General features: G+C 44.1%; 60 protein-coding genes (2 of these 60 running past the window's edge). 30 read left to right on the plus strand and 30 right to left on the minus strand.

Annotation, left to right across the window (positions count from 1 at the left end; translation table 11 throughout):
- From aspS to ACMXYT_RS09735, 3 genes are all read right to left on the minus strand, one after another.
- Positions 1-568 carry the beginning of an aspartate--tRNA ligase gene (aspS, locus tag ACMXYT_RS09725; RefSeq protein WP_415898507.1) on the minus strand. The gene continues 1193 nt to the left of window position 1, outside the view, so 568 of the gene's 1761 nt are visible here — the first part of the coding sequence; its start codon is at positions 566-568; its stop codon lies beyond the left edge, outside the window.
- Between the two features lie 77 nt (positions 569-645).
- A complete protein-coding gene (locus ACMXYT_RS09730; protein WP_415891008.1) occupies positions 646-882 on the minus strand; it encodes an FmdB family zinc ribbon protein in 237 nt (78 codons plus the stop codon).
- A 158-nt stretch (positions 883-1040) separates the two neighbouring features.
- Complete coding sequence (locus ACMXYT_RS09735; RefSeq protein WP_415891723.1) at positions 1041-1487, minus strand: HIT domain-containing protein; 447 nt, start codon at positions 1485-1487, stop codon at positions 1041-1043.
- A gap of 135 nt (positions 1488-1622) precedes the next feature.
- On the opposite strand from ACMXYT_RS09735, the gene ACMXYT_RS09740 reads away from it, so the two are divergent.
- From ACMXYT_RS09740 to ACMXYT_RS09755, 4 genes are all read left to right on the plus strand, one after another.
- Positions 1623-2753, plus strand: coding sequence for a GNAT family N-acetyltransferase (locus tag ACMXYT_RS09740; protein ID WP_415911372.1), 1131 nt, complete (start codon positions 1623-1625; stop codon positions 2751-2753).
- 39 nt (positions 2754-2792) lie between these two features.
- Positions 2793-3281 (plus strand): DUF1353 domain-containing protein, encoded by a 489-nt coding sequence (locus ACMXYT_RS09745; protein WP_415911373.1) that lies wholly within the window; start codon positions 2793-2795, stop codon positions 3279-3281.
- Positions 3282-3357: 76 nt separating this feature from the next.
- Positions 3358-3777, plus strand: a complete 420-nt coding sequence (locus tag ACMXYT_RS09750) for a hypothetical protein (RefSeq protein ID WP_415911374.1) — start codon at positions 3358-3360, stop codon at positions 3775-3777.
- A 109-nt stretch (positions 3778-3886) separates the two neighbouring features.
- Entirely contained in the window at positions 3887-4858 is a 972-nt protein-coding gene (locus tag ACMXYT_RS09755; RefSeq protein WP_415911375.1) for a GGDEF domain-containing protein, read from the plus strand.
- Between the two features lie 59 nt (positions 4859-4917).
- On the opposite strand, the gene ACMXYT_RS09760 is transcribed toward ACMXYT_RS09755, so the two are convergent.
- The 5 genes from ACMXYT_RS09760 to ACMXYT_RS09780 form a co-directional block, all read right to left on the minus strand.
- A complete protein-coding gene (locus ACMXYT_RS09760) occupies positions 4918-5529 on the minus strand; it encodes a Yip1 family protein (protein ID WP_415884250.1) in 612 nt (203 codons plus the stop codon).
- 494 nt (positions 5530-6023) lie between these two features.
- Positions 6024-8921, minus strand: coding sequence for an aminomethyl-transferring glycine dehydrogenase (gene gcvP, locus ACMXYT_RS09765; protein WP_415911376.1), 2898 nt, complete (start codon positions 8919-8921; stop codon positions 6024-6026).
- Between the two features lie 181 nt (positions 8922-9102).
- Positions 9103-9492, minus strand: coding sequence for a glycine cleavage system protein GcvH (gene gcvH / locus ACMXYT_RS09770; RefSeq protein WP_415891729.1), 390 nt, complete (start codon positions 9490-9492; stop codon positions 9103-9105).
- A 36-nt stretch (positions 9493-9528) separates the two neighbouring features.
- The gene (locus ACMXYT_RS09775; protein ID WP_415884248.1) at positions 9529-10833 is read right to left on the minus strand and encodes a serine hydroxymethyltransferase; all 1305 of its coding nucleotides are present in this window, start codon (positions 10831-10833) and stop codon (positions 9529-9531) included.
- Between the two features lie 35 nt (positions 10834-10868).
- A complete protein-coding gene (locus ACMXYT_RS09780; RefSeq protein ID WP_415901113.1) occupies positions 10869-12179 on the minus strand; it encodes an L-serine ammonia-lyase in 1311 nt (436 codons plus the stop codon).
- Between the two features lie 823 nt (positions 12180-13002).
- Between ACMXYT_RS09780 and ACMXYT_RS09785 the strand changes: the two genes are divergently transcribed.
- From ACMXYT_RS09785 to ACMXYT_RS09850, 14 genes are all read left to right on the plus strand, one after another.
- Positions 13003-14388 (plus strand): alanine/glycine:cation symporter family protein, encoded by a 1386-nt coding sequence (locus tag ACMXYT_RS09785; protein WP_415891731.1) that lies wholly within the window; start codon positions 13003-13005, stop codon positions 14386-14388.
- 204 nt (positions 14389-14592) lie between these two features.
- On the plus strand, positions 14593-15708 hold the full coding sequence (gene gcvT, locus ACMXYT_RS09790; RefSeq protein ID WP_415898515.1) for a glycine cleavage system aminomethyltransferase GcvT: 1116 nt from the start codon (positions 14593-14595) through the stop codon (positions 15706-15708).
- An 89-nt stretch (positions 15709-15797) separates the two neighbouring features.
- Complete coding sequence (gene lipA, locus ACMXYT_RS09795; protein ID WP_415898516.1) at positions 15798-16733, plus strand: lipoyl synthase; 936 nt, start codon at positions 15798-15800, stop codon at positions 16731-16733.
- Between the two features lie 15 nt (positions 16734-16748).
- Entirely contained in the window at positions 16749-17330 is a 582-nt protein-coding gene (locus tag ACMXYT_RS09800) for a sarcosine oxidase subunit gamma family protein (protein ID WP_415898517.1), read from the plus strand.
- A 29-nt stretch (positions 17331-17359) separates the two neighbouring features.
- Positions 17360-18298 carry a homoserine kinase gene (locus ACMXYT_RS09805; RefSeq protein WP_415898518.1) on the plus strand — a complete coding sequence of 313 codons (939 nt, stop codon included), beginning with the start codon at positions 17360-17362 and terminating at the stop codon, positions 18296-18298.
- A 308-nt stretch (positions 18299-18606) separates the two neighbouring features.
- Entirely contained in the window at positions 18607-18885 is a 279-nt protein-coding gene (locus ACMXYT_RS09810; RefSeq protein WP_415891735.1) for a hypothetical protein, read from the plus strand.
- A gap of 158 nt (positions 18886-19043) precedes the next feature.
- Positions 19044-19691, plus strand: coding sequence for a TatD family nuclease-associated radical SAM protein (locus ACMXYT_RS09815; protein WP_415898519.1), 648 nt, complete (start codon positions 19044-19046; stop codon positions 19689-19691).
- A gap of 405 nt (positions 19692-20096) precedes the next feature.
- On the plus strand, positions 20097-20492 hold the full coding sequence (locus ACMXYT_RS09820; RefSeq protein WP_415898520.1) for a hypothetical protein: 396 nt from the start codon (positions 20097-20099) through the stop codon (positions 20490-20492).
- 85 nt (positions 20493-20577) lie between these two features.
- Positions 20578-20829 carry a hypothetical protein gene (locus ACMXYT_RS09825; RefSeq protein ID WP_415898521.1) on the plus strand — a complete coding sequence of 84 codons (252 nt, stop codon included), beginning with the start codon at positions 20578-20580 and terminating at the stop codon, positions 20827-20829.
- 436 nt (positions 20830-21265) lie between these two features.
- Positions 21266-21889: a LysE family translocator gene (locus ACMXYT_RS09830; RefSeq protein WP_415911377.1), complete on the plus strand. Its 624-nt coding sequence runs from the start codon at positions 21266-21268 to the stop codon at positions 21887-21889.
- Positions 21890-22083: 194 nt separating this feature from the next.
- On the plus strand, positions 22084-23025 hold the full coding sequence (locus ACMXYT_RS09835; protein ID WP_415911378.1) for a GTP-binding protein: 942 nt from the start codon (positions 22084-22086) through the stop codon (positions 23023-23025).
- 127 nt (positions 23026-23152) lie between these two features.
- Positions 23153-23725, plus strand: a complete 573-nt coding sequence (locus ACMXYT_RS09840; protein WP_415898524.1) for an O-methyltransferase — start codon at positions 23153-23155, stop codon at positions 23723-23725.
- Positions 23726-23759: 34 nt separating this feature from the next.
- Positions 23760-24098 carry a hypothetical protein gene (locus tag ACMXYT_RS09845; RefSeq protein WP_415898525.1) on the plus strand — a complete coding sequence of 113 codons (339 nt, stop codon included), beginning with the start codon at positions 23760-23762 and terminating at the stop codon, positions 24096-24098.
- Positions 24099-24282: 184 nt separating this feature from the next.
- Positions 24283-24819, plus strand: a complete 537-nt coding sequence (locus ACMXYT_RS09850) for a porin family protein (protein WP_415898526.1) — start codon at positions 24283-24285, stop codon at positions 24817-24819.
- 121 nt (positions 24820-24940) lie between these two features.
- Here the strand turns inward: ACMXYT_RS09850 and ACMXYT_RS09855 are convergent, their stop codons facing one another.
- Positions 24941-25360 (minus strand): hypothetical protein, encoded by a 420-nt coding sequence (locus ACMXYT_RS09855; RefSeq protein ID WP_415911379.1) that lies wholly within the window; start codon positions 25358-25360, stop codon positions 24941-24943.
- Positions 25361-25607: 247 nt separating this feature from the next.
- On the opposite strand from ACMXYT_RS09855, the gene ACMXYT_RS09860 reads away from it, so the two are divergent.
- Positions 25608-26510 (plus strand): LysR family transcriptional regulator, encoded by a 903-nt coding sequence (locus tag ACMXYT_RS09860; RefSeq protein WP_415911380.1) that lies wholly within the window; start codon positions 25608-25610, stop codon positions 26508-26510.
- 37 nt (positions 26511-26547) lie between these two features.
- Positions 26548-26994, plus strand: a complete 447-nt coding sequence (locus tag ACMXYT_RS09865; RefSeq protein WP_415911381.1) for a hypothetical protein — start codon at positions 26548-26550, stop codon at positions 26992-26994.
- A gap of 58 nt (positions 26995-27052) precedes the next feature.
- Here ACMXYT_RS09865 and ACMXYT_RS09870 read toward each other — a convergent pair whose 3' ends face one another.
- Both ACMXYT_RS09870 and rapA read right to left on the minus strand, forming a co-directional pair.
- A complete protein-coding gene (locus ACMXYT_RS09870; RefSeq protein WP_415911382.1) occupies positions 27053-28648 on the minus strand; it encodes a methyl-accepting chemotaxis protein in 1596 nt (531 codons plus the stop codon).
- A 247-nt stretch (positions 28649-28895) separates the two neighbouring features.
- Positions 28896-31769 carry an RNA polymerase-associated protein RapA gene (rapA, locus tag ACMXYT_RS09875; protein ID WP_415911383.1) on the minus strand — a complete coding sequence of 958 codons (2874 nt, stop codon included), beginning with the start codon at positions 31767-31769 and terminating at the stop codon, positions 28896-28898.
- A gap of 148 nt (positions 31770-31917) precedes the next feature.
- Between rapA and ACMXYT_RS09880 the strand changes: the two genes are divergently transcribed.
- Complete coding sequence (locus ACMXYT_RS09880) at positions 31918-32409, plus strand: NlpC/P60 family protein (RefSeq protein ID WP_415911384.1); 492 nt, start codon at positions 31918-31920, stop codon at positions 32407-32409.
- Positions 32410-32412: 3 nt separating this feature from the next.
- On the opposite strand, the gene ACMXYT_RS09885 is transcribed toward ACMXYT_RS09880, so the two are convergent.
- Positions 32413-33042 carry a glycine-rich domain-containing protein gene (locus ACMXYT_RS09885; RefSeq protein WP_415911385.1) on the minus strand — a complete coding sequence of 210 codons (630 nt, stop codon included), beginning with the start codon at positions 33040-33042 and terminating at the stop codon, positions 32413-32415.
- Positions 33043-33239: 197 nt separating this feature from the next.
- Between ACMXYT_RS09885 and ACMXYT_RS09890 the strand changes: the two genes are divergently transcribed.
- Positions 33240-33443, plus strand: coding sequence for a hypothetical protein (locus ACMXYT_RS09890; protein WP_415894066.1), 204 nt, complete (start codon positions 33240-33242; stop codon positions 33441-33443).
- Positions 33444-33466: 23 nt separating this feature from the next.
- On the opposite strand, the gene lhgO is transcribed toward ACMXYT_RS09890, so the two are convergent.
- From lhgO to ACMXYT_RS09905, 3 genes are all read right to left on the minus strand, one after another.
- Positions 33467-34663: an L-2-hydroxyglutarate oxidase gene (gene lhgO, locus ACMXYT_RS09895; protein ID WP_415912199.1), complete on the minus strand. Its 1197-nt coding sequence runs from the start codon at positions 34661-34663 to the stop codon at positions 33467-33469.
- A gap of 59 nt (positions 34664-34722) precedes the next feature.
- On the minus strand, positions 34723-36861 hold the full coding sequence (locus tag ACMXYT_RS09900) for a TRAP transporter permease (protein ID WP_415898531.1): 2139 nt from the start codon (positions 36859-36861) through the stop codon (positions 34723-34725).
- A gap of 206 nt (positions 36862-37067) precedes the next feature.
- A complete protein-coding gene (locus tag ACMXYT_RS09905) occupies positions 37068-38096 on the minus strand; it encodes a TAXI family TRAP transporter solute-binding subunit (RefSeq protein WP_415901401.1) in 1029 nt (342 codons plus the stop codon).
- A 509-nt stretch (positions 38097-38605) separates the two neighbouring features.
- On the opposite strand from ACMXYT_RS09905, the gene ACMXYT_RS09910 reads away from it, so the two are divergent.
- On the plus strand, positions 38606-39253 hold the full coding sequence (locus ACMXYT_RS09910; protein WP_415911386.1) for a hypothetical protein: 648 nt from the start codon (positions 38606-38608) through the stop codon (positions 39251-39253).
- A 54-nt stretch (positions 39254-39307) separates the two neighbouring features.
- Here ACMXYT_RS09910 and ACMXYT_RS09915 read toward each other — a convergent pair whose 3' ends face one another.
- The 5 genes from ACMXYT_RS09915 to ACMXYT_RS09935 all read right to left on the minus strand — a co-directional run bounded on the left by ACMXYT_RS09915 (position 39308) and on the right by ACMXYT_RS09935 (position 41840).
- The gene (locus ACMXYT_RS09915) at positions 39308-39703 is read right to left on the minus strand and encodes a hypothetical protein (protein ID WP_415898534.1); all 396 of its coding nucleotides are present in this window, start codon (positions 39701-39703) and stop codon (positions 39308-39310) included.
- Between the two features lie 160 nt (positions 39704-39863).
- Positions 39864-40412, minus strand: coding sequence for a hypothetical protein (locus ACMXYT_RS09920; protein ID WP_415898535.1), 549 nt, complete (start codon positions 40410-40412; stop codon positions 39864-39866).
- Positions 40413-40516: 104 nt separating this feature from the next.
- Entirely contained in the window at positions 40517-40852 is a 336-nt protein-coding gene (locus ACMXYT_RS09925; RefSeq protein ID WP_415898536.1) for a DUF4144 family protein, read from the minus strand.
- A 1-nt stretch (position 40853) separates the two neighbouring features.
- Positions 40854-41369 (minus strand): shikimate kinase, encoded by a 516-nt coding sequence (locus tag ACMXYT_RS09930; protein WP_415898537.1) that lies wholly within the window; start codon positions 41367-41369, stop codon positions 40854-40856.
- 225 nt (positions 41370-41594) lie between these two features.
- The gene (locus ACMXYT_RS09935; RefSeq protein WP_415898538.1) at positions 41595-41840 is read right to left on the minus strand and encodes a DUF6868 family protein; all 246 of its coding nucleotides are present in this window, start codon (positions 41838-41840) and stop codon (positions 41595-41597) included.
- Between the two features lie 155 nt (positions 41841-41995).
- Here ACMXYT_RS09935 and ACMXYT_RS09940 point away from each other — a divergent pair, with 155 nt between their 5' ends.
- Positions 41996-42325, plus strand: coding sequence for a hypothetical protein (locus ACMXYT_RS09940; RefSeq protein ID WP_415898539.1), 330 nt, complete (start codon positions 41996-41998; stop codon positions 42323-42325).
- A 231-nt stretch (positions 42326-42556) separates the two neighbouring features.
- Here the strand turns inward: ACMXYT_RS09940 and ACMXYT_RS09945 are convergent, their stop codons facing one another.
- Genes ACMXYT_RS09945 through trmH form a run of 3 tightly spaced genes read right to left on the minus strand, consistent with a single transcriptional unit; the run spans position 42557 to position 46785 of the window.
- A complete protein-coding gene (locus ACMXYT_RS09945) occupies positions 42557-43945 on the minus strand; it encodes a sigma-54-dependent transcriptional regulator (protein ID WP_415898540.1) in 1389 nt (462 codons plus the stop codon).
- 11 nt (positions 43946-43956) lie between these two features.
- Complete coding sequence (locus tag ACMXYT_RS09950; RefSeq protein ID WP_415898541.1) at positions 43957-46014, minus strand: sensor histidine kinase; 2058 nt, start codon at positions 46012-46014, stop codon at positions 43957-43959.
- Positions 46015-46068: 54 nt separating this feature from the next.
- The gene (gene trmH / locus ACMXYT_RS09955) at positions 46069-46785 is read right to left on the minus strand and encodes a tRNA (guanosine(18)-2'-O)-methyltransferase TrmH (RefSeq protein WP_415898542.1); all 717 of its coding nucleotides are present in this window, start codon (positions 46783-46785) and stop codon (positions 46069-46071) included.
- A gap of 100 nt (positions 46786-46885) precedes the next feature.
- Here trmH and ACMXYT_RS09960 point away from each other — a divergent pair, with 100 nt between their 5' ends.
- From ACMXYT_RS09960 to ACMXYT_RS09985, 6 genes are all read left to right on the plus strand, one after another.
- Positions 46886-47752, plus strand: coding sequence for a prephenate dehydratase (locus tag ACMXYT_RS09960; RefSeq protein ID WP_415898543.1), 867 nt, complete (start codon positions 46886-46888; stop codon positions 47750-47752).
- Positions 47753-48129: 377 nt separating this feature from the next.
- Entirely contained in the window at positions 48130-48456 is a 327-nt protein-coding gene (locus ACMXYT_RS09965) for a metalloregulator ArsR/SmtB family transcription factor (protein ID WP_415898544.1), read from the plus strand.
- A 7-nt stretch (positions 48457-48463) separates the two neighbouring features.
- Positions 48464-49474 carry an ArsJ-associated glyceraldehyde-3-phosphate dehydrogenase gene (locus ACMXYT_RS09970; protein ID WP_415912200.1) on the plus strand — a complete coding sequence of 337 codons (1011 nt, stop codon included), beginning with the start codon at positions 48464-48466 and terminating at the stop codon, positions 49472-49474.
- The gene (arsJ, locus tag ACMXYT_RS09975) at positions 49471-50694 is read left to right on the plus strand and encodes an organoarsenical effux MFS transporter ArsJ (protein ID WP_415898545.1); all 1224 of its coding nucleotides are present in this window, start codon (positions 49471-49473) and stop codon (positions 50692-50694) included. Before ACMXYT_RS09970 ends, arsJ begins: the two co-directional genes overlap by 4 nt.
- Positions 50695-50812: 118 nt before the next feature.
- Positions 50813-51799 carry a GGDEF domain-containing protein gene (locus ACMXYT_RS09980; RefSeq protein WP_415894043.1) on the plus strand — a complete coding sequence of 329 codons (987 nt, stop codon included), beginning with the start codon at positions 50813-50815 and terminating at the stop codon, positions 51797-51799.
- A gap of 175 nt (positions 51800-51974) precedes the next feature.
- Positions 51975-53270 (plus strand): Na+/H+ antiporter NhaC family protein, encoded by a 1296-nt coding sequence (locus ACMXYT_RS09985; RefSeq protein ID WP_415898546.1) that lies wholly within the window; start codon positions 51975-51977, stop codon positions 53268-53270.
- Positions 53271-53344: 74 nt separating this feature from the next.
- Here ACMXYT_RS09985 and tcdA read toward each other — a convergent pair whose 3' ends face one another.
- The 7 genes from tcdA to ACMXYT_RS10020 form a co-directional block, all read right to left on the minus strand.
- Positions 53345-54142, minus strand: a complete 798-nt coding sequence (gene tcdA, locus ACMXYT_RS09990; RefSeq protein ID WP_415894041.1) for a tRNA cyclic N6-threonylcarbamoyladenosine(37) synthase TcdA — start codon at positions 54140-54142, stop codon at positions 53345-53347.
- 31 nt (positions 54143-54173) lie between these two features.
- Positions 54174-54392: a hypothetical protein gene (locus tag ACMXYT_RS09995; RefSeq protein ID WP_415884205.1), complete on the minus strand. Its 219-nt coding sequence runs from the start codon at positions 54390-54392 to the stop codon at positions 54174-54176.
- A 9-nt stretch (positions 54393-54401) separates the two neighbouring features.
- Positions 54402-55088 carry a TIGR01621 family pseudouridine synthase gene (locus ACMXYT_RS10000; RefSeq protein WP_415911387.1) on the minus strand — a complete coding sequence of 229 codons (687 nt, stop codon included), beginning with the start codon at positions 55086-55088 and terminating at the stop codon, positions 54402-54404.
- A gap of 100 nt (positions 55089-55188) precedes the next feature.
- Positions 55189-55554, minus strand: a complete 366-nt coding sequence (locus tag ACMXYT_RS10005; protein ID WP_415911388.1) for a hypothetical protein — start codon at positions 55552-55554, stop codon at positions 55189-55191.
- Positions 55555-55675: 121 nt separating this feature from the next.
- Entirely contained in the window at positions 55676-56380 is a 705-nt protein-coding gene (gene hda, locus ACMXYT_RS10010; RefSeq protein WP_415898549.1) for a DnaA regulatory inactivator Hda, read from the minus strand.
- Entirely contained in the window at positions 56370-57470 is a 1101-nt protein-coding gene (locus tag ACMXYT_RS10015; RefSeq protein ID WP_415884201.1) for an AI-2E family transporter, read from the minus strand. Before ACMXYT_RS10015 ends, hda begins: the two co-directional genes overlap by 11 nt.
- A 12-nt stretch (positions 57471-57482) precedes the next feature.
- Positions 57483-57671, minus strand: the end of a protein-coding gene (locus tag ACMXYT_RS10020; protein ID WP_415911389.1) for a DUF2066 domain-containing protein. Its footprint extends 846 nt past the window's final position; only the last 189 of its 1035 coding nucleotides appear in the window; its start codon lies off the right edge, out of view — the gene reads right to left on this strand; the stop codon is at positions 57483-57485.

Raw genomic sequence — 57671 nt, forward strand, 5'->3', positions numbered from 1 at the left:
AGAACTGACCTTCATGAACACGGCTCGGTACCAAGTAGTCACGCGCACCTTCAGGTGTAGCACGGTTTAGAATCGGCGTTTCGATATCTAGGAAGCCGTTATCATCTAGGTAGTTACGAATCGCATTAGATACTTTTGAACGGAAACGTAGCTTTTCCTGCATCTCTGGACGACGTAGGTCGATGTAACGGTTACGAAGACGAACATCTTCACCAACGTTTTGGTGCTCATCCAACTGGAACGGAGGTGTCTCAGACTTGTTAAGGATAACAAGTTCTTTACCTAGCACTTCGATCTCACCAGTAGGCATTTCAGAGTTGATCGTACCTTCTGGACGACCACGAACAGTACCTTTGATCTCAACTACGAATTCATTACGGCAGCTATCTGCTAGCGCGAAGCTCTCTTCACGATCTGGATCAAATACAACCTGTGCCAGACCTTCACGGTCACGCACGTCTAGGAAGATAACACCACCGTGGTCACGACGACGATGAACCCAACCACAAAGGGTAATGTCTTCGCCGATATGCTCTTTTCTGAGATCGCCGCAATAATGACTGCGCATAATTTACTGTTCCTGTTAACTGTCTCGGTTTGGTTTTCACCAAACGGTCAATGAATTAATACTTTTTCTATCCGGAATTAGCTGTCTGTACCTGACGAAGCACCGGAGCCACCCGCAAGATTTTTCTTCTTGCCGGTTTTAAAATCTGTCTCGTACCAGCCGGAACCCGAAAGACGGAAACCCGGTGCTGATACTTTTTTGGTCACTTCCTCACTTGCGCAGGAAACACATGCAGGCGCAGGCGCATCACTTTTAAGAACAAGTTTTTCAAACTCGTGACCACAGCTGTCACACTGAAAATCAAAGATTGGCATTGGAAATAAACCCGATCGAAACTTCCTAAACGCAGGAAGCGTATTTTAAAAACGGCGGATTATACCTTATTTAAGCAGAGGGAACAGGCCCCAAATAGGATTGAGGCCTTAAAGATTTAAAATAGAGGTGACTAATTTTCAATGAAGCTTATTGAAGCTTATTCTTCCGGTACAAATTCCAGCTCGCCGGACATTAAAGCTTCCAGTTTTCGTCTAATTTCATGGATCTGTTCTGCAGTATATGGCTCCGCTGGCACCTTACCCCAAACAGGCCCTGGCCAAGCCTTATCAGTCTCATAACGGACAATATGATGGAGGTGTAATTGCGGCACCATATTCCCCAACGATGCTACATTCATCTTTCTAGCAGCAAAGCTATCAGCCAAGTTTGATGCTAAAAATGATGACTCTTTGATTAACTCGCACTGTTCATCATCAGAAAGATGATAGATTTCTGTCGCACCTGCACGCCTTGGCACCAAAATAAACCAAGGATAATTAGCATCGTTTAACAGCAAGAGCCGGCTAATCGGAAAATCCCCTAACACTATACAATCAGCAGCTAACTGCGGGTGAAGTTCAAACTCAAGCTCTAATTCATCCATCACAATACTCCTATCATCTTTTTTGGGGCCTTTATACAAAACAATGGCTTTGACACTGACATCCTTCTCAATTCAAATAGGAAACTAGTCGCCCCAACAGTATTTAGCTTAGCAACACAAAACCGAAGCCGCGATATGTTAGAGATAAAAATTTGCCATAAAATCAGTGAAATAGGCCCAGACACATGGAACAACCTCCTCCCGTCTGATTACCCTTTTTGCCGATACGAATTCCTCCACGCACTAGAAGAGTCAGGTAGCGTAAGTGCGAAAACAGGCTGGCAACCACTACACATCCAACTACAAGATAACGGTATAACTATAGCTATACTACCGCTCTATCTTAAGAATCATTCCTACGGCGAATATGTGTTCGATTGGGCCTGGGCCGAAGCATATGAGCGTTATGGCATGGATTATTACCCAAAACTCGTATCATCCATCCCCTTCTCGCCTGTGGGTGGGCCAAGGCTGTTGACGAAACAACCACTAGAACCTTTATTTGAGAACTTAAGCCAAGCCATCCCGCAGCTGTGCCAACATTTCAAAGCGAACTCTTGGCACCTACTCTTTCCATCCAAGATGGAAGCTGATTCACTCGATAATACAAGCTACATGATCCGGAAAGGCTGTCAGTATCAGTGGTTTAATCGAGACTATTCTTCCTACGATGACTTCCTGCAGAATCTAACGTCTCGTAAGCGAAAAAACCTGAAAAAAGAGCGCAAAAAAATCGTTGAGCAAGGCATCACTCATCGCCAGATTCAGGGCAAAGATATAACCGATAACGAAATTGACACCTTTTACGACTTTTACCGTTTGACCTATCTAAAACGCGGGCGAGAAGCCTACCTCAGCAAATCGTTTTTCACCCAACTAAAACAGACAATGCCCGAAAACCTGTTACTCGTTTTGGCTTACAAAGACGAAACACCCGTTGCAGGCGCACTGTCATTACAAGATTCAACCACCTTATACGGACGATACTGGGGTTGTTTTGATGAATACGACAGCCTTCATTTCGAAACCTGCTACTACCAAGGCATTGATTATTGTATTAGTCTGGGATTAAAGCGATTTGATTCTGGCGCTCAGGGGGAGCATAAAATACAGCGAGGATTCACCCCTGTACCGACTTATTCGGCCCACTGGCTTAAGGAGGTTGGGTTCAATCAAGCAGTACAGCAGTTTATTGATGAAGAGACCTCCGCGATTGATCAACAGATCGAGCAGCTGAAAAAGTATTTACCCTACAAAGCGCTATAATGGAGAAAGGATTTAAACAACAAGACAAGGAGTCATGTGATGAATATGCCAACTATTCGTCCCCTACCTATAAAAACCAAAAACGAATCCCTTATTATTCGAATCCTGCGTTGGATATTTGCTGTACGGAAATGGGTGCTTACCGCTGATTGGACCTACACTATGCGCGACGGCACGACCATAGTGATACCCAAAGGCTTCGAATTTGACGGTGCCTCTATCCCCCGTCCTCTTTGGGCCATTCTTTCTCCTACTGGCCTTTTATTCCTACCGGGCTTAATTCATGACTATGCCTACAAATATGACCAACTCATCGGGATAGATGAAAACGGCAAACGCTTTGCCTACAAAGCAGGTGCTGGGAAATCCCATTGGGATCGTGTCTTTCGTGAAACGGGGATCGATATTAATGGCGTTGCGATTATCGATACCCTCGCGTGGTTAGCACTAGCGTTAGGCGGCTGGTACACCTGGAGGCAACACCGTAAAACCAATGCTCAACCCTTAATTGAACAAGCAACAGAATAATCCCTATTGGAAACAATCAAACATTCATAGCGCATATAAGCAGTTGCGCTCTTACTATCTTTTAAGAGCCCAATCTATGAATATCATGGAAGATACTCTCTATAACAAAATTAACACCAAAGCCAACTGGTTTGACAAACATGCTGCTAGGCATAAAAAGATGAACCACACGCTTTGGTTTATCTCCTCATTCACATCGGTCGCGATTGCGATCTGCGCCAATTTCTCTTTCGAAATACTCAACCTTTCTTCAGCCCAGCTCACAGCCCTTTTAGCTATTTGTCTCCCTGTTATTACCGGATACACGCTTTTAAGAGGCCCTGAAAACTTGTGTGTCATGGAAATCGAGATGAGAAACCGTTTATTAGATCTACAAAGCAAAATGGAACTCAAATCAGAAAAGGAAAATACTTTTGATCGCACAGAATTTGAAGAGGAATTTTTTGCAATTTTGAAGGATGCAAACAACAAATGGCAAGAGATAAAACGTAGATAAAACAGACAAGACTAATTTTATGTTAACCGTTTGTTCAGAAATATCGTTTAGACTGCTACAATTTATAGAAACCTAACTCCCACGGGCCTTGTAGCGTTAAGTAGTATCTATGAGCGAACACCACCACATCAAACAAGCGTTTGAATTATCCGCAAAATTTCTTGCGCACAAGTCCTATAATTCTCTGACGCATGCCATCCTTCACTACTTCTGCTCATTAGAAGGTGTAGAAGACGCTGTGTCTTACGAAATTTTCGGGGATTCTAATTCGGACACTGGTCTATCTATACGCCGCTTCCCTCTGACGCTTGATGAATCGTTCATCGATCGACATAACGACCTCATGCTGAAAACACTGCCTAAAAGTAAAGGCGGTGTCGCATGCATGAAGTTCAAAGGTGAAGACTATATCTTCTTGGATATCACCAAGGACGTTATTCCCCGTCGAATCATTTTGATCACGGGCAAAGTATCTGAAGAAGATATGGTTTTAATCGAAGGCGTCTTCAGCATCTATGAGAAACAAGTTGCATTATTAGATGCCAAAGAACGTGACATGCTGACAGGCTTACCAAATCGCCAAACAATGGAACTAAGCCTTAACGATGTCGTAGCATTTCACCGTGGCCATCAGAACAACCATATAAAATCATCTTGGATGGTAGTCCTAGATATAGATCATTTTAAAAATATTAATGATACCTTCGGCCATCTCTATGGTGATGAAGTTCTGCTTCACTTTGCGGAGCTAATGAAAAAAACCTTCCGTTATACCGACTTTTTATTCCGATATGGCGGTGAGGAGTTTGTGGTCATACTGAACAATGCCGATCAGGATCAAGCGTTACAGATACTGGAACGCTTCCACAAAGCGGTTCAAGATTATACCTTCCCATCCGGGAAGCTAACCGTGAGTATCGGCTATACAGAGATAGACCCCGTAACCCCACCGATGCTGCATTTCGAACAAGCTGACCGAGCGCTGTACCACGCGAAAAATAACGGCAGAAACCTTATCGTACACTTCAGCGAAGTTAGCTCTCGAATCGAAGTGCCCGATGATGATGTAGAGCTTTTCTAAATATTCTTTCAAAACAAAAAGAGCAGCCTAAGCTGCTCTTTTTCATTTTAGTAACCTGCTCACCCAGAGATAAATACCGGTGCAAAACCTAGATTCCACACAATCACTGTACCTACACGAGTGATAACCAAATACACAAGCCCTACAGCCAGAATTGCTCCACAGAAGAAGAAAGCCTGGTCTTTATCTATGCCCAACACATGTGGCAAACCGTCGTAGATCAAATAGCCTGTATACGCTGCCGCAGCTAAGTAAACCAACATATTAGCCCATGGAACGGGATACAAAGAGATAAAACCGGCCAAGAAAAGCGGCGTACAAGAATAAGCCGCTAGAGCAATGCCGTTTGCAGCATACTCATCATGACCACTACCGTAAGTTTTTGACATCCAGTCAATCATCCAGCCTAAGCCAAACACACCAACAAGGATTGCTACATAGGTTAATACGTTCAATTGCAATGCACTGATTGCAGTAAGTTTAATCAACTCACCATCACCGACACGCCAACCAAATTGAGTTGTAGAAATGTAAGCACACACAGGACCTATCAGTGCCAATAGACAGGTATAAGCCATATAGATACGACTGGGATTACTGTGTTCTTTTTTGATCAATTCCCACTCTGCATCAGGGTGGGTAAACATTCCGGGTATGTGACTCAGCAGCATAATGATCACCTCTTAGGCTTGTTATTTTGCGAGTTATTAGCTTTGAGTATCCTCTAGCTATTACGTTCCCAATGAAAAACAGATCATTTTTCATACAGTTATTTTAGTTGAGAACACAGCTATTCACCGACGATGCATCTTGAAAATCTCTAAAGATACTTAGTGATCTGATGGATATTTTTAAAGATCAAAAAAAACGGGGCTAAATTAGCCCCGCAAAAAGCTCCAACACAAGGCTGGGAGCACACCAATTTCGAGTAGACGCCAAATCCACTCTAACGACCTATAAAATAGAAAGGTTGCAGTTACCAGATTCCCCCCTGGTAACTGCGGGAGTAACGGGTAATTCTGACGCTTTACCCGTTGTTCAGCTCTAGCCGGCACAGATTGGCTATCGCTGAATTAAACCAAGTGGATCTCCGGTTCACTTGGCTCAAGACCAATGGTTCGACTTTTTAACTTTGCTGCAGGAGCAACCCTGCAGCAAAAGGTAATTACTGGTCTTGATAAGCTTCGATACCTGGACAAGAGCAGATAAAGTTCCGATCACCGTACACGTTGTCGATACGGTTAGCTGTTGGCCAGAACTTGTTCTGACGAGTCGCTTCATTCGGGAATACTGCTTCTTCGCGGCTATATGGACGTTCCCATGCAGCACTCATAATGTCCGATTGCGTATGCGGCGCATTGAATAGCGGGTTGTTATCCGCTGGCCATTCGCCATTTTGCACTTTATTGATCTCTTCACGGATCTGAACCATGGCATCGATAAAGCGATCAATCTCCGCTTTAGATTCCGATTCAGTCGGCTCGATCATTAGAGTACCTGCTACCGGGAAAGACATGGTTGGCGCATGGAAACCGTAGTCCATTAGACGCTTAGCAATATCTTCTTCAGTAACACCGCTTTCCTCTTTGATTGGGCGGATATCAACGATACATTCGTGAGCAACTTTGTTGTTGCGGCCACGGTAAAGTACCGGATAGTGCTCAGCCAATTTCTCAGTCATGTAGTTAGCATTAAGAATCGCCATCTCTGTCGATGCCTTAAGGCCAGACTTACCTAGCATAACGTTGTACATCCACGTGATCGGTAGGATCGAAGCAGAACCGTAAGGCGTCGCCGCAACCGCACCGTTTTCTGGATTTACACCTTCAACTGGGCTTACCTTGTGACTCGCTAGGAACGGTGCCAGGTGGCTCTTAACGCCGATTGGACCCATACCTGGACCACCGCCACCGTGTGGGATAGCAAATGTTTTGTGTAGGTTTAGGTGAGATACATCAGACCCGATTGCACCCGGCTTAGAGATACCTACCTGCGCATTCATGTTCGCGCCATCCATATAAACCTGACCGCCATTTTTGTGGATGATGTCGCAGATCTCTACGATATCTTCCTCATAAACACCGTGTGTAGATGGGTAAGTGATCATCAAGCAAGATAGATCATCTTTATGTAGCTCAGCTTGTGCACGAAGATCAGCAACATCAACGTTACCGTTGTCATCACACTTAGTCACAATGATCTTCATATCCATCATTGCAGCAGAAGCCGGGTTAGTACCGTGCGCAGACGATGGAATCAAGCAAACATTACGATGGCCTTCACCAACAGATTCTTGGTACTTACGAATCGCCAATAGACCTGCGTATTCACCAGATGCACCTGAGTTAGGCTGCAAAGAAACTTTGTCGTAACCGGTAATTTCTACCAGTTGATCTTCCAGCTCATGTAGCATTTGGTGATAGCCCTGCACTTGGTCAGCCGGTGCAAACGGGTGAATGTTTGCAAATTCAGGCCATGTAACTGGGATCATCTCAGCTGTAGCGTTTAGCTTCATGGTGCAAGAACCAAGTGGGATCATGCCATGCGCCAAAGAGTAATCTTTGTTCTCAAGCTTCTTCATGTAGCGAAGCATGTCGGTTTCGCTGTGGTAGCTGTTGAACGTTGGGTGCGTCAGGATTGCACCTTCACGACGCATCTCTGTAGAGATACCCGTCGCTTCACCTGCAACAATTGCTGCATCTAGCGCAGCAACGCTTAGACCGTGATCGTCGCCAAGAATAACGTCTAGCAACTGCGCAACATCTTCAGACGATGTTGTTTCATCCAAGCTGATACCCAACTTATCAGAACCAACCTTGCGGAAGTTACAACCCGCATCGATCGCTCTTTGGTAAACAACCTCTTGAGTCTCAGGCAGAGAAACAGTCAACGTATCGAAGTAAGTATCATTGACCGCAACACCTTTCGCTTTAAGACCATTAGCAAGCACAGCCGTTAAACGATGTACGCGCTCTGCAATTGTCTTAAGACCTTCTGGGCCGTGATAAACAGCATAGAAAGAAGCCATGTTGGCAAGCAAGGCTTGAGCAGTACAGATGTTAGATGTCGCCTTCTCACGACGGATATGCTGCTCACGTGTTTGCATCGCCATACGCAATGCTTGGTTACCGTTTACATCGATAGATACACCGATGATACGACCAGGCACAGAACGTTTAAGCTTTTCAGATGCAGCAAAGAAGGCAGCGTGAGGACCACCAAAGCCCATTGGTACACCAAAGCGCTGAGAGGAACCTAGTACAACATCAGCACCCAGCTCACCTGGTGATTTAAGAAGAACCAAGGCTAGGATATCAGCAGCAACGGAAACCATTGCTTTCTGGCCTTTAGCCGCATCAATAATTGATTTGATATCAGTGATATCGCCGTAAGTACTTGGGTACTGTAGCTGAACACCAAATGGATCTGCCGCTTCAAGATCTGTTAGCGGGTTACCTACTACGATGTCGTAACCAAAGTATTCGGCACGTGTTTTGATAACATCCAGCGTTTGCGGGTGAACATCATCAGCAACAAAATAAGTATTTGTCTTCTTACGGTTGGAGCGTTTGCAAAGCGTCATCGCTTCTGCAGCCGCTGTCGCCTCATCAAGTAGAGAAGCGTTTGCCAATTCCATACCTGTAAGGTCCATCACCATCTGCTGGAAGTTAAGCAGTGCTTCTAGACGGCCTTGGGCAATCTCTGGCTGGTAAGGTGTATAAGCTGTGTACCAACCTGGGTTTTCCATAACGTTACGCAAGATAACGTTTGGAACCAAAGTATTGCTATAGCCCATACCAATATAAGATTTATTAACCTTATTTTTATCAGCTAGTGTTTTGATATACGCAAGCGCATCAGCTTCAGTCTTACTATCCGCCATATCTAACGCATCATCTAAGCGGATGGAATCTGGAACTGTCTGTGTAATCAGTTCATCCATTGAGTTAAGACCCAAAAAGGACAACATCTCCTGAGTCTGCTCACTATCTGGACCAATATGACGACGAGTAAAGTCAGTCGTCTGCTGAAGATCACTCAAAGTACGAGTTTCTACTGCCATAACAATAACCTGTGGTAACAGCTCGATTTAAATGTGTGTAACAGACATTTAAACCAAATAAATTTAAGGGTGCGAAGCAGTCCTGCACTACCACTTCGCCTTGCTAAAGCTAATTGGGGGACAGGGTCACTAGGTACTTAGGCTGATTAGACCTTTACAACATACCTAGCAACTCAACCAATTAAGCTTCTTCTGCAATCGTTGCTTCGTACGCTTCTGCGTTTAGAAGTTTCGCCAATTCAGATGAATCAGAAAGCTTAATTTTTACGATCCAGCCATCTGTGTAAGGCGCTTCGTTTACTGTCTCCGGTGCATCTTCCAAAGCTTCGTTTACTTCAACTACTTCGCCACTTACTGGAGAGTAGATGTCAGACGCTGCTTTTACAGATTCAACTAGAGAAAACTCTTCACCCGCTTCTACTGCGTGGCCGATCTCTGGTAGTTCAACGAAAACCACATCACCTAGAAGTTCCTGAGCGTGATCAGATACGCCTAGAGAGATAGTGCCGTCACCATTATCCAGAACCCACTCATGGCTTGGTGTGAAAAGGTAGTTAGATGGAATGCTCATATTGTTTTCCTATTGCTCATTCGTTACACAGGTTTATTAACGGTAAAGAGGGAACTTCTTGCACAGCTCTTCGACCTGCGCACGCACTTCCGCTTCAACTTTGGAGTTATCTTCTGGGTTAGCCACTAGACCATCCAATACATCGCTAATCAGGTTACCAATCAGCTTAAATTCTTCTGGACCAAAACCACGGCTTGTACCTGCTGGCGTGCCAAGACGAATACCAGAAGTCACCATTGGTTTTTCAGGGTCAAATGGGATGCCATTTTTGTTACAAGTAATGCCGGCACGCTCTAGCGCTTCATCTACGACATTACCTTTAAGACCTTTAGGACGAAGATCGACCAACATCAGGTGCGTATCTGTACCGCCAGTTACGATGTCGCAACCACGTTCAACCATAACGCCCGCAAGTACTTTGGCATTCTCTACAACGCGGTCGATGTAAACTTTAAATTCAGGCTGTAACGCTTCACCGAAAGCAACCGCTTTCGCTGCGATTACGTGCATCAGTGGACCACCCTGAAGACCTGGGAATACCGCAGAGTTGATCTTCTTACCTAAATCCAGATCGTTAGATAGGATCATGCCGCCACGTGGGCCACGTAGAGTTTTGTGCGTTGTTGTCGTTACAACGTGGGCATGAGGAAGTGGTGATGGGTGAGCACCTGTCGCCACTAAACCTGCGATGTGCGCCATATCAACAAACAGGTACGCACCTACTTTGTCAGCGATCTCACGGAAGCGTGCGAAATCGATCTGACGTGGAATCGCAGAACCACCTGCAATAATCATCTTAGGCTGGCATTCAACTGCTAGCTTCTCAATTTCATCGTAGTCAATACGGCTATCTTCACGAGACACACCGTATTGCACAGCATTGAACCATTTACCAGAAAGGGCTGGACGCGCACCGTGAGTCAAGTGACCACCAGCATCCAGAGACATGCCCAATACAGTATCGCCCGGCTGCAATAGTGCCAACATAACCGCGCCGTTTGCTTGCGCACCGGAGTGCGGCTGAACGTTTACGAATTCGCAGTTAAATAGCTCTTTTGCACGCTCGATAGCTAGGCCTTCAGCCTTATCTACGTACTCACAACCACCGTAGTAACGACGGCCTGGATAACCTTCTGCATATTTGTTTGTTAGTACTGTACCCTGCGCCTGCATTACGGCTTTAGATACAATATTTTCAGAGGCTATCAGCTCAATCCCCATCTCCTGACGATCAAACTCTTCATTTACTGCAGACAGCAGATCAGCATCGCGCTCTGCTAGGTCTTGGGTAAAAAATGCTTCGCAAACAGCGTCGTTGCGATACAGATCACTGTGACTCATTATTTTTTATTCTCTTATTTTTTTATTACGAAGAATCAGCAGGCAACCACGTTTACGGCTAGCCCACCTTGAGAGGTTTCTTTATATTTATCCTGCATATCCAGACCTGTTTGACGCATCGTTTCGATAACAGAGTCTAGAGATACATGATGTTCACCATCACCACGAAGCGCTAGGCGTGCAGCATTGATCGCTTTCACAGCCCCCATGGTGTTACGTTCGATACACGGCACTTGCACCAGACCACCAATCGGATCACAGGTCAGGCCTAAGTTATGCTCCATGCCAATTTCCGCAGCGTTCTCGATCTGCTGATTAGTACCGCCCATCACGGCACAAAGCGCGCCGGCAGCCATAGAACAAGCCACGCCGATCTCACCTTGGCAGCCCACTTCGGCAGCCGAGATAGAAGCGTTCTTCTTATAAAGCATGCCGATAGCAGCGGATGTCGCTAAGAAATCGAAAATACCTTGTCGATTTGAACCCGGGACAAAACGGTCGTAGTAAGCTAGAACAGCAGGGATAACACCGGCAGCACCATTTGTTGGCGCCGTTACCACTCGACCGCCCGCTGCGTTCTCTTCGTTAACCGCAATAGCAAATAGATTGACCCAATCCATTACGGTTAGCTGATCTTTCAGAGCTGCTTCTGGGCTAGATTTGAGTTCTTCATAAAGCTCGTTGGCACGGCGTTTAACATGTAGACCACCCGGTAGCTCACCCTCTTCTGTACAGCCACGCTTAATGCAGTTATCCATCACCTGCCAAAGGTTCCACAGGCGCTCTTCTAACACGTCTTGTTCGGCCCAAGTCAGCTCATTGGCTAAAACGATTTCAGCAATGGTTTTGCCTTCACGCTCACAGACGTCTAATAGCTCAACGCCATTATCGAAGTGGAAAGGAAGCTTGAATTCAGGTTCTGCACCTTTCTCTTTACCTGCTTCGACGTCACTTAGTACAAAGCCACCGCCTACGGAGTAAAAGATGTTGTCGTGCAAAATAATGCCGGCTGCATCGTACGCTTTAAAATGCATGCCGTTTGGATGCTTTGGTAAGGACTCACCAAAGTTAAAAGGCAGATCCGTTTCAGGATTGAACGCAATCATGCGTTCGCCTGCCAAATTGATCTGCTTAGTGTTACGAATCTGATCAACGTAAACAGGCACTTTATCTGGATCGACTAGATCTGGCTTCTCACCCATTAGACCGATCATCACCGCAACATCCGTTGCGTGACCTTTACCTGTCATCGCTAAAGAACCGAACAAACCTACATGTACTGAGGCAACTTGATCCAGTTGATCACGCTCACGCAATTCATCTAAGAAACGATTAGCCGCAACCACTGGGCCTACCGTATGAGAACTGGAAGGGCCAATCCCTACTTTATATAGATCAAAAATACTTAATGGCACTGCGACCTCACTACAGCGGTCTTACCGCTCTTTTTATTATTTTATTTATCTACTCTTTAAACCGTCTCTTTGTACGGTTGCGGTGATAGTCCGCTTACTAAAGAGCTATATAACTTCGAACAAATTGATCACTAATTGTTCAAATACCGTCGATTTGATTTCAGACTAGCAGTGAGATTTTCCAAAATCAACAAAAAGTTTCCTATTGGAAACTTTTTTCATTTAAATCCAGTTTTATTGCTCTCAAATTCACCTTAAACGCTACTTGCTTCATTAAAGCCTATTCCTTATTTCATTGACGCAACCAACTCAACAGCGATAGCCCCTATGGATTTAAAGCTGTCAAAATCTAGCTAACGATCCTAGATTCATCATAGTAAACCGCCCTGCTGATAAGCTTTTTAGCCTACTTGTCCAAAATGAAAATTTTTCCTATAACGCCAACCAATTGTTTTTATTAGGCTTTATTCAAAAATTAAGAATTAGATAGATCTAATCAAATCTTTTTCAACATATTTTCGTTGAAATTAATTTTCCCTTACGCTAGCTTTGTTTCGTATTGGAAACTTATTTCACAAATAACCTTTCTTTTTCTTGAGTGGCAGATTCAAGCGAAGTAAGCGAAGCCAAAAGCTTCACCTTTTGTAAGTAAGCATGTTTGGAAATCTAAAAGCTCTGCCCTGGTGCTTTAAGAAGTTTTAAACAATCCAAGTGCGTTCAAATAAAAATAACAATCCGATTGGAGTCTAGGTTCATGGAAACATTAACCTCTATCATCAGCAGCATTAATGGGATCGTGTGGGGTCCTATGATGCTTGTTCTTATTCTTGGCGTTGGTTTATTCCTAATGCTGGGTCTACGTCTTATGCCTCTTCTTAAACTAGGTACGGGTTTCAAACTTCTGTTCGAAGGCCGTAAAACTAAAAAAGGAGAAGAAAAAGAAGGCGAAATCTCCCCCTTCCAAGCACTAATGACTGCGCTATCAGCAACGGTTGGTACTGGTAACATTGCCGGTGTAGCAACGGCTGTATTCCTAGGTGGCCCTGGTGCTCTATTCTGGATGTGGTGTACCGCACTGGTTGGTATGGCAACGAAGTTCTCTGAAGCAGTACTTGCTGTGAAGTACCGTGAAGTAGACGAAGAAGGCCGCCATGTTGGTGGTCCGATGTACTACATCAAAAACGGTCTTGGCGCTAAGTGGGCTTGGCTAGGTACTGCATTTGCAATCTTTGGTGCAGTAGCCGCTTTCGGTATCGGTAACACGGTACAGTCCAACTCTGTTGCAGACGTTCTAGAATCTAACTTTGGCCTAGATGTTTGGGTAACAGGCGTGATCCTAATGGTACTTGTTGGTGCCGTTTTGATTGGTGGTATCAAGCGTATCGGCGCAGTTGCTGGTTCTCTAGTACCTCTAATGGCAATTGCTTACCTAGGTGCTGGCCTTGTAGTACTAGCTATTAATGCTGAAGCAATCCCAGCAGCATTGGATCTAGTATTCACTCACGCATTCTCTCCAGCTGCGGCTGAAGGTGGTTTTGCGGGTGCTGCTGTTTGGGCGGCTATCCGTTTCGGTGTAGCACGTGGTGTCTTCTCGAACGAAGCGGGTCTAGGTTCTGCACCTATTGCCCACGCTGCGTCTCAAACAAAAGATCCTGTTCGCCAAGGTCTAATCGCGATGCTGGGTACGTTTATCGATACCCTAATCATCTGTTCGATTACTGGTCTGGTTATCATTACTTCTGGTGCATGGACATCAGGCGAGTCTGGCGCAGCACTAACGTCTGCAGCGTTCGCTCATGCACTTCCTGGCGTTGGTAACTACCTAGTAGCTATCGCTCTAGCGGTATTCGCTTTCACTACAATCATCGGTTGGTCTTTCTACGGCGAACGCTGTGTTGAGTTCCTATTCGGTGTTAAAGCGATCAAACCATACCGTGTTCTTTGGATTATTGCGGTGCCTGTAGGCGCAATCGTAAGTCTGGATTTCATCTGGCTAGTAGCAGATACGCTAAATGCCATGATGGCTCTGCCTAACTTGATTGCTCTGGCGCTATTGAGCCCGGTTGTCTTCAAACTGACTAAAGAGTACTTCGCGCGTAACGGTGCTCCAGTTGATACAACTGATGGTAAAAACGCTTAATCCTTAGCTTTAAAGCTAAAGATCGGATCACCGACGGTGGTCCGATCCTTTAAAGCCTGAACAATCTGTTGAAAGAGTTTTACCCCAATAGAGCTTTTCCATCAGATTGTACTTAAAGAACTGTAGTCAAAGAACTGCACCTGAAGAACACGAGCAACTTCGTAATTACGAAGGCTGCACAGAACAAGCATTATGGAGAACACAATGTCCGAACTGAGCAAAACACCTCTATATGACCTGCACATTGAGCTAGGTGGAAAAATGGTACCTTTCGCAGGTTTTGAAATGCCGGTTCAATACCCGCTAGGTGTAAAAAAAGAACACGTTCACACCCGTGATCACGCTGGTCTTTTTGATGTATCTCACATGGGTCAGGTTAAGCTAACAGGCGAAAATGCTGCAGCTGAGCTAGAGAAGCTAGTACCTGTAGACATTATCGATCTTCCAGCAGGCAAACAGCGTTATGCCCTTTTCACTAACGATGAAGGCGGCATCATGGACGACCTGATGGTAACTAACTACGGTGATCACCTTTACGTTGTAGTTAACGCTGCATGTAAAGATCAGGACATCGCTCACATGCGCGCAAACCTTGGCGAAGGCGTTGAGCTAGAAGTTCTTGATGACCGCGCACTGGTTGCACTTCAAGGCCCAGAAGCAGCACAAGCACTATCTCGCATCTGCCCAGAAGTTAATGAACTTGTATTCATGGACTCTCGTCACATCGCTATCGATGGCGTTGACTGCTTCGTAAGCCGTTCTGGCTACACAGGTGAAGATGGTTATGAGATCTCTATCCCATCCGCTGAAGCAGAGCGTCTATGCCGTCTATTCCTAGAGCAGCCTGAAGTTGAGTTTATTGGTCTTGGTGCACGTGACTCTCTACGTTTGGAATCTGGTCTTTGCCTATACGGTCACGACCTAGATCCAACAACGACACCAATCGAAGGCAGCCTTATCTGGGCGATCAGCAAGTGCCGTCGTGCAGATGGCGAACGTGCTGGCGGTTTCCCAGGTGCTGACAAGATCCTTGATCAGATCGCTAACAAAAACTACAGCCGTAAGCGTGTTGGCCTTATCGCATCAGGTAAAGCCCCTATTCGTGAAGGCGCTGACCTTGTTAATGCTGACGGTGAAAAAATCGGTACTGTTACTTCTGGCAGCTTCGGCCCGACAGTAGGCAAGCCAGTAGCTATGGGTTATGTAGAAACTGCTTACTCTGCACTTGAAACAGAAGTTTTCGCTCTAGTACGTGGCAAGCAGCTACCAATGGTGGTTTCTAAAGCACCATTTATTGAGCAGCGTTACTACCGCGGTTAATCCGTTTCCATCCCTGTAAGTCTTGGAGGCCGGGCTGCCACCTTATCAGCTTGGCCTCTATTTTTAACTGAACATCGCGAGGTGTCACTATGGAATTGATTCCACTACAAGAGCTGAAAGGCGAATCAAAAATGTCTCGTCTGCGTCATAAGCCAGACCCAGAAAGAGAACGCCTACGTAAACCGGAATGGATTCGTATAGATGCCCGCTCAAATGCCAATGTAAAAAAGGTTAAGAAACAACTTCGCGACCTTAAATTACATACGGTTTGTGAAGAAGCATCCTGCCCTAACTTGGCTGAGTGCTTTAGTCACAAAACAGCAACATTGATGATCATGGGTGCTATTTGCACACGCCGCTGCCCTTTCTGTGATGTAGCGCATGGTCGACCAATGGCGCTTGATCCAGAAGAGCCTAAGAATTGTGCATCTACGATCGAAAAGCTCGGTCTTAAATATGTAGTTATCACCTCGGTAGATCGTGACGATCTAAGAGATGGTGGTGCAGCGCATTTTGCTGAAGTTGTAAAAGAAGCACGTAAAGTCAGTGTAGATCTAAAAGTTGAGATCTTAGTTCCAGATTTTCGTGGCAAAGTTGATCTTGCATTAGAGATCTTATCTCAGCAGGTCCCAGATGTTCTGAATCACAATATGGAAACTGTTCCTAGCTTGTACCCATCGGTACGCCCGGGTGCGGATTACCATAACTCGCTTAATCTGCTTTACCAATTTAAGCGTTTAAATCCAGAAGTCGATACAAAATCTGGATTGATGGTTGGTTTGGGTGAAACCAAAGAGGAGATCATCAAAGTAATGAAAGATCTTCGTGCTAATGATGTCGACATGTTAACCATCGGCCAATACCTACAGCCAAGTAAATATCACCTCGCTGTAGAGCGTTATGTAACACCGGAAGAATTTAAAGAGTACGAAGAGATCGGTTACGAGCTTGGCTTTAAAAATGTTGCCAGTGGCCCGATGGTTCGCTCCTCTTACCACGCTGATTTACAGGCGAAAGCCCTGTAAAGGAGTAAAATGTCTATGCAAAACAATACTAACAAAGCCACCCAAGGCGGCACGCTGGTTCATTTGAACATCCAAGCAGCGATAGACAACGACAGCCGAATTAATAGCATTATTGTGCGGGAGCGCCCTTTTATTGGTGATCTTGCACTGGATACCGAGCCTGACCAAGATCTGCTTATCGCTGTGGGTGAAGTGATGGGTGTTGCTCAACCGCTAACGGTTAATCGCATATCTTGCATGGGCCGTTTAGCGATTCTGTGGATCAACGAGAACCGTTGGTTGGTTCTTCCGCCAACCGGTGCGCATGAATCTGTATTCCAAGCACTGCGCGAAACCTTTGGCGAAGATCTTAAACTAGAAACCTCCGAAGACGGCTCAAAAGCGTATCTAAATAAAGCAGCGATTCATTACCTGCTAAGTAGCTCTAATACCCAGCAGTTTTCATGCTTACCTGTTACTGATGTTGAGCTAGCTGAAGGTATCAACATTATGTCTCTGCACGACACTAAGGATTACGACATCCTAGTGCGTAAGAGCTGTGCAGAAAGCCTATGGCAGTGGCTACAAAAGAACACTGAATCACCAAAAAATCACTAACAGATACACCAGTAGGACAAAGACCGATAATGTCAGTTTACACCGCAGTTAGCTTTTCAGAACTTAAAACTTACCTTCAGAACTACGCTGTTGGTGAGTTACAAAGCTATAAAGGCATTAGCGCAGGCGTTGAGAACAGCAATTTTTTTGTCGATACCGATCAAGGCCGCTTTGTCCTAACACTGGTTGAATCTGTACCTAAAGAGAAACTGCCCTTTATTCTGGGTCTAGTGGATCATCTAGCGATTAACGAGCTTGCCTGCGCTCAGCCTATTCATCTAAATAACGGTGATCTATTTGGTATGCTAAACGGCAAACCCGCCGTATTAATGAACTGTTTAGAAGGCGCTCCGCTAGAACAACCGACGCTTTCACAAGCGAGAACTATTGGCAGCACCCTCGCTCAGTTCCACCAGCTCTCGTCACAATTAGAACTCGATGAGTACAGCCATATTCCGCAGTGGTGCAACGAGCTAGCGTCTCGTGTGTTACCTAAGCTAGATAAAGAGCAGCAAACACTATTACAAAACAGCTTGATGGAAACCGGTGATATCGACTGGACGACATTACCTTCTGGTCCTGTACACGCAGACCTGTTCCCAGACAACGCTATGTTTGATGGCGAGCGTTTATCGGGGCTAATCGATTTCTATCACGCGTGCTCTACACCATATCTATACGATCTAAGCGTTACCCTTAACGCGTGGTGCTTTGACGAAACCAATAATCAGTTTGATATCCAGAAAGCGCAGCAGATGCTGCAGATGTATCAGGAGATCCGCCCTTTAGATCCGATGGAGATCGATCTGTTACCGGCAATGATGAAAACCGCAGCGCTGCGCTTCTGGTTATCCCGCCTTCGCGACATCCATTTCCCTACAGCTGGGGAAGATGTCACACAAAAGAATCCGCAAGGAAAACAGGCGCTTTTAGAACGCCTAAAAAGCGACTTTCCAGTTATTCTTTAATCGTCTAAAAAATTAATTTTTATAGCTCCCTATTCTGGTTCATTCGCACCAAAATAGGGCTGCTGTTCTGCACCACGCCGCTAGCCCTTTAAATACGGCAAATCCTTAGTTGAATCAAACTCATCTTTCGCAGCTGCAACATGAATTTCAATACTTGAATGAATATTCATTGTGAATTTTTATCCTCCTAATGTATTAGAGAAACTTAAATTCCTCTCCTAAACTCTTATTTACCGGTTTGGAGAGAGACCGGTAGAGACTCCGATAGACATAAAAAAATAGCCTGTTAAAGGCAGAGGAAGAGAGAAATGTTGACCTACGAAGAATGCCTGGAACTAAGTGACCTAACTGCAGACGAAGTTGATGCCATTGCAGAACACGAACACATGGACCCAATGATCGCCATGGCTCTCGGTCACTACATGATTACCCATGACGGCGAACAGAAAATTAAACGAATTATTATGGATGACATCGCCAAAGCACAGCGTGATCACAATTATGGTCACGCAGAAATGCTGCAAAAAGTACTCAACCACTTTATAGCGACTCACCCAGAACACGGCGCCCAGCAAGCAGCCGCGTAAAACGCACCAAATTCATAGCGAAACCTTCCCCTTCGATACCGGTTATAGGGTGCATTTGCACCCTAACCGGATCACTTTTGATAAGCATCAACGCCCCTGTTAACTCGCCCTGCTAAAGTAGATTTCTATCTATAAATATCGCTGATAAGCAGTAAGCTATGACACAAAAACGCCCCAACCCTGCAAAACGCTCTACCCCATGCGAACACCAAGACAGCTACGTTTATCAGATCCGCAATAGCCTCTACATCAACTTAACCGACCGTTGCACTCTCGCCTGCCAATTCTGCCCAAAACATAACGGCTCAACCGAAGTCAAAGGTCACGAACTCTATCTAAGCAAACGCCCAGAAGCAGACACAATCATCCCCTTAATCGGAAACCCAACCGATTACGATGAAATCGTATTTTGTGGCTATGGCGAACCCACACTTCGCCTAAAAGCTCTGTTGAAAATCGCTACTTGGGTAAAAGAAAACGGCGGTAAAACCCGTATAAACACCGATGGCCTCGGCAACCTCTTCCATAAACGCGACATAGTGCCCGAATTGGCAGAATGCATAGACGCTCTATCGATCTCGCTGAATGCTCAAAACGAAGAGGTCTACCAACAACATTGCCAACCAGCCCTGCCCGACTCTTACAAAGCAGTAGAAGCCTTTATCAAACGTGCCAGCGAACTGATTGATGATGTACAGGTATCGGCAATTAATGGGTTAGAGGGTGTTGATATTGTTCAGTGCCGGGAGATTGTTGAGGGGTTGGGTGCGGAGTTTAAGCAGAGAGAGTTGGATGTTGTTGGTTAAGAGCAGGACGCAACTTCGTTGCTAGAGGACGGCTGCTCCTAGAGAACGCTACGCTTTTAGGACGCCACTTCGTGGCTAGAGATAAAGATTACAACCAATACTTTCCTGTACTTTTCATATTCCCTTATCTCTGCCAGTATGGGGGCAACTAAGGAAATAGGTTAACCCACCTTAATGGACTATTGAGCATGATTCGTATAAATGGTCATTTTCCAGTTTTGATTTAGAAACACGACACTTTGTCGCTTTTCTACAACTTCTCATTTTCATAAATCCTGATTAATACATTTAATTTCAATGGGTTAAAGACTATTACCAATTTTTAAAAATTTGGGGATATACAACAAAGTGTCACCTTTCCGCAAACCACTTGTCGTATATTTAGCTGTTATGTGAACTAAAGATATGGAAGCACAGATAGCAAAATGGATTTCACACATCGTAGGAGGGTCTTATATCGTGATGGCCCTTGTAGTTTTGGTGTTTATTTCACTACCAGAGATATTGTCAGGTGAGATCCTATCAAATCCGTTTCTCTTGAAAGCAGTAGGAATTGCATTTGTTTACATATTCTCTATCTACTTAGTGGCTACATTACCTAAGAAATCAGTCAAAAGAAGGGCTTGCTCGTGGCTGTTTTCAATATTTTTTCACGGAGCATTGCTGCTTTATCTTGGAGTGTGGGCTACATGGGGAGTGAGCATATTGTTAGCTGGTTTTGCGGAATTGATAATATTGGTGCTTAGCGTAATTGGTTTGTCCATCCTCATACGAAGTAGCTTTAAACATGAAAGCACATAACAAAAACATCAAAAGTTGCCCTTTGGGCTTGGACCACAGCTGCGCTGCGGCCGTTTATGTTGGGCGTTATGAGTCTTGAGAGATTATGAGCGAAGAATCCAAATTACTCGATAGAGTCAGATATGTAATCCTTAAAGCTCCGAATAGGTTTCCATCTGATACTGGTATGACTTTAGAAAAAGCTTTTAATGAAATGGAACTATTTGTTGGTAAACTAAATCTTGGTCCTGAATTTATTGATTCCCTTAATAAAGCTTTATGGTCTTACCAAAATGGAGAACAAAAGTTAGCTATCAGCGCTCTACAAGAAATTGAGGCTAAGCTAGCTAAAAGGTAGAAATGTCAGCATAGGTATGATCTTCATTGGGATTACCAATCTTCCAAAGCTGAAGAGGTCTTAGATGAAAATTATGATTTTCTCAAAGGCTACATTAGCGGTTGCTTTGATGCTTTAGCAGATGGAAAAGCGGAAATTATTTGCTTATCCGCAAATACAGGGACATTTCGCAATCTAAGGTCGGAAAACGCAGAAAAGCTAAAGCAGCTATTAGAGAACGTTTTATATCCTCTAGTTAAGGCGCGGTACAAGAAAATAGTAAGAGATGAAAATTTACCTCATATCACGTATCAGGGTAATTTAATTAAAGGGGGCAGAGCCCTTTATCTCCGACAATTCTAGCTATAGCTTCTAACTGGCATTAACTGTTAAATTGGCAACTAAACTCGCCCTATTCACCAGAACACTCTATACCGTAAGTGAAAGAGGATGCCTTATGGAGCTCAGTACTTGGATTGCATTTATCTCGATAGCATTGGTGGCAACGATCACTCCAGGGCCTGCAATTTTATTAGTGCTGTCCCACTCCCTCCGAGCTGGTTGGAAGTCTTCCCTATATACAATTTTAGGGAATATAACTGGGCTATTTGTGATGTCATCATGTTCTGTTTTAGGCCTAAGCGCATTAGTCCTCAGTTCATCAACAGCGTTTATGATCATCAAATTTCTCGGCGCGATATATCTTGTATACCTCGGTATAAAGATCTGGCTTTCAAATGTATCTTTAAGGACTTCAGACCTTAGTGAGGACTCTAAACACAGCAAGCATAGCTATTTTCTTCAGGGAGTTCTGGTCGCACTAACCAACCCTAAAGCAATCGTATTTACAACGGCGTTGTTCCCCCAATTTATTACGATTGAGGCTGATCTACTCCCGCAGTTTTCATTATTAGTCAGTACATTCTTATGCTGTTCCGCTACTTGCCTTATAAGCTATAGCTACTGGGGGTCAAGGCTTTTAAAGCGTTCTAAATCTCTTTCCGATTCACACTGGATACCACGAACAATTGGTAGTACCTTCGTCGGTGCAGGTATAGCATTAGCAGTATCAAGCCGGTAATAATGACTAAGATCATTTCTGAATAGGACTTCCTTTTCCGAAACAGTATTAATCTTATTTTCAGTTAGCATTGCCAAGAAAAAAACGTCTATGCTTGTTATTATCAATATCATGATTTTCAAACACTAAGACCAAACTCTTTTTCCAAGTTCCTTGATCTTATAAGTACCAGCCTAAGAAGGGGTGTTCCCTATATGAGGGACAAAAAGATTATTTTCTTTGGTGCCGTCGGTGCCGGTAAGACAACAGCAATAAACACCATAAGCGAAGGCAAATGTATTAACACTGAAGCAAATGCTTCTGATAGCACATCAGTACAAAAAAAAACCACTACTGTAGCGATGGACTACGGTTATGTTACCTCATCTACCAATCAACGCATTCATTGTTACGGAACGCCAGGGCAAGAACGCTTCCAATTTATGTGGGAGATAATAACTTCCAACTTGGCATCAGATTATTCAGGCGAAATTTTATTCCTCGATAACAACCGTAAATATCCTCAACACGACCTTCACTTTTACACCAAAAAGTTTCGCCATCTTATAGATGATAAACCTTTGATTATTGCGGTAACTAAGTCTGACATAAAACCAAATCCATCAATCTCTGAATATAGAGGTTGGCTGCATGAGCTTGGTATTCAAGCACCCATTTATTTTATTGATGCCCGAAAAAAAGAAGATATTCTGTTTTTGTTAGAGGAACTACTCCCTGATCAAGCTCAAGCAATGAATGAGATGAATAGCGTTTCTGTAATTGAAGATGAGTTAAACCTAGACGAAGTTATCCAATACTCTGAACATAAAGTTGATTTCTCAGATAAAGTACTGAACAAAATTTCACATCTAGAAGGTGTGGTAGGCATTGCATTGATAACCCTGGAGGGTAAGTTAGGTCATTCAACCCTAGATACGGAATTCCTTATCGAGTTATTAGAATTTTTAACCTCTTCACCACCGATTTTAGAAGATCCAAATAAAAATGAGCATGTAGTAAGCATTGAACTAGCGTCAGAAGAAAATTATCACTTTGTAATCAATTTTTTCGACGATATTGTATTAGCTGCTCTCTGCAAAAAACACCTTACAACTGCAGCTCTAAAACAACAGATAGAAAACATAATACAGTGGTAAAGGCTGATATATTAAGCGTTAAATCACAACATAAAATTTCTATTCGCTTCACTGCAGTTATTTGTATTAATGTTCGTACAAAGTTAAAAAGGGCTTAATGAGACAATAATGACAAGGAATACTAAAGATGGATCTTGAAATACTTTTAAACGACCTTGAACAAATAGGGCTCAAACACGATAAAGTCCAATCAGAGCGGTCTAAAAAGTATCTCAATATCACAAGAGATACGGGTGAATTTCTAGCTGTTTTAATCAAAGCAACTAATGCCAAAACCGTACTTGAGATCGGTACGTCTAATGGCTATTCAACACTTTGGTTAGCCTCTTCCCTTCCAGATGAAGGCCATGTTTTTACTATTGAAAATAACAGCTGCAAGATCGATGAAGCCTCAGAAAACTTCCGTCAGGCTCAGCTAAATTCAAAGATTACCCAACTCGATGGTGACGTTGTAGATCTATTGCCTAAGCTTCCTCAAAACATCGACTTTATTTTCCTCGATGCTGATAGAAGCCAATACCTTTCAATAGCAGAACAACTTTTCAGCCTTTTGAGAGAAGGCGGATTACTTGTTTGTGACAATGCAGTTTCTCATAAAGAGGAGCTAGAAGGGTTTAATGCTTGGATCGCCAACCAATCAAATTTGAGTACCTCTTTAGTCCCTGTTGGGAAAGGTGAATTGCTTGTTTATAAAGCCTGATCAACCAGATCGCTAAGCTGAATTATCCGGCCGTATGAAACCAACAAAAGGTACAATTACTATTTTGGTTCCGGCTGCTCTATCTATCAGCCTATTTAGCTTTATGCTTTTTTTCAGAGCATTTGTTTACGCAGATATGTATATTGCGCCAAACGATCCTTACGGCATATCCGATACAATCGAACTATTGTTGGGTTTTTTGTTTCTCCTTTTATCAATATTCTCTGGCGTCGTAGCCTTGGTACTTTTATTAAAAGGCGTAAAGCAATCCAAACTGGCAGCTTGCGGATTGATTGGGCTGCATCTCGTTTTGTATTCAACTTACGGTTTTCTTCATTCTAAAGCAGCTCTGCTTAGTTCATATCCGCAATGAATCTGCACACTATTTACACAACCAGTTTAAATAAAACTGTACTTTAAGCCAGTCGTTTAAAAGGACTTCTCCCTATTAATTACAGTATTAACGATTTCCTATAGTAACTTAATTTACAGATCTGTATCTTACGCCCCCAAATGCATTAACACCCTTACAAACAACTATTTAAGGAACAAATGTTGTGAAAAAGACACTACTAGCTACAGCGCTTATCTCTGGAATTTTCTCACAAGCTGCAATGGCAGATTCTAATTTCTATCTAGGTGGTGGCGTAGGTAAAACTAGCGTTGATTACGTAGAAGTTACTGGCGCAACAGTTACTGACGATTCAGACACTAGCTGGAAAATTTTTGGCGGATACAACTTCAACAAAAATTTTGCAGTTGAATTTGCTTATCAAGATTTAGGTGAAAACTCAGCTGATGTGCTTAACGTACCGGTTAAGATTGATGGCGATGCATACTCAGTAGCGCTATTAGGCAAACTACCAGTGGGTGAAAAAGCAGAAGTTTTTGCAAAACTAGGTTATGCACACATTGATGCCGATGCGGATATTAATAACCTAGCATCGGTATCAGAAGATGACTCTGATGTTCTTTACGGTCTAGGTGCTAATTACTCAGTAACGGAGAAAGTAGATCTTCGTTTAGAGTGGGAACGCATGGATTTTGCTGACGAAGTCGACACTGTATCCCTGGGTGTAATCTACAATTTCTAATACCTAGATAGTTCTTCGTAGATTAACAGCCTAGCCTAAAAATGCCACCGATCAGGTGGCATTTTATTTAATCGAATCAGATACATACTCTAAAATCTCAACGATGTAGCACTATCTTCATCTATTCGTTAACTGATGACTCACCATGCATCGGTAACACAACGCACAACACACCTAAGAAGATATAATCCAGCATCTGGTTTACAGCGGACCATTCTTGCAAAATGTAATGCCCCACCAGCAAGCTCAGCATAAATCCAAACCAACCGTACATGGTGTAAGCTTTGAGTCTAGGCACCAACAAGGCTAAACCTAAGCCCACTTCGATATACTGAATACAGCTTAGATACATATCGATCAGGATTGCAGGCAGTTGAATGCGCAGATCCCCTTGGAATAAGCCTGAGTAGTAATTTACAAAGCCACCGTCGCTAAAAAACTTACTTGTGCCAGCCGTTACCAAGATAATGGCCATGGTAATGCGGACTATGCGCTCAGCATCTTTCAATCTTATCGGATTGATCAGAATCTCTTTGGACATGTTTATTCTCGTTTAAATTGATAAGCAAAGATGAGAAGTTACCCACCTTAAATTTCATCAGATTTCAGCCGGTCCTAGCTTTGCTGTTTTGGTTTTACTATTCCGTTAGCGATTGTGTCCTCATAAGTACAACAAATCGAAAGAGCTGAACTGTTAGGTTAGAAGTATGCTTACAATATAATGTATTTACTATACATTTAATTATTGATAGATTGTTTCGCTTTCATTAACAATCGAGATAAGCCTCATGGATCGTATTACCTGTATGCAGGTATTCACTGTAGTGGTCAAAGAGAAAGGCTTTTCAGCTGCAGCACGAAAACTTGGTATTTCTAAAGTGCAGGTAAGCAATTACATTGCGCAACTAGAAACTGAACTCGGGGTTAGATTATTAAACCGCACTACCCGACAGGTAAGCCTAACGACAACAGGCTTTGCCTACCTTGAGCCCTGCAACAATTTGCTAGAAGGCTTTAACAACCTCCATCATTCTGTAAAAGAGTTGCATCAAACACCTCAAGGGCAGCTTAAGATTACAGCGCCTAGTACGTTTGCAGAAATTCACTTAACGCCTGTATTGACTATCTTTAAAGAAAAGTACCCCGAAGTGCAGATAGACCTGCAGCTTAATGATCGTTATGTGGATTTGATTGATGAAGGCTACGACTTAGCAATCAGGATTGGTAAACCTCAAGATTCCTCTCTAATCGCAAAACCAATCGGCACTATCCATAGCTATCTGTGTGCTAGCCCCGATTACTTAAAACAGCATTCCGAGATCAAAACATTAAGCGATCTACACAACCATCAGTTAATAGCAGACACAAATTATCGTTCGGGCAAGGTTTGGCAATTTAGGCATAAAGAAGATGGGCAATGCCAATCGGTCGAGGTAAATGCGGGGCTCAATATCAACAGCGCTCAAGCAGTTAGAGCCTTGGTATTAAACGGTCAAGGAATCAGCTTGTGTCCTGATTTTGCGGTTAAGTCCCATATCGAAACGGGAGCTATCAAACACCTCTTACCCGAATGGCAGGCCCCGACGATGGAGATTTCAGCCATCTATCCGAGTAGGCAGCACGTCTCTGCCAAAGTCCGCTTGTTCATTGATGAGTTTTCCTCGTACTACCAAGCGCAAACAAAACTATAGCCATTCCTTAACGACATCACGTAGCAAGATTTTGATTATGAAACTGCTAGCTATCTTAATTACATTTTTACTTTCAGTGATCTCAACCGTTATCCATGCTGAAGATATTATGAGCCAAGAAGATGAGGCAAAAACAAAGCGCTATTTGGAGATGATTTCGGTTTATCTCAATATAGAAACACTACCGATAGTCATAACTGCATGCGGGAATTTAGACACTGAACTTGGAAAGGTTTTAGCAACCGAACTCAATCAGTATAAACACAAGCACAGCTCCACTTACGAAGAGATAAAATCAATCATCGCAGCCCCTGAAAATGTTGACTGGCTGACAGATGAAACACGAGAGAACGCTAAGAGTTTTGATCAATTTCTAGCTCAACAGAAGAAAGAAATGACCGAAGAATATCTGGTAAGAGAGATTCCAGATAAACGAGAGTTTAAGTTTTTATGTAATCTGATACCTGCTGCATTTGAGTTGTAAGGAAACAAAAATGCCACCTAATTAGGTGGCATTTTTGGGTTTAACTAACCTAGTCAGATCAAAGCTGGAACTTCATCACCAACTGGTTAAGTTCGTGCGCTTCCCTACGAATCTGATCGGTTGCTTCTACTACTCGATCTGTATCACGCTTAGTTTGGCCTGCAATATCAGAAATATTTACCACACGATGATCTATATCCGACGCTACAGAAGATTGCTGTTCTGCCGCTGTCGAAATCATTGTGTTCATGGAAGAGATTGTGTTCGCAGAGGAGATAATCTGCTCAAGTACCGCTGCAGCGGAGTTGGCAAGTTCGCTACTACGATCTGCAAGATCCGTACTCACACCCATAGAAGACACAGCAGATTCTGCTTTGCTCTGAAGGCGTTCGATAATCTGTTGGATCTCTTGTGTAGATTGCTGCGTGCGCTGCGCTAGAGTACGTACTTCATCAGCAACAACCGCAAATCCACGGCCCTGGTCGCCGGCACGTGCTGCCTCAATTGCCGCATTCAATGCCAATAGGTTTGTTTGCTCCGCAATATCGTTGATTACAGAAGTCACATTACCCACCGCAAGTGTTTCGGCCTCAAGCTCTTTAATAGCCGATGCTGTTTTATTCAACATCGTTAACATCTCTTGTGCTTGATTGCCGGATTGACCAACCACTTCACCACCACTCTTGGCGTGAGTATCTGTCTCTTGTGCAGCTTGCTCTGCTTCTACCGCGTTGTTCGCAACTTCCTGCACTGTTGCACTCATCTCGGTCATCGCTGCTGCAACCAACTCGATATCTTCGTATTGTCGGCTTACACCATTGCTCGCATCTGAAGTTGCTTCAACAACGTTAGTCACGTGACGCTCAGTATTGCGCGCAACGGTTTGAACCGTTTTTAGTAGATCGCCCACATGGTTCAACATGTTGTTGTAAGCGTTGAACATCTGCCCAATCTCATTATCAGTATGAGAAATTTCGAAACGATGAGAGAAGTTACCCTGACCGACTTCGGTCATACGCGCATTAAGGCGAGTGATATTGTTCATCAACATACTCAAACCAAACACTCGACCAAACACAACCAACAATAAAATGCCTACTACGCAGACAAACGCAATCAGCAGCTGATTCATACTTGTCGCACTAGCTTGCTTGGTGAGCATGCCTACAGCTTTATTCATCTCTTTTAGAATAACCGGTGACTGCTTGGTGATTTCAGCAAGTGTGGTATCACTTGGCTGATTTACATGACTGTTGATCAGTGCTTTATAACTGCCCCACAGGCTTTCAACGTGCTGCATCTGCTTAACGATTGCTGGATCAGTGATCGGATTCATACCCAATGCTTTATCACCCATCATGATCGTTTTATGTGAAGACTCAAACAGCTCCATCGTTTTACGCAGCGTTGTTTGCTGCTCAACATTTGCAGCAACCAATAGGGCTTCTTTTGCGATCTTCTGGCTCAACATACGCTGACGCCCCGCCATATCAATGGTTTGCGGGTTGATCGACATGCTGAAGTAAAGACTAATTCCTGAAGACGCGGCCAGTATAAATACTAACGCGTACGACAAAGTGAATTGGCTATTAAGTGTTTTAAAGCCACAGGCTCTTAAAACTGTATCTATTAAATTAGCTAGAGACCGGAACATGCCCCCTCCTTGGCTAGTGGAGAAATAAAATTAAAAAGCTTGGAAAAAGCTAAGGCCTGAGAAATAAACAAACCGAACTCCCGCCCTAGCTTCCCTAGTTTAGATTCGCCATTGTATGCAATGGTGTACGGCATTTACTTGTTTAAGATCAAGTAATTGTGGGAACGTGCGTTGTAGATGTAAAAAAGCCCCAAAACATGACTGCTTTAGGGCTTTTTAAGAGAATGCTAAAACGAGCTTCTAGCGATCACTCATGTGTCACTACTGCGATACGAATTGAGTCCATCTTCAATGAAGCACCATCAACAGCAGCTAGCAGGTCTTCTTCACGAATGGTCAGCGCTTCTAGCTCTTCATCACGGATATTTGGATTCACCTTAGCTAAGGCTTTTAAACGATCCAATTCAGTTCCCATTTGCTCAGCAATCGATGCTTTTGCTTGTGCTAACAGATCCACTTCTGTTTGCTCAACCTGCGCTTCCAACTTAGTCACAAGTTCAGTGATCTCATCACGAGTGTGTTTTACTAAATTGTAAGCAACGTTCTTACCTACACGTTTACCCAAAGTAGCGAAGTGCTGTTCGGTAATAACACCCGTTAAATCGTTGCCATTGCTATCGATCACTCGACGAACACAAGCATCTGGAAGGTAACGCTGCAGTTGCAGAGAGCGATCGGAAATAGAATGGATGCGGAAAACGGCTTCAATCAGCAAACTACCCGCTTTCAGTGGTAACAGCTTCATTGTACATAGCGTTGAGCTACCGTAGCTCCCCTCTAGCATCATCTCCATACCGCCAGACACCATTGGGTGCTCCCAGCTAAGGAAATGCATATCTTCACGAGACAGTGCTTCGTTACGCTGGAAGGTAGCGGTCATGCCATCACTAGGTAAACCTGGGAAATGGCTATTCAGCATATGATCACCCGGATGAAGGATCACACCATTGATGCCTGTCGTTTCTTGCTCTACACCAAAGTGATCAAAGATACGGCCCATAAAGGAAGCTAACTTGCCTGGCTGGCTATCTTCTTCAACCGCATCTAACAGTTCTTCGGCCATATCAGCGTTGCAGGAGTTAAGCTCTAGCAAACGATCACGGCCTTCCTGCAATTCAGCTAACAACGCGGCTTGTGTTTGAGCCGTTTCATCGATGAGCGAATCTACAGCAGTTTGATCTAGCGGGTTTTCCATGCACTCATGTAACTGCGCGGCATATTGCTGCAACAAAGACTGACCCGTTGGGCAAACCTGCTCAAACGCACCTAGACCTTCCGCATACCAACGTAGCAACACCGATTGCGCGCTACCAGCGAAATAAGGCACATGGATATTTACATCTTGAAGCTGACCGATACGGTCAAGACGACCAATACGCTGCTCAAGAAGGTCAGGGTTCATTGGTAGATCAAACATCACCATGTGGTGTGCAAACTGGAAGTTACGACCTTCACTGCCGATCTCAGAGCAGATCAGTAACTGAGCGCCCTGCTCAGAATCGGCGAAGTAAGCCGCAGCGCGGTCACGCTCAACAAGGCTCATGCCTTCGTGGAACAGTGCTGTACGCTTACCTTCGAATAGGCGTAGCTGTTTCTCTAGAGTAATAGCTGTTTGCGCGTGCGCACAAATCACTAGAACCTTTTCACCTTTGTAATCTTCCAACCATTTGATCAACCAGTCAGCTCGGTTATCTTCCAACAACCAAGCTGAACCTTCACCATTACCGATTAAAGATTCTGGGTGTAGCTGACGCTCCATTGGAGCATCAGAAATCACTTCTTTATACGCATCCGGTAACGGTAGTTCGTAGCTGTGAAGCTTACGTTCTGGGAAGCCTTGTACACTTTCACGGGTGTTACGGAAAAGTACTCGGCCTGTACCGTGCTGATCTAACAGAGTACGTACGGTTTTCTCAATTAACTGTTCACGCTCTTCAGAATCATCATCTTTATGAACTTCCAGATGATCGGCCATCTCATCGCCGAGATACTGATGTAATAACGCAGTAAAGGCTTCATCTTGTAACGCTTCATCCCAACCTTCAGGATTTTGAAGCGTTTCGATCAGCTGGTTAACGCATTTGAAAGCTTGCTCTTCTTCAATGAACTTTTGCAGATCGTAATAACGATCTGGATCCAGCAAGCGTAAACGAGCAAAGTGGCTCTCGATACCCAGCTGCTCTGGCGTTGCAGTCAAAAGCAGTAGGCCTTTTACATGCTGAGCAAGACTCTCAATGCAGGTATAAGCATGGCTCGCGCCCTCTTCGCTCCAACCTAGGTGGTGAGCTTCGTCCACCACCATAAGATCCCAACCCGCTTCTACAGCTTGTTCAAGGTGCTTCTCATGCTGGGTAAACAATGACAACGGGCTTAATACCAATTGAGCCGACTCGAATGGATTACCTTCACTTTCAGCGCAACGGCCTTCATCCATAATAGAGAAATGCAGGTTGAAGCGACGCAACATCTCCACCAGCCACTGGTGAATCAAGCTATCAGGCACAACCACCAGCACTCGACTCGCTAGACCAGATACAAGCTGTTGATGAAGAATCAAACCCGCCTCAATGGTTTTACCTAAACCTACTTCGTCGGCTAGCAATACGCGTGGTGCAGTTCGCTTACCCACTTCAGAAGCGATATAGAACTGGTGTGGCAAATACTGAACACGAGGACCGATCAAACCATATGCGGCAGAGTTCTGATGCTGATGCTGTAGTTTTAAAGTTTCTTGACGAAGTTCGTAGTGACGAAGCTTATCGATCTGGCCTGCAAACAAACGTTCATAAGGTTTGCTGAAATGAACTGCACTTTCTAAAGACGCTTCATGAATAATCTGTTCGTTACCTTCGGCATCATCACCAAAATAGATAACACAGCCTTTGCTTTCTTGATGCTCAGTAACAGTGATCGACAGACCTTCATCGTCGGAAATCTGGTCGCCAATAGGGTAAACAATGCGGCTTAATGGAGCATTGCTTTGCGCGTAGGTACGCTCTTCACCAATGGCAGGGAAAAAAATCGTTACACTGCGATTAACCAATTCAGTGACTACACCTAAACCTAACTCAGCTTCTGTATAGCTGTACCAACGTTGGCCGACCTGAAAATCTTCTGTCATGAACTCTTCGCTTACTAAGGGCTGGAAAAATAGCTGGGCATAATAGGCAGTTACAGCCCGAAAGCCAAACGGTTTTAAGCTTTTGTAAATTTTAGTTGGCGTTATACTGTTCGCAACCCTGATCTATGCGAAAAGAAGGTGAAATTTGATGAAATTTTATACTCCTATCGTTCTTATACTAACCGGTGTTGTTTTAAGCGGTTGCTCAAGTACGTTAAAACAATCGTCTGCTCCAACTGTATCTATGCAGGCACAATCACCTGTGAGCCAGGCTTTACTCGATCAATATAAAAGTTGGGCAGGAACACCCTACCGTCTTGGTGGGAACAATAGATCAGGTATCGATTGTTCCGCATTTACCCAAGTTACTTTCCGAGATCAGTTTGGTGTAGATATTCCACGCACGACGCGCGATCAACTGGGCAGTGGTTCCAACATCGCTAAAGGTCAGCTGAAGGCGGGAGATTTGGTTTTCTTCCAGACAGGTTATAAACAGAGGCATGTTGGGATCTATGTACAAGAAGGGCAATTTCTACATGCCTCTACCAGTAAAGGGGTGATCATCAGTCGATTAGATAACCCCTATTGGCAGAAGCACTATTGGACTGCGCGAAGACCTAAAGGCATTGAAGTGTGGTAGCGGTTAATCTCCGCCGCAACCTCCCCCGCAGCCGGAGTCACCACCAGAACTGCAGCCGCCACCTCCGCAGCCGATATGGCTAGCACAGTAGCCATCGTTTTCACGACCTTTACAATTTAACTGGTAGGTGAAACCATCCTCAATTTTTAGTTCAGCATCAATCGCGAACAAAAGAGGTAAACGTGTCGGTACCTTAGGGTCAATCCCCTCGCGTAAACAAGAATATTTCCAAGCCCGTTTAATCCCTTCTTGCGCTTGGGTTGGCTTTTCCATCGCTTCTGCCGGTGTGTGATGTAGAAAACGCCCCAGCTCTTTAGAACAGAACAACTCATAATCACGGGTAAACAAAATAAACTCATGCCACACAACATCCACTGCCTGCGATGGCATAGCTATAGCTCTGTTTTTTGCAGCTAGGCAGATTAGAAAGAATACTCTTAGCCCTTCCATTACCTTGTCGCAATCAGCATCGGAAAGGTGTGGATAGCGCTTTCTTAGTTCTACTGTTAAGCGCTCAGGGAAGACATAACTCTCGATCAGTTCTCGGCGTTGCTTCTTGACCTTTCGTTGTCGCAATTGCCAATACAATATCAAGAGAAAAACAGAGATAAACGATAATGCTATAAAGCTCATTTCACATCCTTGCTTATTGGTTTACAGAAAAGACCAATTAACTGAAACACTAGCATGACACTCATCAAATAGTCGAAAAATCAGTAAATTAAGAATTTTTCTGATAACAAAACCTACAATTAGCGACTAGGCTGCATACAAAAATACAAGAACTATAACTACGGTGGGAAATACGGATGGATCATTGTAAGGATTGCATGAAAACTATCATTGCAACGGATGGCAACCCTAGCCAAGAGCAATTAGAGAAACTAGGTAAGCCAGATGCGAAAAAGTGGTGTGAGATCTGTAAGGATCTGATGATCGCTCACTATAAACTTCGTGAAGAGTGCGAAAACCAAGCTGAACACTTTGGCTACCGTCATCAGAAAAGTACGGGCTTCACACGCTTCGACGTATAAAGCCCGTTGTAGTCAAGAAAGCTTTATTTCTCTACTAACACGCTCACCTGCTCAACAATATGCTGACCAATCGGTATAGCAGAAGTTGCAGCTGGCGAAGGCGCGTTACATACCGCTAACGCCCTGCTCGTATTCATAAACAAGAAGTCATCGATAACATCCCCGTTTTTAGAGACAGCCTGAGCACGAATACCCGCTGGGTACTCTTTCATATCATCTAGCGTCAATGACGGGCAGTATTTTTGAACCAGCTTTAGATAACCCGGTTTTGAGATTGAGTTTTTCAACTCCGTCATACTTGCCTTGAAGTGCTTGAATAGCAGTTTGATCATCCCCGGGTAGGTCAGCATCTGGAAGCTATCTTTCAAACTGATATCGGTCTTTTTGTAGCCTTCACGTTTGAACGCTAACACGGCGTTAGGGCCAACGGTTACCGTACCATCGATCATACGGGTCAGATGTACGCCCAAGAACGGCAGGTCAGGATCTGGAATCGGGTAGATTAGATGATTAACAATCTGATTGTGTTGCTCATCTAACAGATAATATTCACCACGGAATGGAATGATACGGAAGTCAGGTTCTAACCCCATCATCTCAACAATACGATCTGACTGAAGCCCCGAACAGCTCACTAAAAATCGTCCTTGGAAACGCTCATTTTCAGCAAAAACAGTCACGCGATCCGCGAACTCTTCAATATCTGTTACGCGAGTATTAAAACGAACTTCACCACCTGCCTGCTCAACCAGTTCACCCATCTTACTGGAGATCTGTGTGTAACAGACAATACCTGTAGAAGGCACAAAGATGGCGCCTACACCAGTAATATTAGGTTCACGCTCGCGCAGTTGCGCTTGGTCTAACACCTCAATCTCGATGCCATTTTCAGCACAACGACCAACAAGGGCCTGCATTCGCTCAAGCTCTTTCTGGTTGGTCGCAACTAAAAGCTTACCGCACTCATCAAACGGAATATCGTGTTCACGACAAAACGCTTTAGTAGCTACGTTACCTTCTTTACAGAAACGTGCTTTCAAGCTGCCCGGCTTGTAATAAACACCGGCGTGAATCACACCCGAATTATGACCCGTTTGATGCTGAGCCGCGCTGCACTCTTTTTCTATCACCAAGACCGATTTGCCCGGATACTTTTTCTGTAATTGCCACGCAGTCGACATCCCTAGAATGCCGCCACCAATGACAATGAAATCATATATTTTTTTATCTGAAGTCAGGCTCACACCTAATATCCTTAAGTCAGTACTCGAAGGTAGTGCTAAGCAGCACTACCTTCTGAATCAGCAAAACGACGGCTATACATAAAGATCACAGCGAACAGTGCCGCAGCAACCAGATTGATCAGCACTTCACCGTGCGGCCAAAGCAGAGCAACTGCCAGAGCGCCACAGATTATACGCAGAACAATATTCAACTTCCCTTCTAAATAGCCTTCCATAAAGCCAACAAAGGCATACAAACCAAAGACAGCAAAGATAAAGATGCTAAACACCTCCATCGCTGTACCACCAATAAAGTTAGTGTAAGCAAATAGGAGCGGCACGATATACAAGCCTTTCGCTACCTTCCATGCTGTAAAGCCTGTTGCCATTGGCGGTGTTTTTGCGATTGCAGCTGCAGCAAACGCCGTTAAGCAAACCGGTGGGGTTACGTTAGAGTCTTGTGACAACCAGAAGATAATCATGTGCGCAGACAATAGAATCATCGCCAACACTTCCGGTGCCATCGCCTGCTCTAGAAGCTGCCCTTTGAAATCAGCAGGTACTAGATCCAACAATGCCTTAGCGTCTACTTCGCTCATAGGGGCCGACAATAATGCGACCTTCTCCATATCCACCAGCATAAAGATGGTTTTAGCCGCCTCTGGTAATGTGCCTTCAACAATCATATCCAACAGTCGGCTTTCAGCCATCAAACCGTAAAGCGCTGGAGCAGAAAGCGTGGCCAATACGATATAAGCCGCAGTAACCGGTAAGCCCATACCTAAGATAAGCGATGCTAAAGCAACCAATACCAAGGTGATAAACAAGCTACCGCTCGCCCAATCCGTCACCATAAGTGAGAAGGTATTACCGATACCGGTCATCGCAACCACATTCACAACCAAGCCTACTGAGATCAGTAGCATAGCAGTGGTCGCCATGTTTTTAGAGCCTTGCGCTAAAGCATCCAAAATTGCTTTAGGCCCCATTGGATTCTTAGATAACCAAGATGAAACAATCACTGAGATAATCGACAAGCCTGCAGCATAGGTTGGCGTGAAGCCATAAATAAGCAGTGCGACTAGAACAACCAAAGGAAGCAGGAAGTGCCAACCTTCTTTAAATACTTCACCAATCGGGCGTGTATCTAACTCAACCGCATGAGCATGGCTACGTTTCGCTTCAACACGAACAAAGAAGCCCACGGATAGGAAGTACAACAACGCAGGAAGTGCAGCGATGGCAATGATATCCAGATAAGAGATCTGAGTGTAAGACGCCATGATAAACGCACCTGCCCCCATAACCGGTGGCATTAACTGCCCACCCGTGGATGCTGCGGCCTCAACCCCGGCTGAGAACCGTGCAGGGAAACCCGCCTTTCTCATAAGAGGGATAGTGATTACACCCGTAGATACGGTATTTGCTACAGAGGAGCCAGATACCGATCCCATTAGACCAGAACCCAATACTGCTACGAAACCAGGGCCACCAACAAATCGGCCGGCTGCACAGCGGGATAGATCAATAATAAAATCACCTGCACCGGACTTAACTAGGAAAGCCCCAAACAGGATAAACATAAACACATAGGTCCAGGAGATACGCGCGATCTGACCGAACATACCTTCTGAAGAGAAATAAGATCGATACAGTAGAGTCTCAAGGCTCAATCCGGCAAAACCGAAGATGCCATCGATATACTTACCCCACCAAAATACATAAGTCAGCGCGGCAAGAATTAAACAAGGGATAAACCACCCTGTTGTTCTACGCGCCATTTCTAAGGCAATAAAGATTGCGCACACAGAGAAGACCCAATCCCACTGGGCAAACTTCACACCTCGGTCATAAAGCGCATCTTCAAAACCGATAAGGTAAAGCGCACAGACAATAGCGGCGATGCCTAACAACACATCCAACACTAAACCAAGCTTCTGTTTAGCCTCGCTACCGCCTTTGAACATCGGCACCATCAAACCACACATCAGCGCAAAACCGCCAAAGTGGATGGCAGAGACATAAAGCTCTGACCAAGTACCCAGAGTATTGAAATAGATATGAGCTATGGCGAACATTACGCCAATCCAATAAACCGCTCGCCCTGTTAGCGACTGTTCTGGACGCTGTGCTAACTCTAGCCCTTTTAATTTTTCACTGACTTCCTGGTCGGTAACAGACGTTTCTGTAGCCATGCTTTCTGATCGCTCACGCTGATATTACGGCCAGCCGATTCCCTTCCGAGCTCGGATGACCATGATCGTAATATAGGAATTAGGGTGGTGCAGATCTCAGTCTCGCTGGTAACTGAGTCTGCACCGGGTCGAACCTAAAAGCTGGGAACTAAACTAAATGACCACGCCACCAACATTTAGTTCCTCTGAAGAATAGTCTCTTCAGCTTATTTCGCCATTAGGTGCGCAGGTATGTTGATACCTTTCTCTTTGTAGTAACGCGCTGCACCTGGGTGTAGTGGTACAGGAAGACCTGCGATCGCCTTTTCTAGTGCCATCGCCTTAGTCGCTTTATGGATACCATTTAGGAACGGTAGGTTTTCGTAAACAGTTTTAGTCAGCAGGTAAACATCTTCGTCGGATACATCGTCACGTACCGCTAGGAAGTTAGGCTGCGCCATTGTGTTGATCGCTTTAGTTTGACCTGGATAAGTGTTCGCTGGAATCTCATAACGAGTCCAAAGCTGGTAACCACCGTTCGCTTCTTTGATCTGCTCGTCAGTAAAGTTAAGAACAGTAATATCGCTACCTAGTGCAGCATACGCACGAGTAATCGCAGAGGTTGGAACACCTGATGGGATGTTCATGCCTTCGATTGTACCGTTCTGAAGAGCATCAGCAGATGCACCGTAACCCATGTGCGCTAGATTAAAGCCATCAACGTTTACATCTAGATTGCCAAGAATTGTTCGACCAGAACCTTCTGTACCGGAGTTCTTCTTACCAATTGAGAATTTTTTGCCTTCGAAAGCAGTAATATCAGAAATAGTACCTGTTTTAGCTAGGTCACTTTTAACCACAAACTGCTCAACGTTCTGCCATAGCATAGTTACAGAACGAAGGTTTTTGTTAGCGCCAGTCTCTTTTAAACGCCCTTCACCATTCCAAGCCCACGCGCCGTAAAGGCCTTGTAGGATCGCAAACTGAGCTTCGTTTTCGCCCAACAGTTTAACGTTCTCACCCGAACCTGCTGAGTTGATCGCAGACATAGAAATTTTGTGTTTTGGCTCTAGCTTAACTTTAGTTAGTGTCGCCAACGCTACACCTACTGGGTAGTAAGTACCGCCAGTAGACGCTGTAGCCAAAATGTAAGAGCGCTTGTCATCAGCCTGTGCTAGACCTGCAGCGCCCATAGCTGTACTCATTGCTAGGGCTACGCCCATACCTTTAATAAAAGTGCGTTTTGTTATTGTCATCCTCTTACCCTTCTCCAGTTTGAGGTTTTTTATAAAGTTTTGAGTTACACCCCTTCTGTATAGCAATGGCTATGCCAGAAAACAAAAATAACAATTAACCATTTAAAAACAGCCAGTTATAAACGCACCACAAAAACCCCTTATCCCAATAGGCAAAATATTGCTTATCCAAAATCAACTAATAAGCAAAATTACGCTCAAAAATTCGATTTAATCAGCAGTTCTCGATGAGAATTCAGAGATCAGTGGGCGAACCTGTTGATATCAAGAATGATTAAACGTCAGAAAGTATTTTTCGACCTCCAAGCAAGACTAAAGGCTAATAAGCATCTACCAGAAAAATTCAGCATCCGTAAAAGTAGGCAAAAAATTGCTTATTTAACGGGAGAATCGAATCTTAAGGCATATTCAATGCAGAAAAAGATCACTTTACCCATAGAGATAACGGAACTTATCAGGGAAATTGGTCTCTGTAATAAATTACCTAACTAGACGCTAAGGCAATACTGATGACCCTGACTACAGGCAGCATCGGCCAACATCAAACATCGGTTGGCACGACTCAGAATACCGCTGAAACAGCTTCGACAAGTAAATCGCCTACCGAACAAGAAAGTAGCACGGCCTCAACACAGCTAAGTAACCTTTCGGATCGGGCGCAGAAAATTCAAAAACTGAATGAAGAGTTTTTCAGCGGCGGCCCAAGAAGTGTCAAAATCACACCTGCGTTTATCCAACGCTTGAATGAATATGGTTTTCTAAACGACAGTGAAGCATCACGTTACCTAAGTAACCAGCAAAGCTTAGGTACTGCGCAGGACGACACTGTCGGTCAGTTAAGTGATTTTATTGATGAATTCAGCAGTAAACTGCGCCAAGAATCTAGCGAGAACAGCTTGGTAGCCACGCTGGAGAAAGCGAAGAAAGTCTTAGACAACCTTGGTAATACCAACAGTAATTCTGCACTGGATATTAAAACGACCTCCGCAGAACTTACCCAATACCTTAATTCTGATAACGCTAAAACACTCAGCGAAGAAGACAAAGACCATCTATCGCAGCTTCAAATGGTCTTGGGCATCGCCGATACGCTTCAACCAGACAACCTATCTCGATCAAAACTAAACGATTACGTCAGAATTCTTAATGGTTTCTAGCTAATTTTAGAATCAAACATGCAGATAGAAATAAGAGCAGCAATTGGGTTGCTCTTAATTCCAATATTCAGATTCGCTGCCTCGAACAAATATCCGCTTTGATCCACTCTCATCCCAGTAAAAAGTATAACCCTTCTCAAAATGCCACTCGCCAATTAGTTTCACTTCGGCACCTTCTTGAGTCCATTTCAAATCGGCTAACTGCAGCATCGGTAAAGGGATCTCACCTAAGTCATTATTATGCGGATCTACGATCTTTATAAACCCAGGTTTATCTGAAGACGATCCGGGCATCATCGGGGTAAAAGATCGATAAGTGTTGTAACTTACGATCGCAGTATATCGACCAGATGGATCTTGCTGGGTGTAATAGATAGTTCTTGATGTGAAGAAGAAAAAGCTGACCACCACAGCTGTTACGAGTAGCAATAAGGCAATTTTTGATTTCATAGTGGGTAAATCCGTTTTATCTTATCCATTGCCTTAATACAGCAAACCTTGATTAACAATCGCCTTAGCACCTTTACAAAAAACGGGCGACTGCTCAACACAGATCGCCCGTTCTTTTGATCTAGATAGATATTTACCAGCTAGTAAAATAGATGCTTATCTATTTTGCTGCAAATTGAGCTCTGCTAGGGATAGCAGCGAAATCGATCAGCTCTTTTTCCATATTAAAGCCATTGGCCTCAAACCAATCGATTAACTCTTTCTCACGGTTTTCGTTATAAAATCTGTGAGAGTACATCAGTACCACACTGTGACCATCCACAAGACTAGCACGAGCCATAATCCCTTCTGCTACCTCTTCACCAGACATTACACCCACTACAACGAACTTAGTTGAAGCGCCATCTTTAGCCGCTATCTTAATCGCTTTGACCAAACGGCCGTTCTGCGAATAGCCATCGCGTAAATCGTTAGCGAGCTCTTCAAGATCATCTTCGCTGCGTGTGCTAGAAGAGAAAATCACAGAAACCTTTTCGTTCCAGCTTTCTTTGTCTTTATCAGCACCTGTGAAGTACGAGTGTGTGAACTCTTCGCTGCTGTTATAAGCGTAAGATTTACCGTTTAGCTGAATTGGCTCAACTGCAAAAACTGAGGTACTCAGCATCATCGCTGCACAAAGAGAGACTGCACCTGTGATTCTTTTGATCATGTTCTTTCCTAACCGTTTTTATAATTTTTGGTTTATTACTTTCTTTTCGTCTCAAATAAGCAACAAACAGAATAATTCTACCCTGACCTGATTATTACTAGATGTCAGCTCTCTTCAAACTGGCCGACAGTAGTAATTCCTTCGGCAATTGAGCCAATAGAAAACTTAGATACGCAGCACTCACCGATTGAAGAGAAATGCGCTCTAATCAAATCCACCATTTCTTCCAGTTCAAAATGCTCTTCGACTGGCCTTGGCATGACAAGACGATCCTCTCTCTCCTCTAGAGAAAATAAGCCGCCATCCGAATCGATTAAACGGTCATCAGCATCATAAACAACGGCATGTAGGTCCTTATCATTTTCCCATTCAGATCCACTGGAGATATAAGTCAGTTCATTATCTCCCTGATACTTAATAATAGCTGGCCACTTAATCATGTTACCTCGCATGTTTCTCTATAAATGCCTTTAGTTCTGAGAGGCTACGGATCACAAAAAAAGTCTTATGCTGAGCCATACCTTCAACCTCCGCCATAAATTCATCGTTCCAAAACGAAGGCGACAGGCGCAACATTTTATAACTCTGTATACTGCCTTTCAGTACCGAACTTCCTTCTGGCCAACCTTCAGGCTTAATAAACATTCCTTTAAGCAACCGCTTAGTAACAAACCAATAACTCGTCGGATAAGGAAGGTCGATATAAACTAATGTATCGGCCGCATCTAAACGCTTCTTAAAAGCCCCCAAAGGGCCTAAGCCATCGATGATCCAACTCTCAGAAATCAATATATCTTCATGGGCTTTATCAAAGATTTCACGTGCGACAGGCTCGCCACTTTTCTGATAGAACAGTGAATCAAGTTGATGAAGTGGCAAACCGGTTACCTTTGCCAAGGTTTTGCTCAAGGTAGATTTTCCACTACCCGGCTTACCAAACACTGCGACTTTCCTCATAGGTGCTTCCTATTCGAATATCCCCAGAGGTAGAAACAATAAACCCACCGTCTAGGGTGGGTTTAATAAATTCAGCGCATTAAGCATCCCACCATTCCTAAGGAATGATGATAATTCGTGCTACATATTGATCTTGTTTGATGCTCATACAGCTATCGTCATAGGTGGCGCAGCGATTGTCAATTTATTAATTACTAAAACCAACTCTCCAGTTAGCGTCTTGCTTTAATAACCCATCACCTTTAACGACAGGTAAGGAATAATAAACAGGCATAACGACAGCAATTTAAAATTGGCTAAGTATTTAAAGTACAAAGCAGGTAAGTGCTCCTCACCAACGCCCAGCAACTTTGAATGCAGAGGGATAACCAACGAGCGCATGAGCATCAAAGCCAGCGTAGTAAAAAGGAGAACAGCAATACTTAAAATTGAACCCCAGCCAAAGAACGCCGTAATCTGATCAAAACTCATATCGAATCCTCCCTATCTTCAATAAGTAGTTTAGGCGGTTAGGTAAGAAAAGAGCTTTGATCGTTCAATTGTTTTTCTAATTCATCATTCAATAACTATACTGACTTCAAGCGAGTATGTAGTCCGCGCATAAAGCTATCATAGGATGAGTGCGCATGAATAATCGTATAGGGCAGTGGTTCTACCTTCCATTTCTGTTGATTTCATTGGTTGGATGCTCAGGAAAAGCATATGAGATAACCAAAACTAGAAGTTATGAAAATATGTACTGTTACAACGGAGGTCGCGCAAATGAATATAGCTGCGACCCTAAACTTACCTCACCCCAACCTGACATGCATCCAGAAGAAATAGACGAAGTTTGGATGTATATAACGCTTTGGGAAATAAAAGCCTGGCTGCGAGATCTAAAAGCAGAAAAATCTAAATCTTCTCACCCCGTTAATACCGTAATAGTATCTAACCAATTAGGAATTATTGAATAATCCAATAGAAAAGATTGAAATTATTGCTCACAATCTCATTGTTTTATAGCTTCGTTCATTTAACCCAACAAATGGATGGCTTGAACAAAGGAGTAAAGCACTCATTTTTTACATGTAATTTCAGGTCTGCAGGTTCTCTTGTAACACTGAGAAAAAACGGCAAATCTATTCCACTTTTCCCAAATTTTAATCCAACTTCCGAAAAATAAGTACAGCTTCGAGTTTTTCAAATTAAGTGTAATCAGCCCTATTTATCCCGTACTTCGCCATCTTCTGGTTTAGCGTACGTCTTGGCAGGTCTAAAGCATCCATCACCGCTTTGATATTGCCTTGATGCTGTTGCAAAGAGCGCTTGATTACTTCGGCTTCAAAACCTGCAACTTGTACAGCTAAAGGTTGGGTTATATCCCCTTCAAGGTGTGAAGCCTGAAGAGTGCTGTTATCTGGGAAGAGGATATCACTGACCGACACGCGCTTATCCAAAGCATATCGCATTGCGATATTTTTTAGCTCACGAACATTACCCGGCCATTGGTAACTTTGCAGAGTGCGGAAATCTTGTTCGGGCAGTGATCGTTGTTCTTTGTCGTGTGACTCCGATGTCATGCGTACATAGTGCTCAAACAGTAATGGCGTATCTTCTAGACGATCTCGTAATGGCGGGATATGCAGCTGCGATACGTTTAGGCGATAGAAAAGGTCTTCACGGAAATCATCCTCTTCTCGCAAGTCGGTTTTAGCCGCAGCAATAACACGTAGATCGACTTTAATCGGTGAATTACCACCTAAACGTTCAATAACACCTTCCTGAAGTGCACGCAGCAGTTTGATCTGCAGGTGTAGCGGCATGCTCTCAATCTCATCAAGAAACAGAGTGCCACCACTGGCATACTCGAACTTACCGATTCGGCGTTTAGCGGCACCGGTAAAGGCACCTGCTTCGTGACCAAAGAGTTCACTCTCAATTAGAGATTCTGGAATAGCACCGCAGTTGATCGGTACAAAGTGCTGGTCTTTACGATGACTAAATTCGTGTAGTGATTGCGCCACTAGCTCTTTACCGGTGCCTGTTTCGCCGTAAATGATGACATTAGTATCTAGATCAGCCAGCGTGAGGATCTCTTGCTTTAAGCGCCTGATCGCTGGTGAAATACCAATTAAGCGCTGATCGATGCCGCTGGATGAAGCTAAATTCTGTTGTAGACGAAGGTTATCCAACATCAGGCGGCGCTTTTCGCAGGCACGTTGGATTGTCTCTACAAGTCGCTCAGGGTTAAAAGGCTTTTCGATAAAATCGTAAGCACCCTTTCTCATAGCACCAATGGCCATATCAACATCGCCATGACCAGTCACGAGAACCACAGGAAAGCCGGGTACGGTCTCCAATATTTTGTCCATCAACTCTAAGCCGGTCATCTCTGGCATTTTGACATCACTGACAACGATACCTGGAAAATCAATTTGAATATGGCTTAGGGCTTGCTGGCCGCTATCACAGCCAATCACATCAAAACCGGCCATTTGTAACCATTTTTCGGTAGATTTCCGCACCATGGCTTCATCATCTACCAATAAAACAGTACCTCTGGATGACTGATTTGGTGATTGCTTATCTGTCATTACGACCTTCTCTAATTAGTTTCACAAATAGGTAATTGCAAGGTAAACACAGCCCCGCCCTGCTCGGTATTCCCTGCACTGATATCACCATTTAAATCACGCATGATGGATTTAACAATCGCTAAACCTAAGCCTAGGCCATCGCCCATAGGTTTCGAGGTGATAAATGGATCAAATAGATTAGCCAATAGCGCAGGATCGATACCTTCCCCGTTATCTATAACCTGCAGTTGTAACTGCTGAGAGTTGCTATCTTCTATCAATTCAATCTGAAGCTCTTTATCTGCCCTACCCTGCATAGCATCAATAGCATTTTTAACAAGGTTAACCACAACCTGTTCTAAACGTGCATTATCACCTAGAACATAAAGTGTTTTCTCAGGTAGTTCTAACTTGAGCCGCACATCTTCATCAGCGATACGCTGCTTGAACATCTGTAGAGAGTTTTCGAGCACCATCTGCATGGAAACCGGCTGCTTTTGTTCTGGCTTTTTGTAAGCGTAGGTTTTGAGCTGAGCAGTAATTTGCGCCATGCGTTGTGTAAGCCCATCTACTTCTAGCAAGCTTTCTTCTAGCATTTCAGGTTGAGTCATCACCTGTCGGCAGATTGCCACGTAATTTCTAATCGCGGTCAGTGGCTGATTAAGCTCGTGCACAATTGCCGTAGACATGCGACCAAGCACCGCCATTTTACCGGCCTGAACTAACTCTTCTTGTGCTTCTCTTAAAGCCAATGTCCGCTCTTCAACTTTGTGTTCTAGAGACTCATTGGCTTTCTGTAACTGGATCTCCAAACCTTTACGTCTGGATATATCGATAACTGTCACAAGGAACTGCTTAGCCTCATACCCCTGCATTTTTCGGATAGAGATCAATAGAGGGAACTCGGTACCATCACTTCTAGAACCTACCGCCTCATAACCCACCAGCGGGGAAAACCCCTTTTCACCTAATCGATGCAACACCCTCGCAATTGGGGTAATCCCATCAGAAGCCAGCAATTCCAACAAAGGTTTAGCAAGGATCAATGGCATAGAAACAGCAAACTGCTGCAGCGCCATATCGTTAGCAAAAGTGATATGACCTCTTTCATCGATAAGCAGTAAGCCAACTTGTGCGTTATTAATAATCGCTTTTTGTTGCGCTTCACTTTTCGCTAGAGTTTCACGGGTGACGTTCTGCGAGCGTAGCTTTAACTGTCTCTCTCTAAACCACAAAGCGAACAGCCCAAGCGCGATACAACCACCAAAGGAAAACAGTGCGGCATTTCTAACATTCCGTTTTACCACTTCAGTATCAGTGAGGACCGAAACCTGCCAACTTAAATCATCTAGCGCTACGGAGCGTGACAGCCATTGATCTGAACCTCGCTTCCAAAGCCGTGTAACAACCCCACTTGTTAACAGGGTTACTTCAACATCAACCTGTTCTTTGATGCTTTTGAAACGATTAAAAGGTGCAGTGGTATAGAAAATAGTGCCTGTTTGATCCCTTAAAATCACTTCGCCGGTGGAGCGTAGCTTTTTAACCATCGCTTCTAGCTCAACCCGAACTACTGCAGCGCCCGAAAATTGTGTGCCGTTATAGACAGGTGAAGACAAAAAGTAGGCGGGGGATTGATTATGTTCATTCAAACTAAATTGGCCACCTCGGTGACCCGCCAACGCTTGTTTATAGTAATCTTGTCTTCGATGTGATCGTTGAATGAATTCCTGTTCATCCCGCCAATGGCTGTAGGCTGCCGTATTACCCTCTGAGTTCAAAACAAATAGAGAGGATGAACCCGCAACAAGGTTAATCTGTTCTAAATAAAGACTAACTTCTCTAGCTATGCTCGGAGAGGGATTGACCAAAAGCGCTTTAACATCGGTATCTTGAGAGATCAAAAACGGCAAATAACGATACTCATCTAATGCCGATCTTAACTGGGTGATAACTTTTAAAAGTTCATCAGAACCTTGCTGATGAAGATTTTGCAGGGTCCAATCACGCGCAAAGGTAACAACCTGCCATGTACAAACAAGCGTTAGTAATAGGAAGAGAAGCGTGACAAGCAGTCGTCTGACCATTAGTGATTAATTCGAAACCCAAAAACTCAGATTAGCAGGGGTTCAGGGATTGAATCAAACAGCAATGCCGCTCCAATCATATTTATCTGCCTGTCCTGCCTGTACTCGCTGATGCCAACCTGGTGCATCAATTACATCGCCAATGTTATCAAGCGGAGGATAAGCTAAACCTTTTTCTCTGCAGAACTTCGCCAGATCACGATTACCCCACTCAAAAAGGGTGCGAGAGATCTCTTCATCACTGAGGTGCTGCCGTTCATACAAACCTGCCAACATGCGTTGACGCTGAGCTTCTACCAGAATTATCCCTGCAGCTGTGGATACATTAAGCGAACTTACCATCCCCATCATTGGGATAATGATATGCTGATCGGCCATCTCTGCCGCAACATCGCTCACACCCTGCTTTTCAGCGCCCATCAGCAACGCACATGGCTGCGTGTAATCAAACTCACGGTAATCTATTGCTTGATCGGTAAAATGTGCAGCTACCACTTTCATGCCCTGAGATTTAACCGTTTCGATCGCCGATTCGACTGATTCGTGCTGCCTGTTTTTAACGTAGAAATCACTACCCTTAGCCGTACCACGGTAAGTACGGTAACCCTCTTTAGGCACAACAGAGTGAATGCTGTGAATACCAACGGCATCACAATTACGAATCAAAGCAGATAAATTTCGAGGTTTATTCACTTGATCAGCAATCAAACTTAGATCAGGCTGGCGGCGTTTAAGCACACTTAGCAGTTTTTCAGTACGTTCTGGCGTCATAAAACTATAATTGCAGGTAATTTAACTGCGCGAACAGTAACAGAGTTTTTATCTCTGTGTAATAATACGCGCCTCAATTTTCGTTAAACAGATAAAGACCATGACCAACCTGCCTGCCATTATTGCTTATCAAGGCGTACCGGGTGCTTATTCACACCTTTCATGCCGCAAAGCTCATCCAGAATTAGAAGCTAACGCCTGTGCAACTTTTTCGGATGCAATGTTTATGGTCGAGCGTGGTCAGGCTCGTTTAGCGATGATCCCGCTCGAAAATTCAACAGCGGGTCGCGTAGAAGAGATCTACCGTTTAATGCCGAAAACTGAGCTGCACATTGTCGGTGAACACTTTGAACCTGTGAACCACTGTTTGTTAGCGCCAAAAGGCACAAAACTAGAAGATATCACGACTGTGGCATCGCACCCGCAAGCACTAGCGCAATGCGATGGCCATATTAATGAACTTGGCATCAAACCGGTTGCTAGTCTTGATACAGCGGGTGCAGCTGCCGAGCTAAGCGAAAAACAAACACCTGGCCATGCAGCGATCGCCTCTAGTCTAGCGGCTGAGTTGTATGATCTAGAGATTATCCGTGAGAACTTCCAAGATAAAACCGGGAATACTACCCGCTTCTTAATTCTTGCGCGCGACAGTCATATCCCTGCGCTAACCAACGGTTCTCGCTTTATGACATCGATCATGTTCACGGTACGCAACATTCCAGCAGCACTCTATAAAGCGCTGGGCGGCTTCTCGACTAATAGCGTGAACATGTTGAAACTAGAGAGCTACATGGCATCTGATACGATGACGGCGACCAGCTTTCACCTTGATGTCGAAGGTCATCCAGACCAGAAAGCGATGAAATATGCGCTTCAAGAATTAGACTTCTTTGCCAAAGATGTTCGCATTATGGGCACTTACCCGCTACATCACTTCCGTTTGGAAGATGATCAGATCATTGAGTAAATAGCCCGAAAAGCGCTTAACCACACAAACCTAATTGATACTCAGCTAAACTAAACGGAAGTATCAATTAGGTGATTACATTCTGCACCAAAGTTTAATTTTGCACTGCACAAAAAATCAACATACTACATATGCACTTGCGGCTTAGCTATCAAGGACATGTGATAGCTTTCGAGCCCATCTGCATCCCATCTTCAACTCTGGCCTCGCCATGAGTTAACGCATTTTTTGCCCCTCTTTTAGAGGGGTTTTTTTATGCCTGCAGAAAGCTACCCCCCTATTCCATTCAAAAATCTTACCACCGACACTTAAACCGCTATTGCGAGCCCTATAAATTTTTGCCATCATATATGGAAAAACGTATATGTGGATTAAATATGCAAGCCACTACTCTATTTAAATGCTTATCAGACACGACACGATTTGAGCTGATAATGCTGATACATCACCACAAAACCCTCTGTGTATGTGATTTCACAACGCTACTTGAGCTAAGCCAACCGAAAATTTCGCGCCATCTGGCGCAGCTTAGAGAACATGGAATTGTGAGTGATAGCCGCAAAGGCCGCTGGGTTTATTACAGTCTGAATAACCAACTCCCAGAGTGGTGTCAGCGCGTAATCAACGAGACTTATGAAGCTAGCCAAACAGAGCTAGCAGAACTACTAAATAAAAGCTTAACCTCAGAAAGCTGCTGTGAGTGATAAAAAGATGACTATCAAAATTGGTATTAATGGTTTCGGTCGGATGGGCCGTTTGATAATGCGTGCGGCTTGGGAATGGCCAGAGTTTGAATTTGTACAGATCAACGATCCACAAGGTGATGCCGCTACATTAGCCCATCTGATGAATTTTGATTCTGTACATGGCACTTGGAAGTACGAAGCTACCGCAACTGACACTGGCATGATTATTAACGATCAGCAGATCAGTGTTACCCACAACAGCCGTATCGAAGATACCGATTGGTCTGGTTGCGATCTTGTCTTTGAAGCCAGCGGTGTCATGAAGAAAAAGGCACTTTTAGATAAATACACCGAACAAGGTGTAAAGCATGTTGTTGTGACAGCGCCGGTAAAAGAGGACGGTGTGCTTAACCTAGTCATGGGTATCAACCATCAGCTGTATACGCCTGGTGAATTCCCAATCGTTACGGCTGCATCCTGCACTACTAACTGTCTTGCGCCTGTTGTTAAGGTTGTACACGAGAAACTTGGCATCAAACACGGCTCAATGACCACGATTCACGACATTACGAACACGCAAACGATCTTGGATGCGCCGCATAAAGATCTTAGACGTGCACGAGCTTGTGGTATGAGCCTTATCCCAACAACAACGGGATCTGCAAAAGCGATTACTCAGATTTTCCCTGAGCTAACCGGCAAGCTAAACGGCCATGCCGTGCGTATTCCTTTAGCGAATGCTTCGCTAACCGATATGGTTTTCGAACTTGAACGTGAAACAACGGAAGCTGAAGTAAATGCTTTATTTGCTGAAGCAGCTGAAAACTCTCTTAAAGGTATTTTGGGTTACGAAGAGCGCCCATTAGTTTCAATCGACTACCGTACAGACCCGCGTTCAAGCATCATCGACGCCCTATCCACCATGGTTGTGAATGGCACTCAGTTGAAGCTATACGCTTGGTACGACAACGAATGGGGCTACGTAAACCGTACTGCCGAATTAGCTAAATATATCGCGATTGATTGTGAAAAATGAGTAATCTTGCCAACAGTGCCATCCGGCAATACATGGTCGTTACCGGTAATTACTGGGCCTTTACCTTAACGGATGGCGCGTTGCGCATGTTAGTTGTACTGCACTTCCACCAGCTTGGATACGGTGCACTCAGCATTGCACTGCTGTTTTTGTTTTATGAGTTCTTTGGCGTTGTCACCAACCTATTTGGTGGATGGCTAGGCGCTAGAATTGGTTTAAACAAAACCATGAATATAGGGCTGTCTTTACAGATCATTGCCCTACTCATGCTGACACTGCCAACGGATTACTTAAGCATGGCTTGGGTGATGGCCGCTCAAGCTCTCTCCGGTATAGCTAAAGATCTGAACAAGATGAGTGCTAAAAGTGCGATTAAATCACTCGTTGATGAAAGCGCACAAAGCACACTATTTAAGTGGGTAGCGATCCTTACCGGCTCTAAAAATGCACTCAAAGGTGTAGGCTTTTTCTTAGGCGGGGCTTTACTTCACTTTGTAGGCTTTCAGGGCGCTATGTGGATCATGCTGGTTGGCTTGATCATCATCTTAAGCTGCAGCCTTATTTTGCTTAAAAAAAGCCTCGGAGTATCCAAATCCAAACCGAAGTTCACAGAGGTTTTCTCTAAAAATAGAGCGATCAACATCCTCTCGGCAGCCCGTATGTTTCTGTTCGCCTCCAGAGATATTTGGTTTGTCGTCGCTTTGCCGGTTTATCTCAGTGAGACCATTGGTTGGGATTTTTGGATCGTCGGCAGCGTCATGGCAGGTTGGGTCATCATGTATGGCTTTATTCAGTCCATTGCACCAAGCATTACCGGTAAAAAATCTAAAACACCGCCTAGCGGCCGTAGTGCTGCACTTTGGGCAGGCATACTCTGCTTTATACCGGCGTTGTTCGCATTGAGTCTAGGCACTAATGAAGTATGGGTTCTACTGGTGGGCTTAGGCATTTTCGGAGCGGTCTTCGCTCTAAATAGCTCGCTTCATAGCTACTTAATCGTTAGCTATGCACGTAAAGACGGCACCTCTCTCGATGTAGGTTTTTACTACATGGCCAATGCGATGGGGCGTTTGATCGGGACAGTGCTTTCTGGTGCTATATTCCAGCTATGGGGACTCGAAGCCTGCTTGAACTTCTCATCCTTAATGCTCTTGATAGCGGCGATTATCTCGCTATGGCTACCTAAAGCAGCAACTACTCAGACTGCCGCTTCAGTTTGAGTAGTTGCATTAAATTGTTGTAATAAACACCGACTCTGACTTAAGCAGCTAAACTTAGGAGACAAACCCAAAATACATTTGCAGCTTTATTCGAATAAGCCATGCGAGGGCTACGCGAATGCAACCGACAGCTAAAGTCTCAGATTATTGCGACGTTTTTTTAGCATTGACGGAACAACGCGATCAAAGAGCGCTTAATCAATTATTGATCAAAACCTGTTTAGAGCTGTTTCCGCTGCATCATTTCTGGCTGTATAACTACGCAAACTTCGATCAAACGACCGAAAAGCTTATAGCCAGTAGCGAAAGCTCCAATGAGCTTGCACCATCACTCACGATCCCTGAACACATTCAGCATATTGAGCCGCACCAGCCTACACGTTATATCCGTGATGAATGTTATAGATATTACAGTTTTAAAATCCTGCACTCTCAAAATGGCCTCCTTATAACCAATATAGAAGACACCACTGACTTGATGCATGACGTGATCACTAAGTTAGTCTCTGTATACGCAAACCAGCGTTTTTTTATGTTCTCTGCTATGAACGATGCCCTGACTGGCCTATATAACCGTCAGGCCTTTGACCAGCAGATGGAAACTATTCTTTTAAAGCAGCAATCTCAGCGACGTAAAAACGATAAATCAGCAGAACCCCATTGTTTTGCCCTCTTGGATATCGACCACTTTAAACAGGTTAACGACAACTTTGGTCACCTATTTGGTGATGAGGTTTTATTAGTTCTTTCCCAGCAGATGCAAAGTGCCTTTCGGGATGAAGATTTGATGTTTCGCTACGGCGGAGAAGAATTTGCGTTGGTACTAAAAGATATCTCATTAGAGTCTGCATTGAAGGTACTTGAACGATTCCGTACACAAATTGCCCAAACCATTTTTCCACAGATAGGCCAAGTGACATTGAGTATTGGGATTACAGAGATCACAGAGGGTCTGTCGCTTCCTACCTTAATCGATCATGCCGATCAGGCGCTCTACTTTGCTAAAGAGCATGGACGAAATCAGGTTCACAGTTATGAAACGCTTCTAAGCAGTGGATACATCACCCCTCCTAGCGAGCATGAGGGCGATATAGAACTGTTTTAGTCGTGCCATTAATTCGATATAACTTAATGCTAAGTCCACTGTCGTTTTATTCATTTTATTTATACCTACTTAAGTAGTATATTCGCCGCCTTATTCGAACAGCTGGTCAGATCCCAGTCGTTTGTCTTCTCCAATATTGAAACCATTACCCATGGTCTCTAATAGGATAAAGTTAATGAATAACTCTTCCCCTCTTGCGTTACTGCCATTAGGGCTGTTTTTAGCTCTGTTTATCGGCAGCGGAATCTACTATCAAACTCAAGGAACAGAGTTCGCCTTCTATCAAATATCAGCACCCGTCGCGATTATTCCTGCGGTGGTCCTTTCACTGCTGCTAACTCAAGGCACACTCAACGAGCGTCTTGAAATCTTTATCAAAGGCATTGGCGATCAGACCATTATCACTATGGTTGTTGTATTCCTTTTGGCAGGTGCATTTGCTTCTGTGGTAAAGGCAATTGGCGGCGTCGATGCAACGGTAAATCTCGGCCTTAACTATATACCTGAGTGGCTATTGCTCCCTGGCATCTTTGTGATTGCAGCGTTTATTGCTACCTCTATGGGTACATCCATGGGCACCATTGCGGCGGTAGCCCCAGTTGCTGTCGGCATTACTGAAGCTAGTGACCTTCCTCTTCTGCTCACTGTAGGCGCTGTTGTTGGTGGTGCAATGTTTGGCGATAACCTATCAATTATTTCGGATACAACTATCGCAGCCACTCGAACTCAAGGCTGTGAGATGAAGGATAAGTTCCGCCTTAATCTTCTTATTGCGCTTCCTGCAGCTATGGTAACTATGGTCGTACTCGCGCTTCAAAGCAGTACTGCTGGTGTATCTGAACAAAGTTATGAGTTGATCAAAGTTGCGCCATATCTGACAGTACTGATCCTCGCTATTGCAGGCCTGAACGTCATGTTAGTACTACTGGTAGGTATTGTCTTAGCGGGAGCTGTTGGCTTTATAACCGCGTCTGATTACAGCATTGCTATGCTATCAAAGCAGATCTATGACGGTTATACCGGCATGCAGGAGATAATGATTCTATCTATGTTGATTGGCGGTCTTGGTGCACTGATTAAGCATCAAGGCGGATTAAACTTTATAGCTTCAGCAATTGAAAAACTAACCGGAAACAGTGGCGGTAAAAAGGCGGGTGAATTCAGTATTGCAGCTAGCGTGGCGGCAACCAACCTATGTACGGCCAACAATACGGTATCTATAGTTATTGCCGGTTCATTGGCGAAAGATATCGCGCAACGCTATGGTGTTAATGCTAAACGCTCTGCCAGTCTTATGGATATTGTCTCTTGTGTGGTACAAGGCATCATCCCTTGGGGCGCCCAGATACTGCTAGCCTCCTCTATCGCGAAAGTATCACCGCTAGAATTAGTCACCTCAATTCAATATTGCTGGTTCTTAGGCTTAGCTGCGATTATTTCTATCTTAATTTCACGCCCGGGTTATAAATAACCTAAGTACTACATAAGTACTCGCAATAAAAAGGGAGCTTGATGCTCCCTTTCTTTGTTTCTCTTGCCAAGCTATTAACCTTGCGACTGCCTTTCCCAGCGTAAGCGCATTTTCTCTAACACACGCGCTACCGCGGCAAAACCAAAGCTCGCGGTCACACAGGTCGACGCACCAAAACCACCGGCACAATCGAGTCGGGTATTACCATCGGTAATACTCTTTTGCGCACAGACCGAACCATCAGGTTGCGGATACACCAACTGCTCAGTGGAATAAACACAATCGACAGAGAATCGTCTACCACTTTTACTGAATCGATAGTGTCTACGTAGGAAAGAGCGCACTTTAGCCGCGAGCGGGTCATGATTGGTTTTGGCTAAATCACAGATATCAATCTTGGTAGGGTCAGTCTGGCCACCAGCACCACCGACTGTGATAATCGGAATCTTGCGATAGCTACAATGGGCAATTAAAGCCGCTTTCTCTTTAACGCTATCGATCGCATCAATTACATAGTCGAACTCATTGGTAATCAGTTCTGGAATGTTTTCCCGTGTAATAAAATCTTCGATCTCATTGACTTCACATTCAGGATTAATCAGCTTAATTCGCTCGGCCATAGCTTCGGTCTTCGATCGACCCACATTACCGTCTACCGCATGAATCTGACGGTTTGTGTTGGTAATGCAGATATCATCTAGATCAATCAGTGTGATCTTACCAATCGCCGTCCGGGCTAAGGCTTCAGCCACCCAAGAGCCAACGCCACCAATACCAATCACACAAATATGAGATTGGCGGAACATATCAACCACGTCCGTTCCATATAGACGGCGAGTTCCACCAAAACGATTTTCAAAACCTGAGGACAACGTAACCTACCTCTATCGCTTTAAAACGAAATTAAAATTCGTCTTCAGTAATTTCGGTCAAAATCACATGACCGCATTTAGCACATTTACCTTCGATAAATATGATATCGTTTAGTTCGTATTCTTCAGGCTCAACCATACCAAGATTCACTTCTTGGCAGTTATCGCACCATGTTTGCTCTAGAAAGGCTTTTTTCTCATCTGCATCGCGTGATTCAAAATCACGTTCTATACGTTCACCTTCGCTCATTTTTTTGCCTTATCTTTTTTCAAGTAATTTCGGCCAAGAAAGACTCTCTGGCCGATCAAAATGTTCTTTAATAATATCCAAAGCCTCTTGATCAAATTGATCGCCCTGCTCTGGATAGCTCTTATAAGTATACCGCTCACCACCATAACTAAATGCTAAAGAGTATGCGTGCAGATAGGTGCGGTCTGATAACTCACCACCGTAGGTATTATCCCCCAAAATTGGCGCGCCTTCACTTTTAAGCGCCACCCTAATTTGGTGGGTTTTACCTGTGGTTGGTTTGAGTAAAAACAGCCTAAAGCCTGGCTTAAGAGAGCAGCTAAAAAACTGGGTCACTGCAGGGTTTTGACAGTTTTTTACAAGTTTCCAACCACCGCGTCTCGCTTTCTCCATATCCCCCATAATAAGTCCTTGCTTACGCTTTGGCTTATTAGCAGAGATAGCTAGGTAGTATTTCGAAACTTCACGGTTTTTAAACTGATCAGCGAGTGTTTTGGCAGCTTCGGTACTCTTAGCAAATACCATAAGGCCAGATGTAATTTTATCTAAACGGTGCACCAGAAAGATCTGCTCTAAATCTAGCTGTTGCTGCAACATCATGGTAAATCCTGCTTCCTCTTGATCTTTATGCACACTGATTCCTGCAGGTTTAACCACCACAACAAAATCACTGGTTTGATCAATTATTTGAAACACAGAATTTCCCGCCAAAAAGTCGCGATCATGCGGGAGTTAAGGAGATATTTCAAGGGGCGAAAAAGAACATTCCTCCCCAGAGGCGATAATCTATTTTGGCTTATAGCTTATCAATGTGTTTAAGCAGCTTATTAACTTTATCCGTATAGATATGAAAGACCAAGCTGCGTTCAGAATCTGGCTCTTTCAAATAACGCACTTCTAGGCAAGCTACATTTTCTTCTACAAATTTAGCAGCTGTGAAGCGCTGATCCGATTTTTTGATGTTTAGAAATTTTACGCCATCAGATACCAGTATAAGGCGCTTGCCTGAAACGGCGATAAACCCCTTATACCACTCACGTCCCAAAACCTTACCTTTTTCATTCAGATGGGTAACGGTATAGCGAACATTGTTGGCTTTGACTTTGATCTCTTCTTTTTCAAGCTTAGCACGTAATTTGTCTGTCAGATGCTTGCTACCCATGATGACCTCCTAGCCATAATGACATGCGAAAGAGTACCTCAATTAAATACCCTTATTTTCGCATTACGCACCTGCAAAAATGATGAACAATATATGAAGAGTTGGTTTAAGAGCTGATTAATTACAGCCCTGTAACCTCTTTTACGAAAGGAATTGTAATTTTACGCTGAGCACTCAGAGATGCGCGATCCAACGTGTCTAGTAAACAGGCTAAATCGTTCATATTACGGCTGGCATGGTGAAGTAAAAAGCGAGCGACTTCATCTGAAAACTGCAATCCGCGAGCACTTGCTTTAGCCTTAATCGCAGTTAATTTCACTTCATCATTAAGCGCTTGCACTTGGAATACCATGCCCCAACTGAGTCTGGATGCTAAATCAGGCAGGTTGATACCAAGGTGACGTGGCGCAGCTGTCGAAGCGATGATCAGTGTATTTCCCTGCTCGCGGATACGATTAAAGAAGTGGAAAAGCGCCTCTTCCCAAGCTTTATTACCAGCAACAGACTCTATGCCATCGATACAAACTAGATCGAGATATTCCATCCCTTCTAAAATACCACCACCCATCTGTTTTAATTCATCTAGGGGGAGATAAGCCGCACTGCGTCCTACAGGATCGGCTTCATGACATACCGCTTGGAGTAGATGAGTACAACCAACACCCTCACTACCCCAAATGTAAGTAAACTGCTCACCATTACCGTTTGCGGCCGCCTTTAAACTCGCGCAAACCAGCTCATTGCCTTGAGCGTAATAATTCTCAAAACGAGCATCATCTCGGAGACTAACCGATAGAGGTAATTGGAATGGTTGTTTACTTGTCATTAACTACTGGTTCGACTTGTTCTAACGCTTGATCTTCTTCTGAGCCGTACAATGTACTGCCTTTGTAACCTTCATGCAGATGCCGTAATAGCACCATAATAACAGCTGCAACTGGCAGAGCTAAAAGCACCCCAACAAATCCGAACAGCTGTCCGCCCGCCATGATAGCAAAAATTACCGCAACAGGGTGTAATCCAATACGGTCACCTACTAATAATGGCGTAAGTAACATCCCTTCAAGCATCTGGCCAATGATAAAGACTACGCCAACGTAGCCTAAAACCATTGGATCTTGGAATTGCATAAATGCAGCAACACCTGCCACTGCAATACCGATGATGAATCCCATGTAAGGAACAATACTAGCAAGGCCCGCGATCATACCAACCAATAGCGCTAGATCAAGCCCTACGATCCATAAACCTACTGCATAAACAATTCCCAATGCGACCATTACTAAAAGCTGGCCTTTCATAAATGCGCCAAGTACCTCATCACACTCACTGGCCCACAAAGAAACTTTAGGCTCTACATTGCGTGGTAACAGGCGTTTAACCTTGGCAATCATTACATCCCAGTCGCGTAACAAATAGAATGTAACCACGGGAATCAATACTAAATTAGCCACCCACGCCACAATCGCCAAACCAGATCGCGTAATGCCACCTAACAACTGGCTCATAATATCGCCAGTTTTTTGCAAATCACCAATCAAAACATCTTTAACATTGGCAAAGCCAAACGCAGTTGGCTCTAAACTGAATGTTGCTAATATCCAAGGGAAAATCTGTTCTTCAAATAGCTGTATCGCCTGCGGTATACGAGCTAGCAATGTCTGTATTTGATGCCCTAGTTGCGGAAGTAATAACAGGAACATCATCGCCACTAAAGCCGTCATACCGATAAACACAATAATGACAGAGCCTGTACGGGACATACCTAAATCTTCTAATCGATCGGCAATAGGATCAGACAAATAAGCAAACAATGCCCCGACCAAAAACGGTGAAAGAATTGGAGAAAGTAGATACACCAAACCGCCCAATACGACGGCAAGTATTAAGAAAAACCAACGTTGTGATTCAGTCATTTATTGTTCCTGCTATCCTTGCCAGCGGTAGATCATCACCGCAGAACCATCTTGATTTCTAAGACTATCAAGCGCCTGCAATTGCGGCTCTAGGGCGAAAGCTTGGCGCAATTGCTCTTCGCTGCCATCTAACTCAAGTCTTACTGTAATTTGATTGCCTATTGCCTGTTCAATTTTTACCTGACTAACAACAGATAACCC

This window comes from Neptuniibacter sp. QD37_11 (genome assembly GCF_047778105.1).
Classification (GTDB): domain Bacteria; phylum Pseudomonadota; class Gammaproteobacteria; order Pseudomonadales; family Balneatricaceae; genus Neptuniibacter.

Bases quoted from the DNA above. Each gene is read 5' to 3' on its own strand.
- ACMXYT_RS09730 (WP_415891008.1), bottom strand. From the start codon at position 882: ATGCCAATCTTTGATTTTCAGTGTGACAGCTGTGGTCACGAGTTTGAA.
- ACMXYT_RS09735 (WP_415891723.1), bottom strand. From the start codon at position 1,487: ATGGATGAATTAGAGCTTGAGTTTGAACTTCACCCGCAGTTAGCTGCT.
- ACMXYT_RS09740 (WP_415911372.1), top strand. From the start codon at position 1,623: ATGTTAGAGATAAAAATTTGCCATAAAATCAGTGAAATAGGCCCAGAC.
- ACMXYT_RS09745 (WP_415911373.1), top strand. From the start codon at position 2,793: ATGAATATGCCAACTATTCGTCCCCTACCTATAAAAACCAAAAACGAA.
- ACMXYT_RS09750 (WP_415911374.1), top strand. From the start codon at position 3,358: ATGAATATCATGGAAGATACTCTCTATAACAAAATTAACACCAAAGCC.
- ACMXYT_RS09755 (WP_415911375.1), top strand. From the start codon at position 3,887: ATGAGCGAACACCACCACATCAAACAAGCGTTTGAATTATCCGCAAAA.
- ACMXYT_RS09760 (WP_415884250.1), bottom strand. From the start codon at position 5,529: ATGCTGCTGAGTCACATACCCGGAATGTTTACCCACCCTGATGCAGAG.
- gcvP (WP_415911376.1), bottom strand. From the start codon at position 8,921: ATGGCAGTAGAAACTCGTACTTTGAGTGATCTTCAGCAGACGACTGAC.
- gcvH (WP_415891729.1), bottom strand. From the start codon at position 9,492: ATGAGCATTCCATCTAACTACCTTTTCACACCAAGCCATGAGTGGGTT.
- ACMXYT_RS09775 (WP_415884248.1), bottom strand. From the start codon at position 10,833: ATGAGTCACAGTGATCTGTATCGCAACGACGCTGTTTGCGAAGCATTT.
- ACMXYT_RS09785 (WP_415891731.1), top strand. From the start codon at position 13,003: ATGGAAACATTAACCTCTATCATCAGCAGCATTAATGGGATCGTGTGG.
- gcvT (WP_415898515.1), top strand. From the start codon at position 14,593: ATGTCCGAACTGAGCAAAACACCTCTATATGACCTGCACATTGAGCTA.
- lipA (WP_415898516.1), top strand. From the start codon at position 15,798: ATGGAATTGATTCCACTACAAGAGCTGAAAGGCGAATCAAAAATGTCT.
- ACMXYT_RS09800 (WP_415898517.1), top strand. From the start codon at position 16,749: ATGCAAAACAATACTAACAAAGCCACCCAAGGCGGCACGCTGGTTCAT.
- ACMXYT_RS09805 (WP_415898518.1), top strand. From the start codon at position 17,360: ATGTCAGTTTACACCGCAGTTAGCTTTTCAGAACTTAAAACTTACCTT.
- ACMXYT_RS09810 (WP_415891735.1), top strand. From the start codon at position 18,607: ATGTTGACCTACGAAGAATGCCTGGAACTAAGTGACCTAACTGCAGAC.
- ACMXYT_RS09815 (WP_415898519.1), top strand. From the start codon at position 19,044: ATGACACAAAAACGCCCCAACCCTGCAAAACGCTCTACCCCATGCGAA.
- ACMXYT_RS09820 (WP_415898520.1), top strand. From the start codon at position 20,097: ATGGAAGCACAGATAGCAAAATGGATTTCACACATCGTAGGAGGGTCT.
- ACMXYT_RS09825 (WP_415898521.1), top strand. From the start codon at position 20,578: ATGAGCGAAGAATCCAAATTACTCGATAGAGTCAGATATGTAATCCTT.
- ACMXYT_RS09830 (WP_415911377.1), top strand. From the start codon at position 21,266: ATGGAGCTCAGTACTTGGATTGCATTTATCTCGATAGCATTGGTGGCA.
- ACMXYT_RS09835 (WP_415911378.1), top strand. From the start codon at position 22,084: ATGAGGGACAAAAAGATTATTTTCTTTGGTGCCGTCGGTGCCGGTAAG.
- ACMXYT_RS09840 (WP_415898524.1), top strand. From the start codon at position 23,153: ATGGATCTTGAAATACTTTTAAACGACCTTGAACAAATAGGGCTCAAA.
- ACMXYT_RS09845 (WP_415898525.1), top strand. From the start codon at position 23,760: ATGAAACCAACAAAAGGTACAATTACTATTTTGGTTCCGGCTGCTCTA.
- ACMXYT_RS09855 (WP_415911379.1), bottom strand. From the start codon at position 25,360: ATGTCCAAAGAGATTCTGATCAATCCGATAAGATTGAAAGATGCTGAG.
- ACMXYT_RS09860 (WP_415911380.1), top strand. From the start codon at position 25,608: ATGGATCGTATTACCTGTATGCAGGTATTCACTGTAGTGGTCAAAGAG.
- ACMXYT_RS09865 (WP_415911381.1), top strand. From the start codon at position 26,548: ATGAAACTGCTAGCTATCTTAATTACATTTTTACTTTCAGTGATCTCA.
- ACMXYT_RS09870 (WP_415911382.1), bottom strand. From the start codon at position 28,648: ATGTTCCGGTCTCTAGCTAATTTAATAGATACAGTTTTAAGAGCCTGT.
- rapA (WP_415911383.1), bottom strand. From the start codon at position 31,769: ATGACAGAAGATTTTCAGGTCGGCCAACGTTGGTACAGCTATACAGAA.
- ACMXYT_RS09880 (WP_415911384.1), top strand. From the start codon at position 31,918: ATGAAATTTTATACTCCTATCGTTCTTATACTAACCGGTGTTGTTTTA.
- ACMXYT_RS09885 (WP_415911385.1), bottom strand. From the start codon at position 33,042: ATGAGCTTTATAGCATTATCGTTTATCTCTGTTTTTCTCTTGATATTG.
- ACMXYT_RS09890 (WP_415894066.1), top strand. From the start codon at position 33,240: ATGAAAACTATCATTGCAACGGATGGCAACCCTAGCCAAGAGCAATTA.
- ACMXYT_RS09900 (WP_415898531.1), bottom strand. From the start codon at position 36,861: ATGGCTACAGAAACGTCTGTTACCGACCAGGAAGTCAGTGAAAAATTA.
- ACMXYT_RS09905 (WP_415901401.1), bottom strand. From the start codon at position 38,096: ATGACAATAACAAAACGCACTTTTATTAAAGGTATGGGCGTAGCCCTA.
- ACMXYT_RS09910 (WP_415911386.1), top strand. From the start codon at position 38,606: ATGACCCTGACTACAGGCAGCATCGGCCAACATCAAACATCGGTTGGC.
- ACMXYT_RS09915 (WP_415898534.1), bottom strand. From the start codon at position 39,703: ATGAAATCAAAAATTGCCTTATTGCTACTCGTAACAGCTGTGGTGGTC.
- ACMXYT_RS09920 (WP_415898535.1), bottom strand. From the start codon at position 40,412: ATGATCAAAAGAATCACAGGTGCAGTCTCTCTTTGTGCAGCGATGATG.
- ACMXYT_RS09925 (WP_415898536.1), bottom strand. From the start codon at position 40,852: ATGATTAAGTGGCCAGCTATTATTAAGTATCAGGGAGATAATGAACTG.
- ACMXYT_RS09930 (WP_415898537.1), bottom strand. From the start codon at position 41,369: ATGAGGAAAGTCGCAGTGTTTGGTAAGCCGGGTAGTGGAAAATCTACC.
- ACMXYT_RS09935 (WP_415898538.1), bottom strand. From the start codon at position 41,840: ATGAGTTTTGATCAGATTACGGCGTTCTTTGGCTGGGGTTCAATTTTA.
- ACMXYT_RS09940 (WP_415898539.1), top strand. From the start codon at position 41,996: ATGAATAATCGTATAGGGCAGTGGTTCTACCTTCCATTTCTGTTGATT.
- ACMXYT_RS09945 (WP_415898540.1), bottom strand. From the start codon at position 43,945: ATGACAGATAAGCAATCACCAAATCAGTCATCCAGAGGTACTGTTTTA.
- ACMXYT_RS09950 (WP_415898541.1), bottom strand. From the start codon at position 46,014: ATGGTCAGACGACTGCTTGTCACGCTTCTCTTCCTATTACTAACGCTT.
- trmH (WP_415898542.1), bottom strand. From the start codon at position 46,785: ATGACGCCAGAACGTACTGAAAAACTGCTAAGTGTGCTTAAACGCCGC.
- ACMXYT_RS09960 (WP_415898543.1), top strand. From the start codon at position 46,886: ATGACCAACCTGCCTGCCATTATTGCTTATCAAGGCGTACCGGGTGCT.
- ACMXYT_RS09965 (WP_415898544.1), top strand. From the start codon at position 48,130: ATGCAAGCCACTACTCTATTTAAATGCTTATCAGACACGACACGATTT.
- ACMXYT_RS09970 (WP_415912200.1), top strand. From the start codon at position 48,464: ATGACTATCAAAATTGGTATTAATGGTTTCGGTCGGATGGGCCGTTTG.
- arsJ (WP_415898545.1), top strand. From the start codon at position 49,471: ATGAGTAATCTTGCCAACAGTGCCATCCGGCAATACATGGTCGTTACC.
- ACMXYT_RS09980 (WP_415894043.1), top strand. From the start codon at position 50,813: ATGCAACCGACAGCTAAAGTCTCAGATTATTGCGACGTTTTTTTAGCA.
- ACMXYT_RS09985 (WP_415898546.1), top strand. From the start codon at position 51,975: ATGAATAACTCTTCCCCTCTTGCGTTACTGCCATTAGGGCTGTTTTTA.
- ACMXYT_RS09995 (WP_415884205.1), bottom strand. From the start codon at position 54,392: ATGAGCGAAGGTGAACGTATAGAACGTGATTTTGAATCACGCGATGCA.
- ACMXYT_RS10005 (WP_415911388.1), bottom strand. From the start codon at position 55,554: ATGGGTAGCAAGCATCTGACAGACAAATTACGTGCTAAGCTTGAAAAA.
- hda (WP_415898549.1), bottom strand. From the start codon at position 56,380: ATGACAAGTAAACAACCATTCCAATTACCTCTATCGGTTAGTCTCCGA.
- ACMXYT_RS10015 (WP_415884201.1), bottom strand. From the start codon at position 57,470: ATGACTGAATCACAACGTTGGTTTTTCTTAATACTTGCCGTCGTATTG.